Raw genomic sequence first — 56,140 nt, forward strand, 5'->3', positions numbered from 1 at the left:
GACAGGCGAATGCAAGCACGATGCAGCTGGAGGTGAGCTTCAGCCCAGACGCGGGCACCGCCTCAGACATGGCCGACCTGCGCCAACCTGACAACAGCTACCCGCCCAAAGCGCCGACGATCTCGCTGCCACCGGCAGCGGCGCCGGAAGCAGGCCTGCTGAGCAAGGCGCGGGTTGAACTGCAGCAAGGCCGCTACGACGTCGCCGTAGCCCTGGGCGAATCGGCCCTGCAGGTCAATCCTGACTCAGCGGCTGCCCGGTCGCTCATCCGCCAAGCAAAGGCGGAGCGCGACCGTGTCATGCGCGAAACCACCATCGAATGATGCCCGCCCCACTTCACACCAGGTGTTGACCATGAAAAAGGACTATTTCGCCCCCGCCTCGCTCGGCAAGGTGCTGTTGATCGGCCTCGCTACCGCCGGCACGCTTACCGGCTGCACCACGGGCAATCAGATGACCCGATCGGACTGGGGCAAGTGCCTGGGAGCGATCGCGCTGGGCACCGGCGCCGGCGCGCTGGTCAATGGTGAGAAAGGTGCCTACGTCGGCGCTGCGGCCGGCATCGCCGCCTGCTTCGTGATCAACGCACAAAGCCGCCGCACCCGTAGCGCGGCCCAGGTGGAGTCGGACTACCGGTCGCGCTACTCGCAGCTGCCGGAGTCTGCCGAGGTCGTGCATTACCAGACCAGCCTCCCCGGCAACAGCGTACGGCGTGGTGAACCGCTGAAGATCGTCTCCAACATCGAAGCGGTCAGCGGCCGCCAGCAGCCGATCCGCGAGGTCAAGGAACAGATCCGGATTTACGAACCCGGCCAGTCCGAACCCTTCAAAACCGCCGAGAAAGTCGCCAGCGAGAGTGCAGGCAGCGGTGCGTACGAGAACACCTTCACCGTGACCTTCCCGTCCAACATGCCGCAGGGGCGCTACAGCATCCAGACCGACGTATTCGTCAATGGCGAGCGGTTGGACAAGGGCAGCAACCAGATCCAGGTGGTGTATGACGGCGAGCACCTGATGCGCGAGTTCGCCGCGATCGCGGCGCGCTGATGTTACCGGGGTGCCCTTCGGGGCGCCCTGTCTCCCCATGAGGGGATGATTACCCCGCCCACGTGTCTGGGTTGGGGATGAGCCCAGTGCATGGCTCCGACCATGCCGCTCCCGCCCTCAGGCAGGAGCAGCACGTTACGACGACTTACTTGCGCGCGCGCTTGGCCGGTGCCTTGCGGGCAACCGGCTTGGCCGCAGCACGCTTGGCCGGGGCAGCCTTGCGGGCCGGGGCCTTCTTGGCTACCGCCTTCTTGGCGGTTGCGACCTTCTTGCCGACGGTCTTCCTGGCCGCTGCGGTCTTCTTGGTCACGGCCTTCTTGGCGGTGGCGACCTTCTTGCCGACCGACTTGCGGGCGACGGCGGTCTTCTTGCCGGCCACCTTCTTGGCGGTCGCGGTCTTCCGGGTCACGGCCTTCTTGGCGGTCGCCGACTTCTTGGCAACGGCCTTCTTGGCGGTGGCGACCTTCTTGCCGACGGTCTTCTTGGCGACGGCGGTCTTCTTGCCGGCAACCTTCTTGGCCGCTGCGGTCTTCTTGGTTACGGCCTTCTTGGCGGTCGCCGACTTCTTGGCAACAGCGGTCCGGGCAGCGGCGACCTTCTTGCCGACGGTCTTCTTGGCGGCGGCGGTCTTCTTGGTCACGGCCTTCTTGGCGGTCGCGGTCTTCTTGGCGACGGCCTTCTTGGCGGTGGCGACCTTCTTGGTCACGGTCTTCTTGGCAGCAGCCGCCTTCTTGGTCACGGCCTTCTTGGCGGTGGTGGCCTTCTTGCCGGCAGCCTTGGTGGTCTTGGTCACGGCCTTTTCAGCGGTGGCCTTCTTCTTGGCGACCTGCTTCTTGATCGCGGTGGCTTCGGCCTTGGCGTTCTTCTTGGCCGCTTCCAGCTTCTGCTTGGCGGTGGCCAGGGTCTTGCCGACCGACTTGGCCGCCTTGTCAGCCTTCTTGGCGACGGTCTTCTCGACCTTGGTCACGGCCTTCTTGACCTTGGCGACCTGGGTGGTGGCAGCCTTGCGCGCGCGCTTGGCGGTCTTCTTGACCGAAGCCACTGCATCTTCCGCTACGTGTGCGATGGTCTCGCCGACGTTGGTGGCGGTTTCTTTTGCATCTTCGACGGTCTGCGAGAGAACCGTGGTCACACCATTACCGTTGCTCATTGAGTGCCTCCTAAGGGGCCTGGTTAGTCAAATCGCTGGCGATGCTATACCGGCGCGGTCCATCGTGGAACGGTCTTGATGCGATGCACGTGCCAAGCCGACAGTAGCACCCTCATCGGCGGCAGCAAGCAACGCACCGGCCGCGTGCACGAAACCCCTTGAAAACAGCATCGGCGTTCCCGCAGAAGATGCATGCGATGTGTCTCGATGCGCATGTCCGCCGCGCCCGGCGATGCAATGATGGATCGTCGTAGTTGATCCATTCCGTGCCCTCGTACTGCGTATTTGCGCTGGTTTGGATGGCGCGGGCGCGGCCGATGGACGCGCCTGCCGGTACGGTCTTCCCCTGCCGCGGGTATCCTGGCGCACCCGCTCTGCAGGTGGCCAGCGGCACACATCGCCCTGGCTGCCGGCGCCCATCCGTCGTGCGGCGCGACGTCGCCGGCAATGAATTTCATCCAGGGTTTAGCCGGTAGCGGACACACTCATTCAGGTTGAATTACCGTATACGTGTTCTCACCTCACCCGTCCCCTCCGACACGGAACCGCCGGACCATGCGACCGCTCCCGACCCTGCTCACGCTCGCCCTCGCCGCTGCCTTCGGCGGGTTCACTGCCACGGCCATCAATGCGCACCTGGACAACCGTGCCGAGGCGGCGCCGGCCGCGTATACGATCCCGACCACGGCCGCGCTGCCCGCAGCGGTCGCCGGCCAGGCGGTGCCGTCGCTGGCACCGATGCTGGAACGGGTGATGCCGGCCGTGGTCAGCGTCAACACCAAGCAGGTGGTACGGGTGCGCAACCCCTACTTCAACGATCCCTTTTTCCGCCGGCTGTTCCCCGAAGTGCCTCAGGAGCGCATCAACGAATCGCTGGGCTCGGGTGTGATCATCGATGCCGCCGAGGGGCTGGTACTGACCAACCACCACGTCATCGATAACGCCGACGACGTGCAGGTGACCCTGGCCGACGGGCGCACGGTCAAGGCGGAATTCATCGGCTCCGATGCCGATACCGATGTCGCATTGATCCGGATTCCGACCGGCAACCTGACCGAAATCAAGCTCGGCGACAGCGCGCAGCTGCGCGTCGGCGACTTCGTAGTGGCGATCGGCAACCCGTTCGGTTTCAGCCAGACGGTCACCTCCGGCATCGTCTCGGCCGTGGGGCGCAGCGGCATCCGCGGGCTGGGCTACCAGAACTTCATCCAGACCGATGCCTCGATCAACCCGGGCAACTCCGGCGGTGCGCTGGTCAATCTGCAGGGGCAGCTGGTCGGCATCAATACGGCCAGCTTCAACCCGCAGGGCAGCATGGCCGGCAATATCGGCCTGGGCCTGGCGATCCCCTCCAACCTGGCGCGCGACGTCGTGGACCAGCTGGTCAAGCACGGCGTGGTGGTGCGTGGCACGCTCGGCATCGAGGCGCAGAACCTGACCCAGCAGATCGCGCAGGGCCTGGGCCTGACCGAGACGCGCGGCGCGCTGGTCACGCGCGTGCTGGCCGGCTCCGGTGCCGCCGCTGCCGGCCTCAAGCCGGGCGATGTGGTGGTGTCGGCCAATGGCCAGCGGGTGGACAGCGCGCAGGCGCTGCACAACGTGGAAGGCCTGCAGCCGGTCGGCAGCACGCTGACCCTGGACGTGCGCCGCGAGGGCAAGCCGCTGCAGATCAAGGCCACGCTCAAGGAGCAGGCGCGCGCGGTCACCGGGGAATCGCTCGACCCGCGCCTGAGCGGTGCCACCTTCGTCGATCTGCCCGAGTCGCTGCGCCAGGCCGGCGTGAGTGGTGTGCTGGTCAGCGAGGTCAAACGCGGCAGCCGCGCCGCCAACTCCGGGCTGGCGCAGGGCGATGTGATCACCGCGGCAACGGCAGGTGAGTTTGCCGATCTCGCCAGCTGGCGTGCCAACTTCCAGCAGCGTCCGGCCCAGCTGGTGCTGCGGATCATCCGTGGAAACGGCGGTGGCCAGCTGGTGATGCGCTGAACGCGGCGGCAGCCGTAACGTGGCTTACACCCGGCCGGTGCTATTACCTTGTGTTCGTTGCCGTCGGATCGTCCGCGGTCACCTTCCCCATCGCATAGCAGGAGAAACACGATGAGCCCCACCAATACCGAGAACCTGAAGGAACACCTGGGCGAAGCCGGCTCGCATCTGAAGTCGGCCGCCACCGCTGCCGGCGGTGCCATCAAGGGCGCGACCGGTGCTGCCGGTGACGAGCTGCGCATCGGCAAGGCCAACGTCAAGGCCGAGCTGTCCGATACCGCGCTTTCCGGCCTGGCCGCGGCCGAGTTCGGTGGTGCCGCCGCCAAGGAACAGGTCGATGCACTGATGGACAAGGGCAAGGACCTGGTCGACAGCGCCGCTGAACTGATCCGCGAGCGCCCGCTGGCCTCCTTCGGCGTCGCCTTCGCGGCCGGCTGGATCATCGCCAAGCTGGCCCGTAGCGGCGGCGACAAGTAAGCAGCGGCGTGAGCGATCAAGCCCAGTCGACCGCTCCCGGTGGCGCGGATACCCCGCCACCGGACAGCGGTGAAAAAGCACCACGCCTGGACGAGAGCATCCGTCAGGTCGGTGAGGCCGGCCGTGAGACAGTCGATTCGGCCAAGCACACGCTGCGCTCCCTGCGACGGTTGGCTTCGGCCGATTTCGCGCTGGCGCGCAGCGCGTTTGGCCGGGCACTGGCCTGGGCCGGCGTGGCGATCGTGTTCGGTGCATCGGCCTGGTTGTTGCTGGCCGGTACGCTGATCGCCCTGATGCAGCGCTGGGGCCTGTCCTGGTTCCATTCGCTGCTGATCACGTCGATCGTCAGCCTGCTGGTCACCGGCTACGCGATGTGGCGGGTGTCGTTCTTCTTCCGCCATACCGGCATGCATGCCACGCGGCGCCAGTTGTCGCGGCTGGGGCTGTATGACGAACCCAGCGATGAAGATCCCGATGCCGACGTGGATACCACGGGGGTGAAGCGATGAATTTCGAAGCGTTGCGGCAACGTGTCCAGCGCGCCGAGCTGGTGGTGGCGGTGCGGGTCGAGAAAACCCGCAGCAGCTGGTTCACCCTCAGCAGCGTCTGGCGGGCCGGATGGACGCCGTTGCGGATCATCACCGTCGGTCTCGCCGGCGGCTTCCTGGCCGGCAAGCTGGAGCCCACCGGTCTCGGTGCGAAAGTGCAGGGCGCGCGATGGCTGCAGATGATCGGCTCGGTCTCCAATCTGGTCGCCAGCACCCAGGCCGCGTTCGCCTCGATGCAGGCCAGCGAAGCGGCCGATACCGCCGAGCAGGCCGCAGACAAGGTGGATGACGCGGCCGATCAGGCCCCGCGTCAGGCCGCACCGGCACCGGCACCGGCAGCGCCACGGCTCGGCCCGGAGCGGCGGGTTGATCCGGCCTCGCCGTCCCAGCCGCAACCGGCTGAAGCAGCCACGGATCTGTCCGAACGCTGATCGCACTGCGGTCGGCAGCATCTTCCGAAGGCCCTGCGGCAGCTGCCGCGGGGCCTTTCTTCGTCTGCACGCACCCCACACGCCACGCGCACCCGGCTTGCCCAATAATGGCGCTCCTTTCCCGTGTGCGACCCGAATGAGCGTCCCGGTTCCCCCTTCTGCCGAAGCCGTCGTCGCACCGCCCGCGCCGCGCCCTCGCGCCCCGATGTCGCTGGTGATCCTGGCCACCCTGGCCGTCGCCTTCACCTTGTGGGCGGCACAGGACGTGGTGCTGCCTATCCTGCTGGCGATGTTCTTCGCGCTGGTCGGCAACCCGATCCTGCGGATGCTGCAGAAGATCTGGATTCCCCGGTTCCTCGGCGCGGTGCTGGTGCTCGGCGTCGGCCTGAGCGGCGCCGCCGCGCTCGGCGTGCAGCTGGTCGGCCCGGCGATGGAATGGGCCCAGGAAGCACCGCAGCAGCTGCGCAAGGTCGCCCGCCAGGTGCAGAACCTGACCAAGCCGGTGCAGCAGGCCAACCAGGCCGCGGAGAACTTCGCGCGCGTGGCCGGTGGCGAAGGCAGCCGCCGGGTGCAGATCGTGCGCACCCAGCTCGATGATCCCTACAAGGTGCTGACCCGCGCACCACGCCTGGCCGCCTCGGTGCTGGCGGTGGTGCTGCTGACCCTGTTCTTCATGATCTACGGGCAGAGCCTGCAGAAGCACGCCATCGCCCTGTTCCCCAGCCGCCAGCAGCAACGGTTCACCGCCGACATCCTGCGCTCGATCGAGCGCGAGGTTTCCCGGTATGTCCTGACCATCACGGTGATCAACACGCTGGTCGGCCTGGTCTTCTCCGGCATCCTGCTGCTGCTTGGCATCTCGCTGCAGGAGGCGCTGCTCTGGGGCACCGTGGCCGCCCTGCTGAACTTCGCGCCCTATGTGGGGCCGCTGATCGGCGTGGCACTGATGTTGCTGATGGGCTTTGTGGAGTTCAGCGATCCGTTCAAGGCGCTGCTGCCGGCGGCCTGCTATCTCGCCCTGCATACGGTGGAAGGACAGGTGGTGACGCCGATCGTGCTCGGCCGCCGGATGGCGATCTCGCCGCTGATCCTGATCCTGGCCCTGATGGTGTTCGGCTGGCTGTGGGGCATGGTCGGCCTGCTGCTGGCGGTGCCGTTGCTGGTCTGCATCAAGCTGGTACTGGCACGATTGGACGGCACGCAGGGCTGGGCGCGGCTGCTGGAGTAAGCCTGCCAGGCCCGGGACAGGCTGCCCGCGCAATCTCCGATGCTGCCAGAATACCCGCACTTTTCTGGATGGATCCTGGCCCTGATGTCTTCTCTCGCTGTCCGTTGTCTTGCCCTCGCCAGCCTTGTCACCCTCGCCGCACCGACGTTCGCCGCAACCCCGCCCAGCGCCGAGGTTGCCAGCCGCCAGCTGGTCGAGGCAGTCACCTGCCAGCGCCACCTGACGCCCGCGCAGTTCGCTGCCTTGGCAAAGGTGCTCAAGCCGACCGAGCTGCAGGCGTACGGCGAGCTGTCCGATGGCGAGTATGCGCTGACCACGCCGCTGCTTGTGCTGGGCCAGCCGGTGAACCGCCTGTACCTGTACGACGGCGCCAGCGGCGAGGACGGCGTTGACAGCTACACCGCCTACTTCAGCACGGCCGGCGTCGAGCAGATCGCCGCGCTGGCGAAGATGCGCGACAGCGTAGCTGGCGACTACACCATGGAGGTGGGTCGACATGACCTGAACGTGCGGCAGCAGGACGGGCAGGCATCCATCAGCTGTTCCTACGACCTGCGCTGAAGCACAGCCCTGCACTCCCTGCGCGCGCGATGAAAGCCCGCGCGCGCAGGCGTAGAATGGCGGGGTGAATTTTCCCGTCCAAGCCATCACCCTCGACCTCGACGACACCTTGTGGCCGTTCGCCCCCATCGGCGCCCGCATCGACCAGGTGTTGTACGAGTGGATGCTCCAGCACAGCCCCGCCACCGCCGCGATGTACCCGGTGGCGGCGATGCGCGAACTGCGCGAGCGCTCCTTCCATGACAACCCGCACCTGCACTACGACCTGAGCGCGCTGCGCCGGTTGACGCTGAGCGAGGCGCTGGAGAAAAGCGGCGCCGACCCGGCCCTGCTGGAACCAGCCTATGAAGCGTTCTATGCCGCGCGCAACCAGGTGGAGTTCTATCCCGACGCCATGGACGCGCTGGCCCGGATCGCCGCGCGCGTGCCGGTGGCCGCCCTCAGCAACGGCAATGCCGACCTGCAGCGGATCGGCGTATCGCACCACTTCACCTTCCAGCTCGGCTCGCGCGAGCACGGCGCGGCCAAGCCAGCCGCCAGCATCTTCCACGCCGCCTGCGAGCGCCTCGGGGTCGCCCCCGTCCACGTGCTGCACGTCGGCGACCACGCCGAGATGGACGTGGTCGGTGCGATGCAGGCAGGCCTGCGCGGCTGCTGGATCAACCGCGTCGAGCACACCTGGACCCACCCTTCACTGCAGCCCGATCTGCAGTTCGACACCCTGACCGGGCTGGCCGACTGGCTGGATGCGAACGCATCCGTCCCGCATGCCTGAGCGGCCGCCCAAGGAGCCTTCGAATCCCATGTCCCAGATCAACGGTTTCACGTCCGATACCTCGCATGCGCTGCCGCTGCATGTGATGACCCGCGAGCAGTACGCCGGCTGGCGTGCGCAGCAGTCCGACGCGCTCGGCGCGTGGCTGGACGCGCAGCGCTTCAACGGCAGCGGTGGCAGCGTGGTGCTGCTGCCCGGCGAGCACGGCCTGGCCGGCGCGATCGTCGGTGTCGGCGACCCGGGCGATGCCTACAGCTACGCGCATGCACCGTTCGCGCTGCCGGAAGGCACCGTGTGGACGCTGGCCGACGCGCTGGCGCCGGAGATCGAGACCCTGCTGCAGCTTGGCTGGGGCCTGGGCAGCTACCGTTTCGCGCGCTACCGCACGCCCAACCGCGCGCCGGCCCAGCTGGCCGCCACGCCTTCGGCCGAAGTGCGCGATGTGATCACCGCCAGCCTGCGCGTGCGCGACTGGGTCAACACCCCGACCGAGGACATGGGCCCGCAGCAGCTCGAAGACGCCGCGCGTGAACTGGCCACCGCCCACGGTGCGCAGATCGAGGTGATCACCGGCGATGCCCTGCTCGAGCAGAACTTCCCCTCCATCCATGCCGTGGGCCGCGCCTCGCACCGGGCCCCGCGCCTGATCGTGCTGCGCTGGGGCAATGCAGGGCAGCCGCACGTTGCGCTGGTCGGCAAGGGCGTGTGCTTTGACACCGGCGGGCTGGACATCAAGCCGGGCGATGGCATGCGCAACATGAAGAAGGACATGGGCGGCGCCGCGCACGCGCTGGGCCTGGCCGGGCTGATCATGGCCCAGCAGCTGCCGGTGCAGCTCACCCTGCTGATCCCGGCGGTGGAAAACGCGATCGGCCCCGATGCGTTCCGCCCGGGCGAGGTGATCGCCACCCGCAAGGGCCTGAGCATCGAGATCGACAACACCGACGCCGAAGGGCGCGTGATCCTGGCCGACGCGTTGACCTACGCCAGCGAGCAGCAGCCGGAGATCGTGCTCGATTTCGCCACCCTGACCGGCGCGGCCCGCATCGCGCTCGGTCCGGATCTGCCGGCATTGTTCAGCAACGACGACACTCTGGCCCAGCAGTGGCTGCAGGCCGGTGAATCGACCCGCGATCCGGTCTGGCGCATGCCGCTGTGGCGCCCGTACCTGCGCTACCTGCACAGCAACATCGCCGACCTGGCCAACGCCGGCTCGCGCATGGCCGGCTCGGTCACGGCCGCGCTGTACCTGGAACGTTTCATCGCCGAGGGCCAGACCTGGGCGCACCTGGATGTGTACGCCTGGAACGACGGCGAACGCCCGGGCCGTCCGGCCGGTGGCGAAGCGCTGGCGCTGCGTTCGGCCTGGGCGATGCTGAAGACGCGCTACGCCGTCTGAGGCAGCGCACCAGCGGCTGAACCCCGACGATCCCCGCTCCGGCGGGGATCGTTGTTTTCAACAGTTGTCGAAAATGTGAATATCGGCCTGCGCCGCGTTCTGACACCATGCCCCTGTCGCCCCCCCACACGCATCGTGAAGGCAGGAATCCGGACATGTCGCTCTTCGGCTATACCCGCGCTGGTCGCGAACCGGGCGGTCCACGCCCTCCCTCACCGCTGCTGTGGATCGCGCTGATCGCCCTGATCGCCGGCGGCCTGGTGCTGGCCTTTGCCTGGCTGGCCGGCTGGATCGGCCGCGACCGCGTCACCGCACAGACCTTCACCGATGCCATCGAGGCGACCGGTCCGCCGCAGCCCGGCTTCCGCCGTGCGCACACCAAGGGCGTGTGCGTCAGCGGTGTCTTCCAGGGTACGCCCGAAGGGGCGGCGCTGAGTTCGGCACGCGTGTTCCGGCAGCGCCAGGTGCCGGTACTGGGCCGCCTCTCGATCGGCGGCGGCGACCCGCATGGCGCCGACAACAAGGCCCGCGTGCGCAGCATGGCGCTGCAGCTGGTCAGCGATGATGGCCAGGAATGGCGCATGGCGATGAACAGTTTCCCGTTCTTCGCGGTGCCCACCGCCGAGGCCTTCCTGGAACAGACCCGCGCCGGCATCCCGGACCCGGCCACCGGCAAACCGGACCCGGCGAAGATGGCCGCCGTGCTGGAGAAGTACCCGTCCGCGCGTGCCTTCCAGCAGTGGGCCAAGACCGCCCCCTGGTCGAACAGCTGGGCCAACACCGCTTACAACGGCGTCAACAGTTTCCGCTTCACCGCCGCCGATGGCAGCCACCGCTTCGTGCGCTGGAGCATGCGGCCGCAGGCGCCCTTCGAGGACATGACCCCGGAACAGCGCGCGCAGTCCGACGACGATTTCCTCAGCGAGGAGTTCGCCCGGCGCCTGGCGCAGGGCCCCGTGCGCTGGGACATGTGGGTGACCATCGCCAACGACGGCGACCCGATCAACGACCCCTCCCAGGTCTGGCCGGAGGACCGCCGCCAGGTGAAGGCCGGCACGCTGACGCTGAGCAGCATGCAACCGCAGGCCACCGGCGCCTGCCGCGATCTGAACTACGATCCGCTGATCCTGCCCAGCGGCGTGGCCGGCACCGATGATCCGATCCTGGCCGCACGCTCGGCGGTGTACTCGCAATCGTTCAACCGCCGCGAGCGCGAAATCGCCAGCGGCAAGGCACCCGCCGCCACGGGCAAGGAAGGTGCGCGATGAACCGTGATGCCGGCCATTTCAATCTTCTCGCCCGCGTCCTGCACTGGCTGATGGCGGCGATGATCCTGGCAATGCTGTTCGTGGGCGTGACCATGGTTGCCTCGCTGCACTGGCGGCCGGTGCTGATCGATCTGCATCGACCGCTGGGCATCGCGATCCTGCTGCTGGTCGTGGTGCGGCTGTACAACCGCCTGCGCCATCGGCCGCCACCGCTGCCGGCCGACCTGCCCGCGTGGCAGGCCGCCGCCGCGCATGCATCGCATTGGGTGCTGTACGGGCTGATGCTGGCCATGCCGCTGATCGGTTGGGGCATGCTTTCGGCCGGTGGCTACCCGATCGTGATGGGCGGCGGCGTGCATCTGCCGGCAATCCTGCCGCACAACCCGGCGCTGTATGCCGCGTTGCGCAACGCCCACAGCCTACTGGCGTATGTGCTGTTCGCCACGGTGGTGATGCATCTGTCGGCCGCGCTGTTCCACCTGTGGGTGCGCCGCGATGGCGTGTTCCAGGCGATGGCAAAGGGCCCAGGCGGCACTTCCCCCACCGACACGGATCCGCGGTAACCACCGACCGCTGGCCGGTGGTATCGGATCGCATGGATCTCCGGCACTACAACCAGCCTTTCTGCCGCGCCAGCCGGTACGCTTCGATGCGGTTGGCCACGCCAAGCTTGCCGATGCACTCGGACAGGTAGTTGCGCACGGTGCCGTGCGACAGCCCCAGCTGCGTGGCGATCTCGCTGGCCGAGCGGCCGTCGCCGGACAGGCGCAGCACCTGGCGCTCGCGATCGTTGAGCGGGTCGGCCTGCGACCATGCATCCAGCGCCAACTGCGGGTCGATCGCGCGGCCGCCGTGCTGCACCTGGCGCAGGGCATCGGCCAGGCGTTCGGCCGGTGCATCCTTGAGCAGGTAACCACAGACGCCGGCATCCAGTGCGCGGCGCAGGAAGCCCGAACGCGCGAAGGTGGTCACGATCACCACCTTGATCGGCAGGCCCTGGCGGGCGATCCGCTGCGCCAGTTCCAGCCCGGACAAACCGGGCATTTCGATATCGGTGACCAGGATGTCCGGCTTGAGCTGCTGCAGCATCCGCCATGCGGCCTCGCCATCTGCGGCACTGCCCAGCACCTCGATGTCCGGCTCCAGCCCGAGCAGCGCCGACAGCGCGCCGCGTACCATCGCCTGGTCTTCAGCCAGCACGATGCGGATCATGATGCGCCCCGGGCCGGCAGCGACGGCGCGGTCGGCACCGCCACAGGCGCCACCACCGCCGTGGTCGCGGCCGGCAAGGTCACGCGGACCGTTACGGACGTCCCCTCGCCCTTCACCGCGTGCAGCACCAGCGTGCCACGCAGGGCAGCGACCCGTTCGCGCATGCCGGTCAGGCCGTTGCCATCCACGTGGGCACCGCCACGCCCGTCATCGCGGATCTGCATCGACAAAGTGCGCCCGTCCTGCTCGAAGGTGATCCACGCCTGCCGCGCCTGCGCGTGGCGGGCGACGTTGGTCACCGCCTCGCGCAGGACCAGCGACAGCGCGCGCTCGATATCGACGGGCATCGGTGGCGGTGGCGCGTAGTGCAGATGCACGTGCTGGTACTCCAGCAGCAACCGGGCCGAGGCCAGCTCGGCGGCCAGATCACTGGCGCGGATCCCGGTGACCGCACTGCGTACTTCGGCCAAGGCCTGGCGCGCGATCGTTTCGGCTTCGGCCACTTCGCGGCGCGAGCCATCCGGATCGCGCTCGAACAATTTGCGCGAAAGCTCCAGCTTCAAGGTGATCAAGGACAGCGTATGCCCCAGCAGGTCGTGCAGATCGCGACCGATGCGCTCACGTTCGGCGGTCGCCGCCAGCCGACGCACTTCGTCCTGGGACAGCTGCAGCGCCGCATCCTGTTCATGGCTGGCGGTCTCGAAGTTGACCACCAGACTGATGATCATCGCCATGCTCGGAATCCAGATCAGCGCCTGCCAAGGGTAATGGGCCAGCAAGCCCACCACCACGAACAGCGCGTTCAATCCCACCAGCTGCAGCAGATAGCGCCCATAGCCGCTGCGGCGCGAGACGCGCAGGGTGACGCAGCCGAAGATGAAGTAGCTCACCGCCGAGGGGTACCACGCCAGCGGCACCAGCCCCAGCACCACCATCGACAGCGCGTAGCGCGGCGCGTGGCAGCGCGGCGCCAGCAGCACCCCGGCGTACAGCACGAGGAACACCGGGTAGGTCAGCAGGGTCAGCGCCGCCCAGCGCCAGGTGTAGCCGCCGCCGAACAACGGCGTCAGGAACACCCACAGCGTCCACAGCAGGTGGATCGCATCGACCCACGGCGATTTGCCGCGCCGTATGTTCTCGGCCACGGCCGAGTCCGGCGCGGGGCGCAACAGGGAGGCGAGCCGACTGGAGGGCACGGACGTTTCCAAAGCAGGACGATCAGGCGCGATCATGCCACTTCAGCCGATGCGCCGCAGGCGGCGCCGGGCCAGCCCAAGGGCCACCACGGTGATGCCGAGCAGCACGGCCACGTGCACCCACGTGCTGCCCTGTGCCGGCTGGCCGACCGCAGGAAGCGCCAGCTGGGCCAGATGCCAGGTCGGCCACAGCGGTGCCAGCGTGGTGAACAGCGATGGCAGCATCGACAGCGGCAACCACAGCCCGGACAGCAGGGCCAACGGCAGATACACCAGGTTGACGACGGCCGGAGCGGCACTGGCACTGACGTGGCTGCCGATCAGCAGGCCGATCGCGCCCAGCGGCAGCGCGGCGAACGCCGCCACCGCCAGCAGATGGAACACCGCCCCGGGTGTAACCACCACGCCCGCAACGATCGCCACCGTGATCAGCAGCGAGGCCACCACTACTGCAAACAGGAGCGCCATCAGAAGACGCGCGAGCAAGGGTGCCATTGGCGGCATCGGCAGCGCGCGTTTAAGCGTGAGCAGGCCCCCTTCGCGGTCCAACGCCAGCTGCACCCCGAAGCCGAACAGCGCCGGCGCCATCGCACCGAACACGCAGTAGGTGGCCAGCAGATAGATCGAGGCCTGGCCGCGGCCGAGCAGCACGCCGAACAACGAATAGAACAACACCGGGAACAGCAGCGACGGCAGCACGAAGCCTGGATAGCGCCAGGCACGGCGCAGTTCGCAGCGTAGCTCGGCACGGTAGATCGGCCAGGCCGGCGCGCGGGCAGGCACAGCGGCGACGGAATCCATCACGGTGTTCATGCGGCCTCCCGGGTCAGTTCGACGAAGGCGTCGGCCAGCCCGCCGCCATGCACTTCCAGTTCCTGCAGCTGCGGATCTTCGGCGAGCAGGCGCGCCACCACCGGCTCTGCCGGCTCGGCCAGCAGTTGCAGGCGCAGGCCGTCGCGGACCACCTCGCGCACGCCCGGCCAGGTCTTCAGCGCGTCCACCTCAAGCGTGCTGCGGCAGCGGATGCGACGCGGTGCCAGTTGCTGGCGGAACTGCGCCAGCGGACCATCGGCCAGCACCCGGCCCTGTTCGATCACCACCACGCGCTGGGCGAGCGCTTCGGCTTCTTCCAGATAGTGGGTGGTGAGCAGCACACCGCAACCTTCGGCCGCAAGTTGCCGGATCGCCTGCCAGAGCTGCTGCCGCGCCTGGATGTCCAGGCCGGTGGTCGGCTCATCGAGGAACAGCAGCTGCGGACGGCCGCAGACCGCGATGGCGAACTGCACCCGGCGCTGCTGACCACCGGACAGCTGACCATAACGGCGACGGGCCAGGTCGCTCAGCCCGGCCAATGCGAGGCAATCCTCCAGTGAGCGCGGATCTACATAGCAGGTGCGCGCCAGATCGATCAGTTCATGCACCTGCAGCACCGGTGGTAACGCGGTGGCCTGCAGCATCACCCCGATGCCGCCACGACAGCCGCGGTCCTGCGGGTCGCCGCCGAGCAGTTCGACTCGACCCGCATCGGCGCGGCGCAGGCCCAGCAGTAGCGAAATGGCGGTGCTCTTACCGGCGCCATTGCGACCGAGCAGGGCCAGTACTTCGCCGCGGTGCAACGAGAAGCTCACGTCCTGCAGGGCGGCGACGCTGCCGTAGTGAACCTGGGCGTCGTGCAGGCGGGCCAGGGGTGAGGCGGCGGAGATGGACATGGCGGACTCCCGCGGAGGACACCCATAGCGTCTGCTGCCCGACCCGCCCGGCCCCAGTGGCCGTCGTCAGCCCATGCAGGTGACAGCTGTCACTGCCGCCGCGCCAGGCCGCCGGGCATGCTGTCCACCACCCGGCCACCGTGCCGGTTTGCCCCTCGGCCGCCGATGCGGTCACACTCGGCCCGATTCCCCGTCCAGACTCACGATGAACGCATCCGCTGAACTGCTCAAGGAACTCCGTATCGACCGCAAGGCCGGTTCGCCGCCGCCGTCGCCCCCGCGACGTGGCCGCTGGATCGCGCTGGCGGTCGTCCTTCTCATTGTGTTGGCTGGCCTGGCCTGGTTCGTGTTCGGCCGCGAGCGCCCGATCACCGTGACCACCGCCCCGGTGGTAGCGATCCAGCAGGGCGGCGCCAGCAGCTCGGTGCTCGACGCCAGCGGCTATGTGGTCGCCCGGCGCATGGCCACGGTCTCGGCCAAGATCACCGGCAAGGTCCGCGAGGTGATGATCGAGGAAGGCATGCGCGTGGAAGAAGGCCAGGTAATGGCCACGCTCGACCCGATCGATGCCAACGCCCAGCGCAGTCTGTCGGCCTCGCAGCTCGAGGCCGCACGCAGCCAACTGGCCGGTCTGCAGGCACAGGTGGCCCAGGCTGATGCCGAGGCCGGGCGCCTGCAGGCACTGGTCGGCCAGCAGCTGGTCTCGCGTTCCCAGTACGACCTGGCCATCGCCCAGCGCGATACGCTGCGCGCCCAGCTCAAGACCGCCCAGCGCAACACCACCGTGGCCAGCGATTCACTGGCGATCGCCGATCTGGGCGTGGACAACAACATCGTGCGCGCGCCGTTCTCCGGCGTGGTTACCGCCAAGGCCGCACAGCCGGGTGAGATCGTTTCGCCGCTGTCGGCCGGCGGCGGTTTTACCCGGACCGGCATCGGCACCATCGTGGACATGGATTCGCTGGAGATCGAAGTCGAGGTCGGCGAATCCTTCATCGGCCGGGTGCAGCCGAAGATGCCGGTCGAAGCCACCCTCAATGCCTACCCGGACTGGAAAATTCCGGCCGAGGTGATCGCGATCATTCCCACTGCCGACCGCGGCAAGGCCACCGTGAAAGTGCGCGTGGCGCTGAAGGCCAAGGACCCGCGCATCGTTCCCGAGATGGGCGTGCGGGTCAGCTTCCTGGAAAGCGCCCGCCCCGCCGAAGCCGCCAGGCCGCAGGGCGTGCGCGTGCCGGCCTCGGCGATCGTGGAGCGCGGGCAGAAGACCGTCGCCTTCGTGGTCAAGGACGATGCCCGGGTGGAACAGCGCGCGATCACCGTGGGTACCACGCTCAACAACGACCGCCAGGTCACCCAGGGCCTGAAGGCCGGCGAGGTCGTGGTGACCACCCCACCGGCCGAGCTGCACGATGGCAGCAAGGTCACCGAAACCCCCTGACGACAACGGGCTGCGTGGCCGATGCGCCACCGGCCTGCGCCCACGCGGTACGCGAGCCGCTCACGCTCGCGGCAAGTGCGATTTCCTCGTGCCGTCCCGGCGCGCACGGTGAGCGCTGCCCGTCCCCCTGGCGTCCGGAAGCCTTCGCCCGGACGCGCCGTACGTCTTTCCAACCGATCCACGGAGAACCACCCATGTCCACCCTGGTTTCGCTCCGCAACATCACCAAGACCTACCAGCGCGGCCCCGAGAAAGTGCAGGTGCTGCACGGCATCGACCTGGACATCCAGTCCGGCGATTTCGTCGCGCTGATGGGCCCGTCCGGCTCGGGCAAGACCACCCTGCTCAATCTGATCGGTGGCTTGGACACGCCCACCGGCGGTGAGATCGAGATCGAAGGCGAACGCATCGACCGCATGAGCGGCGGCCAGCTCTCCACCTGGCGCAGCCACCACGTCGGCTTCGTGTTCCAGTTCTACAACCTGATGCCGATGCTGACCGCGCAGAAGAACGTGGAGCTGCCACTGCTGCTCACCCACCTGGGCGCCCCACAACGCAAGCGCAATGCCGAGATCGCGCTGACCCTGGTCGGCCTGGCCGACCGCCGCAGCCACCGCCCGAACGAACTGTCCGGTGGCCAGCAGCAACGCGTGGCGATCGCCCGTGCGATCGTCTCCGACCCCACCTTCCTGATCTGCGATGAGCCCACCGGCGACCTGGACCGCCAGTCCGCCGAGGAAATCCTGGGGCTGCTGCAACAGCTCAACCGCGAACACGGCAAGACCATCATCATGGTCACCCATGATCCCAAGGCCGCCGAGTACGCCACCCATACGGTGCACCTGGACAAGGGCGAACTGGCCGGCGCGCCAGCGGCCCACTGACGGAGGATGCGGCGATGAAATATTTTTCGCTGGTCTGGGCACAGCTGTTCCGCAGCAAGACCCGCACCCTGCTGACGCTGTTGTCGGTGGTGGCGGCCTTCCTGCTGTTCGGCATGCTCGATTCGGTGCGGGTTGCCTTCAACTCCGGCGGTGACACCATCGAAGGTGCCAAGCGGCTGGTGGTCTCCTCCAAGCTGTCGATCACCCAGAGCCTGCCGTTGCGGCTGCTGCGCGATATCGAAGCCACCCCCGGCGTGCGCAAGGTCAACTACGCGATGTGGTTCGGCGGCATCTACCAGGACCAGAAGAACTTCTTCCCGAGCTTCTCCGTCTCGGACAACTACATGGACCTGTACCCCGAGTTCGAGCTGCCGCCCGAGCAGGCCGAGGCGTTCAAGAACACCCGGACCGGTGCGCTGGTCGGTGAAGCCCTGGCCAAGCGCTTCGGCTGGAAAGTGGGCGACACCATTCCGATGCAGGCCACGATCTTCCCGCGCAAGGGCAGCAACGACTGGCCGCTGGTGCTGAGCGGCATCTACCGGGCCAAGGACCGCAACAACGCCAGTGCGGAAAACCAGCTGATGCTGCACTGGAGCTACTTCGATGAATCCAACGATTACATCAAGAACCAGGTCAGTTTCTATACCGTCCAGTTGGAGAACCCCGCACACGCCTCGCGCGTCGCCCAGGCGATCGATGCGCTGTCGCTGAATTCCGACCACGAAACCAAGTCGCAGACCGAGGCCTCGTTCTCGCAGGCCTTTGCCAAGCAGTTCGCCGATATCGGCCTGATCGTCACCGGCATCATGGCAGCGGTGTTCTTCACCCTGGTGCTGCTGACCGGCAACACCATGGCCCAGGCGGTGCGCGAGCGCATCCCGGAGCTGGCGATCCTCAAGACGCTGGGCTTCAAGGATGGCACCGTGCTGGTGCTGGTGATGGTGGAGTCGGTGCTGCTGATCGTGCTCGGCGGGCTGATCGGCATGGGCCTGGCCTCGATCGTGATGCCGGTGATCAGCGCCAGCAGCCAGGGCATGATCAGCCTGCCCGGCGTGCCGGCGCAGACGTGGGGGGTGGCGCTGTGCCTGATGGCGGTGATCGGGATCGTGGTGGGCCTGCTGCCGGCACTGCGCGCGCAGCGGTTGAAGATCGTCGATGCACTGGCCGGGCGCTGAGGAGACCACCATGAACAAGCAATGGATGTGGAACGTCGTGACGGTGCTGGCGCTGCTGGTCGCCTTGGTGGTGTGGATCGTGCTGCCGTGGTGGATGGTGCTGGCCATCGCCGTGCTGCTGGCCGCCTGGCTGGTGCTCACCCGTACTGGCCGCCTGTCGCTGGCAGCAGCGCGGATCGGCATCGCCAGCCTGCCGCAGCGCTGGGGTGCCTCCTCGGTGATCGTGGTCGGCATCGCCGGCGTGGTCGGGGTGCTGGTGGCGATGCTGGCGATGGGCGATGGCTTCAAGGCCACTCTGGAGCGCAGCGGCAGCGATGACGTGGCCATCGTGCTGCGCGGCGGCTCACAGGCCGAAACCAACTCGGTGATCATGCGCGACCAGGTGCCACTGATCGAGAACCTGCCCGGCGTGGCCCGCGGCAGCGATGGCAAGCCGCTGATCTCCGCCGAGCTGTCGCAGGTGATCAGCCTGCTCTCGCGCAGCGACCACAGCGATACCAACGTGCAGTTCCGCGGCGTTGGCGAGCAGGCGTGGGCGGTGCGCGACAACGTGCGCATCATCGCCGGCCGCAGGTTCAAGCCCGGCCTGCGCGAAATCGTGGTCGGCAAGGGCGCGCAGGCGCAGTTCGAGGGCCTGGAGATCGGCAAGACCCTGCAGCTGGGCAAGCAGGAGTGGACGGTGGTGGGCGTGTTCGCCTCCAACGATGTGCACGAGTCGGAGCTGTGGTCGGACACCCAGACGTTGTCCACCACCTACAACCGCAGTGCCTACCAGTCGGTCAACGTACGCACCGAAGGGGCCGCGGGCTTCCAGCAGTTCAAGGCGGCCATGGAGGCCGACCCGCGCCTGAAGCTGGATGTGGAGACCACCCGTGACTACTACCGCAAGCAGTCCGGTGGCCTGAGCAAGCTGATCAGCATCCTGGGCACGGTGATCGGCGCGATCATGGCGATCGGTGCGGTGTTCGGTGCGCTCAACACCATGTATGCGGCGGTGGCCACGCGTGCCCGAGAGATCGCGACGATGCGTGCGATCGGTTTCCGTGGCGTTCCGGTGGTGACCGCGGTGATGCTGGAGACGATGTTGTTGGCCCTGCTCGGCGGCCTGCTCGGCGGTCTGGTGGCATGGCTGGTGTTCAACAACTACACCGTTTCCACGCTGGGCAACAATTTCAGCCAGGTGGTGTTCCAGTTCCAGGTGTCGCCGCAGCTGCTGTGGACAGGCTTGAAGTGGGCGCTGGGCATTGGCCTGGTCGGCGGCTTGTTCCCGGCCCTGCGCGCGGCGCGACTGCCGATCACCACGGCGTTGCGCGAGACCTGAGCGATACGTTTGAACAACGCGCGTGCGCGTGATCGCGCACGCGAAATAGCAATTCCGGAACCGCACTTGCAAGAGTGCGGTTCTTTTTTTTGCAGCGCACGTTCACTGCACGTTTAGCTCTCCAGCGCGCAGCTGTACACACGCTGCAAAGGGACATCGCACGCGCTCAAGTTGCTTCGCACGTCGCCGCTATTGCGCATCGACCCAGCGCGGCGGACCGCTTCTGCATGCCTCTCGCGACGATGTGAAAAAGGTTTCGTCTGAATGCGTGGTTTTGTCAGCCATCGTTCATTTACAGCGCTTTTTACGCTTTCAAATGAAAGTAAAAAATTTGAAAAGTCATTAGACTCCCGCCCCCCCACGTCGTGGTGTGTTGTTCCCCACGCCGCCCGAACGGGCGAATGTTTTTACAGAGAAAGAGAAACGCACGGATGTATTTGAAGACCAATCCGCTGCGCAACGCGATCGCCATCGCGCTTGTCGCCAGCTGCAGTGCCCCCGCCTTCGCACAGAGTGCCGATGACGGCACCACCAACCTCGATCGCATCGAGATCACCGGCTCGCGCATCCGCCAGGCCAGTGTCGAATCGGCCCAGCCGGTCGTCGCGCTGAACCGCGCCGAGATCGAGAAGAAGGGCTACGTCAACGTCGCCGACATCCTGCAGGACGTCACCGCCGCCGGTTCGCCGAGCATGAGCCGTGCCTCCTCGCTGGAATCGGGTCGCGACTTCGGCGGCATGTACGTGAGCCTGCGCAACCTGGGCCCGGAACGCAGCCTGGTGCTGATCGACGGCCGCCGCATGGGCGTCAGCGCCGGCGGTTACTCCGACCTGGCCTCGATCCCGTCCTCGATCGTGGAGCGCGTGGAAGTGCTGACCGACGGTGCGTCGGCCCTGTACGGCTCGGACGCCATCGCCGGCGTGGTCAACATCATCACCCGCAAGAACTTCGACGGTGCCGAAGTCAACGCCTACGTCGGCCAGTACAGCGAAGGTGACGGCCAGAAGACCGCTTACAGCGCGACCTTCGGCAAGACCTTCGACCGCGGCTGGGTCACCGTGGGTGGCGAGTACACCGACGAAGATCCGGTCCTGGGCGGCGCGCGTGAGTTCACCGCCTACCCGAACGGCCCGCGGCACACCGGCGACGGCCTGAGCGGCGTCACCCCGTGGGGCTATGCGACCGTCAACGGCCGCAACCTCAGCGTGGGCCCGGGCGGCGATCCGACCCAGCTCGGCAACTTCAAGCCGGCCGACAAGGCCAACGACGCCAACACCAAGACCAACATGAGCCTGCTCACCGGTCTGCAGCGCAAGTCGGTGTTCGCCAACGGTGGCTTCTCCATCACCGATGACCTGCGCCTGGTCGCCGATGCGCTGTACAGCGAGCGCGAGTCGAGCAAGCAGCTGGCCGGTTACCCGTACCAGAGCACCGGTTCGCGTGCGCTGCTGTCCAAGGACAGCGCGTTCAACCCGTTCGGCCAGGACGTTGCCTTCGCGCACCGTACCGAAGAGCTGCCGCGCGGCACCGAGAACAACCTGACCACCAAGCGCGCCAGCCTGGGCCTGGAAGGCAGCTTCGACACTGGTTCGCGTTACTGGGACTGGAACGTCAGCTACATGTACAACCGCAATGAAGGCGAGCGCATCGGCACGGGCAGCATGTACCAGCCGAACGTGAACCAGTCGGTCGGCCCGTCGTTCCTGGATGCCAACAACGTCGCCCACTGCGGCAGCGTCGGCAACGTGATCGCTGGTTGCACCCCGTGGAACCCGCTGGCGCCGATGGGCTACACCGGCCCGGGCTCGATGAGCAACCAGGACGTGCAGGACTTCCTGTTCACCCGCTTCACCGACAAGATGCAGAGCACCACCAAGGTGGCCAGCGCGAACATCTCCGGCTCGCTGTTCACCCTGCCGGCCGGTGACATCCTGGGTGCACTGGGTGTCGAGCACCGCAGCGAAGAAGCCAGCTACTCGCCGGACCTGATGGTCCGCAACGGCCAGATCGCCGGCACCACCGGCCAGCCGACCCAGGGCGATTACTCGCTCAACGAGGTCTACCTGGAACTGCGGGTTCCGCTGCTGGCCGACATGGCCTTCGCGCGTGAGCTGTCGCTGGACATGGCCGGCCGCTATTCGGACTACAACAACTTCGGCTCGACCACGAACACCAAGTTCGGCCTGAAGTGGAAGCCGATCGACAGCCTGCTGGTGCGCGCCACCTACGGCACCGGCTTCCGCGCGCCGACCGTGGAAGATCTGTACGGCGGCACCACCAGCACGCGCGACTCGTACACCGATCCGTGCGATACCAACTTCGGTGCGGCCGCCAACAACCCGCAGGTCCTGGCGCGCTGCCTGGCCAACGGTGTCCCGGCCAACTTCCGCCAGCTCGCCGCTGACGGCACTGCCGCAACGGTGCCGGGCCAGCAGGGTGGCACCGACTTCAGCTCGGGCTCCAACCCGGAACTGAAGCCGGAAACCGCCAAGACCTGGACCGTGGGCGTGGTGTACAGCCCGGAGTTCGTCTCGGGCCTGGACCTGAGCCTGGACTGGTGGAAGATCCGCATCAACGACGTGATCGTCGGTGAGTCGGCCACGGACATGCTCAACCAGTGCTATGTGCTGGGTGTGGATGCCGCATGCGACCGCTTCACCCGTGCCAAGTCGGGCCGCACCCTCGGCCAGGTCAACGGCCTGGACCGTACGCTGCTCAACGCCGGCTACCAGGAAACCGCCGGCTATGACCTCTCGGTGCGTTACCGCCTGCCGGAACTGGCGATCGGCAAGTTCGCGGTCTCCTGGAACACCACGTATGTGGATTACCTGGAGCGCAAGAACGACAACGTCGACACCACGCCGGTGCGTCAGTACACGGGCTGGGAAGGCAACTTCCGCGTGCGTTCGAACCTCAACCTGGATTATCAGTACGGCAACTTCGGCCTGGGCTGGACGGCGCGCTACTACTCCAGCATGAAGGAAAACTGCGCGTACACGACCGAGTGCAGCAATCCGGGCTTCAGCTCGGCGTACACGGGCCGCCAGGGCGTCAACAAGGTGGGTTCGAACACCTTCCACGACATCCAGGTGCGTTACGTGCTGCCGTGGAACGGTACGGTTTCGATGGGCGTGAACAATGTGTTCGACCATCAGGGTCCGATCATGTACAGCCAGCCGAACAGCAGCTTCACGTACTACGGCGGGTTCGATATCGGCCGTTACATGTACATGAAGTACCAGCAGCGTTTCTGATCGGGCTTGCCTGATCCCCCCTTTCTGATCTGCGGCTTACTCTCTCCAAGCCGCCGAGTGGAAGTAAGACGGCGCCTTCGGGCGCCGTCTTTTTTTTGCTGCCCTTTTGGAGTGACGGCTTCTGGATCGATGGCTTTAAGAGCAACAGCTCTTCGGAGCAATAGCTCCTTGGAACAACAGCCTTCAGTGCTGGACTCGCCCTGGCTTGGGCGGGCACGGGTGGGTTGTCGGGACCCGCTGCAAGTCCCGCTCCGCGGCCCGGCCCAGCCGCTGGCGGCTGTGCGTTCAGTCGCATGCGAGGCAGTGCCTCGCAAGCAATGCGCCTTCACCCATGTAAGCTCATATGCCGCCATGGATGGGTTCACGGCGGGTCCCGCGCACCCACCCACACCCCGCCTGGCCACGCAGCCCAGCAAACCAGGGCTCAAGCTTTCAGGCTTTCAGGCTTCTCAGCCTTCAGCGCTTCAACGCACCACCCGCCCGCGACCGCCACAGACCGTCGCCGATGAACAGCAGCAACCCGGTCCAGATCGCAGCGAAACCCACCGCCTTGGCCGTATCGAACGGCTCGCGGAAAAAGAACACGCCCAACAACAACCCGATACTCGGCGCGATGTACTGCAGGATTCCGACCAGCGACAGCGGAATCCGCTTCACGCCGTACGCAAACCCGATCAACGGCAGCGCCGTCACCGCCCCGCCAAGGATCAACAGCGCATCGTTGCGCCAGCCCCAGCCACTGAAGAACGCCCCGCCGTGCCCGTTCTCGCTCCACAGCGCGAACCCGATCGCCGGCAGGAACAGATACAGACTCTCCACCCCGAGCCCCGCCACCGGGTCGACCGAAATCATCTTGCGCAGCAACCCGTACAGGCCGAACGAACAGGCCAGCCCCAGGGCGATCCAGGGCGGCCTGCCGGCATCGATGGTCAGCCATGCGACACCGAGCGCCGCGCAGCCCACCGCGAGCCACTGCAGGCGGCGCAGGCGCTCGTTGAGCACCACCACGCCGAGCACCACGCTCACCAGCGGATTGATGAAGTAGCCCAGACTGGTCTCGATCACATGCCCGGCGTTGATCGCCCAGATGTACAGGCCCCAGTTGAACGCGATCGCCACGCTGCTCAGCGCCAACGTCGGCAGCGCGCGTGGCTGCGCCGCGATGGCCTTCCACCAGCCCGGGCCGTTGCTCAGCAGCAGCCAGGCCACCACCAGCACCGTGCTCCAGATGATGCGGTGCGCGATGATCTGCTGCGAGGGCACCGCATTGAGCAGGTGCCAGTAGACCGGCACCAGGCCCCACAGGGTGAAGGTGAACGCGGTGATCGCCAGGCCGCGGCGCTGCTCCTGCAGGCTGTGTGGTGCGGGCAGGCTCACTTCGCTCGCGTCCGGGCCAGGGTCAGCACCACCACGCCGGCCAGGATCACTGCCATGGCCAGCAGGTCACGCCCGCCGAAGTGCTCGTTGCCGATGATCACGCCCAGGATCACCGCGATCACCGGATTGACGTAGGCATAGCTGGCCACCAGTGCCGGGCGCACGTTGTGCAGCAGCCACACGTAGGCGGTGAAGGCGACGATCGAGCCGAACATGCACAGGTAGGCCACCGCCAGCAGCCCATTCATGCTGGGCCAGGTGGTCGGGCGTTCGCCGCTGAGCAGGCCGAGTACGACCAGCATCGCGCCGCCGCAGAGCATCTGCCCGGCCGCGGTCATGAATGGGCTGGGCAGGTCCAGGCCGCGTGCCCAGATCGAGCCGAAGGCCCAGCCGATCGGGGCGATCAGCAGCAGGATCAGGCCCTGCGGGGAGGCGGTCAGGCTGCTGCCGGCGTTGAGCCAGACCACGCCGAGGAAGCCGATCGCGATGCCCAGCCACTCGCCGCGGCTGGCGTTCTGCCCACGCATCGCGCCGAACAGGGCCATCCACAGCGGCACCGAGGCCACGGCGGTCGCCGCCAGGCCCGAGGAGACCGTGCGCTCGGCCAGTACCACCATGCCGTTGCCCAGGACCAGCATGGTCAGGCCCATGATCGCCAGGTTCCGCCACTGGCGCCGGGTCGGCGCGGGCGAGCCACGCCAGCGCAACACGGCATACATCAGCGAACCGGCGATGATGAAGCGGCCGCCGGAGACCATCGTCAGCGGCAGTGCGCCGCCCTCCAGCGCCAGCCGGATCCCCAGATAGGTGGACCCCCAGACCACGTACACCAGCAGCAGCGCCAGGACGACCAGGCCGCTGCGGGGAGCGGCCGACGGAGAGGAGGGTAGGACGGCCATGGGCCACCACGGTGCGGGGGAACACGAATTCTAGGCCGTTGCCGAAGGCGCGGCACGCTTTGTGCTGGCACGCTGATTTCATCCGGCCGCACCGTGATGCCTGACACGCACCCGTTTTTGACGTGCGGTAAGGTAACAAGAGTAATCAACGCTTCCCAGCCAGGACCCCTACCCTGCATGAGCACTTCCGTCCCCGCCACTGCGGCACACCCCGAACGGGCCGCCCTGCGGCGCTCCATCTCCAATACCCTCAAAGGCTCGGCCGGTAATCTGGTCGAGTGGTATGACGTCTACGTCTACTCCGTCTTTGCCGTCTATTTCGAATCCCAGTTCTTCTCGGCCGCCGACAAGAATTCCACGATGTACGTGTGGGCGATCTTCGCCGCCACCTTCCTGATGCGCCCGATCGGTGCGTGGTACTTCGGCCGCTTCGCCGACCGCTACGGTCGCCGGTTGGCGCTGACGGTGTCGGTCACGGTGATGGCCGCCTGTTCGTTCCTGATCGCGATCACCCCGACCGCCTCGCAGATCGGCATCTGGGCCGCGGTGATCCTGCTGTTCGCGCGCCTGCTGCAGGGCTTCGCCACCGGTGGCGAGTACGGCACCAGTGCCACCTACATGTCCGAAGCCGCCATCCCGGGCCGCCGCGGCTTCCTGTCCTCGTTCCATTACGTCACCCTCGTCGGTGGCCACGTGCTGGCGCAGCTGACCCTGCTGGGCATGCTGACCTTCTGGGGCAAGCCGGAAATCTCCGCCTGGGGCTGGCGCGTGGCGTTCGGCATCGGCGGTGTCGCGGCGATCGTGGTGTTCTGGCTGCGCCGCAGCATGGACGAATCGCTGCAGTCCGATTCCATCGATGCCGCCCGCGATGGCCGCGCCAAGGCCTCCGGCTCGATGCGCGAACTGTTCGTCAACCAGTGGCGTCCGCTGCTGCTGTGCTTCCTGATCACCGCCGGCGGCACCGTGGCGTTCTACACCTATTCGGTCAACGGGCCGAAGATGATCCAGAGCGCCTTCGCGGGCGATGACGTGATGACCGGCACGATGATCAATCTCGGCGTGCTGACCTTCCTGATGGTGCTGCAGCCGATCGGCGGCTGGCTGTCGGACATGGTCGGCCGCAAGAGCCTGCTGGTGTTCTTCGGCATCGGTGGCGTGCTGTACAGCTGGTACCTGATCACCGAGCTGCCCAACCAGCACGATCCGTTCATGGCCTTCCTGGTGCTGGGCATCGGCTTCGTGATCCTGACCGGCTACACCTCGATCAATGCGGTGGTCAAAGCCGAGCTGTTCCCGACCCATGTGCGCGCGCTGGGCGTGGGCTTTGGCTACGCGATGGCCAACTCGCTGTTCGGCGGTACCGCGCCGCTGCTGTACCAGGGCGCGCTGAAGACCGGCCAGGTCGGCATGTTCGCGGTGTATGTCACGGCGATCATCGCGGTGTCGCTGGTGGTCTACATGTTCTTCCTGACCAACAAGGGCCCGAACTGGCTCGATGGCACCCGGAAGTAACGGCCGCACCACCCGCCCCGCGATCACGCTGGGCGGGTGGATGCTGGCAATGCGGGTACCGGCGGCGTTCGCCCAGGCCAGCACGTCCTCTTACGCAACGCAGCGCCCTGACGGGCGCTGCGTTGCCATGGGTCAACCGTTCGGCGCGATGATGGCCTGTTGCCTGGCCGCGCTCGCGGCCAGTGGCGGGGGCGCGTGGCGCCTGCTGCGGCGGCGCTGAGCGCCGCCTGCGGTACGCCTCAGCGGCGCGCCGATTCGCTCTTCTCGCGCTCGGCGCGGAATTCGGACCCTTCTTCCCACTGCGGCCAGCGACGGCTGTTGGCCAGTTCCGCGCCCAGGTCGTAGACCAGCAGGGTGTCGGCGGCATGACCACTCGGGTCCCAGCTCGGGGTCCACGCATCGCAGGCCTGGTGGTAGCAGGCGGCGAAGTACGCATCGCGCAGTTCACGGCCCTTCTCGATCCCGCCCTCACGCATGTCCAGCCCCGGGCCGATGGTGATTGCTGGCACGCCAAGGCGAGCGAAGGCGAAGTGGTCGGCGCGGTAGAAGAAGCCCGCTTCCAGATTCGGATCGGGCGAATAGGTGCGGCCACGTGCCTTGGCCACGCGCTCCAGATCCCCTTCCAGCGAGACCCGGCCCTTGCCCCACGAGGCGATGTCGCGGGTCGGGCCATCCGGGCTGAACATCTCGATGTTCAACACGGCGGCGGTCTTGTCCAGCGGGGCGAGCGGGTGCGCGGCGTAGTAGCTGGCCCCGAGCAGGCCCTTCTCTTCGGCGGTCAGCGCCACGAAGTACAGCGTGCGCTGCGGCTGCGGGCCGGCAGCGAAGACGCGGCCCAGCTCCAGCACGGTGGCCACGCCGGTGGCGTTGTCGATCGCACCGCGACGGATGCGGTCGCCCTTGGCATCGGGCTGGCCGATACCGAAAGCATCCCAATGCGCGGAGAAGATCACCGCTTCATCGGCGTGCGCGCCGCCCGGCAGCTTGGCCACCACGTTGCGCGTGATCACCTGCTCGCGCTTGAGCTTGAAGTCCACCGAGAGCTGCGCATCGCCCAAGGCCACCGGCTTGAAGGCCGGGGTCATGGCACGGCGCTTCTCGGCCTCGAAATCCAGGCCCGCATCGCGGAACAGCTGCTCGGCCAGGCTGCGCTGCATCCAGCCGCGCACCGGCACGTGCTGGGCCAGGGCCTGCTCGCGGGTGCGTTCGATATCAAACAGCGGCGAGGTGCCCGAGCTCTTCACCGTGGCCCAGCCATACGCGGCGGGTGCGGTCTCGTGCACGATCAGCACGCCCTGCGCACCGCGGCGCGCGGCTTCTTCGAACTTGTAGGTCCAGCGGCCATAGTAGGTCACGGCCTTGCCATCGAATGCGCCCGGCTGGTCGGCCTCGAAATCGGCATCGTTGATCAGCACCACGGCGATCTTGCCGTGCAGGTCGACGTCCTTGTAATCGTTCCAGTGGCGCTCGGGGGCATCGATGCCGTAGCCGACGAACACCAGCGGGGCGTTCTTGATCGCCACCGCATCCTGCGGCCGCAGGCTCTGCAGGGTCACGTCCTCGCTATTGACCAGGGCGCGCTGCTTGCCCTTCTGGCGCAGCTGCGCACGCACCGGGCCATCGACCTGCGCACGCACCATCGGCACCGGCTGCACCCAGCCGCCATCCACGCCGCCGGGCTGCAGGCCGTACTTCTTGAACTCTTCGATCAGGTACTGGACGGTGCGCTCTTCACCGGGCGTGGCCGGGGCGCGGCCCTCGAACTCGTCCGAGGCCAGGATCCGCACATGTCGCGACAGTGCCTCCGGATCGATGCCGCCGCCGGGCAGGTCATTGGCGGCGTGGGCCAGGCCGCCCACGAACAGGCAGGACGACAGCAGCAGCATGCGCATCGGATTCACGGCAGACACCAGGACGGAAAACAGGACACCGGAGTGTAACGTGACACCCCCGTGACCGTGCACTAGCGGCGGTCGCGATCCAGCCAGCACGCCAGGCCCTGGGCGTTGAGTTCGATATCCATCGCCAGCACCCGGGCCACCGCTTCATCATCCAGCGGGCAGCCATGCGCCTGCGCGCGTTCCAGGTACAGCGCGGTCAACGCCGCGACCAGGCAGCGATGCCGATCCGGCCGACCATCGCATTGGCGACCGATCTCGACCATGGCATCGATCTGTTCGACGAGATCGTCAGCCAGTTTCCGCGGGGGTGCCACGCGCCCGTAATGGGTCAGGTACATGGCCTGCGGATCGTAGGCCAGCATCTTTGCGATCGACTGCTTCAGCGGCTCCGGATCGAACTGCACCGGTGAGGAGGTGGGCACGATGAAGGCGCCCTGCGCGCTGTCCAGCTCGCGGTAGGACAGCCCGAAGGTGTCGCCGGTGAACCAGCTGCGGCTGCGCGCATCCCACACACACAGGTGATGGCGGGCGTGCCCCGGCGTATCCACGCACAGCAGGGTGCGCCCGGCCAGATCCACGGTGTGGCCATCTTCGGCGATCACCACCCGGTCAGCGCCCACGGCCAGGATCGGCCCATAGCTGCGCGCGATTTCCGCCTCACCGTAGACCTCGGTGGCCCCGGCGATCAGGCGGGTCGGGTCGACCATATGCGGCGCACCACGCGGATGCACCACCAGGGTGGCGTTGGGCAGCTGCTGCATCAGCAGGCCGGCACCGCCGGCGTGGTCGAGGTGCACATGGGTCAGGATCAGCCAGTCGACCTGCTCGGGCGTGCAGCCGGCGCGCGTCAACGCGGCGAGCATCGCCGGCACGGCCAGGCCGGTACCGCAATCGATGAACGCTGCCCGGCCGTTCTCGACGATCAGGTAGGCGGCATCGAAATCATCCCGCTGGAACGCGGTGTCGATCGTATGAATGCTGGGGTCGGAGTGCATCAACGCATCCCTGGCACGAAACGCCCCCATCTTACGTCGATCAGTGCAGCGGCTTCGATGCGGCTTTGGTCGCAGTCGCGCTCAGCAGTGGCCCGCGCAGCAGCACCGCGGCCACCATCACCGCCAGAAAGGCACCGTAGGCATAGAGCACGGCCAGTACCTGCCGCCAGATTGGACCGGCATCGTTCTGGACCACGCCGATATGGTGGCCCCACAGCATCGCCAGGATGCTCAGCACGAAGGCCAGCACCAGCGCGGCACCGTCGAACACGCGGCGCGCGGTGCCACGCGGCTGGCGGGGGAACAGCCAGTACAGCGTGCCCAGCAGCACGAACCAGGGCAGGAACAACAACAACGACAACCAGGCCATCGCAGTCTCCCGTGCAGGATCACGCCCCGCGGCGTGCAGGGGCATCATGCCATAGCGGTGGCACCGGCCAACGGCCGATGCCTGTGTGATGGCGCGGTCGCCTGGTTGCCGGCCAGCGGCCGGCACTACGTGGGGCTGCGGTTGGCTGGGTGTTGGCCAGCAGGCGGCGTTACTCGCGCAGTGCCTGCAGTGCGGCGAGCACGACATCCACCTCCGCCTCGAGCTTGAACAGCTCGCTCTGCAGCCCGTCGCCATGCTCGGTCTGCTTGAGCACGCCGATCAGCTGGCCGGCGTCGCGCGGCGAATCAAAGCCCTCGCTCTGGATCAGCAGCGTGCCGTCACCGGCCTGCAGCTTGAAGTAGAAGCGGCCGTCCTTTTCGCGGTACTGCTTGAACAGCGGCGGTGCCGCGCGCGCGGCGCCGCTTTCCTCGCTGGGTACATCACCGGCGGTGGACAGATCGCGCAGGCCAACCGCATGGCGCAGCTCCTTCAGCAGCGGCACGGCGAACTGCTCACGCAGCTGCTGGCCACGACGGCGCAGCAGCGCCTCGATCTTCTCCGGCTCGGCCATCAGGGCGTCATAGCGTTCGCGCAGCGGGGTGATCTCGCTGTCGATCCGCTCGAACAGCTGCTGCTTGGCATCGCCCCAGCTGATGCCCTCGGCGAAGGCCTGCGCGAACGCAGCGGTCTGCTCCGGGGTGGCGAAGGCCTGGTACATCTGGAACAACGCCGAGCCTTCGGTGCTCTTGGGCTCACCCGGCGCGCGCGAATCGGTGAGGATCGAGAACACCAGCTTCTTCAACTCCGCGCGCGGGGCGAACAGCGGAATGGTGTTGTGGTAACTCTTGCTCATCTTGCGGCCGTCCAGGCCCGCCAGCGTAGCGACCTGCTCATCGATCACCACCTCCGGCAGCGGGAAGAACTCCTGGCCGTAGACGTGGTTGAAGCGCTGCGCGAAATCGCGCGCCATCTCGATGTGCTGGATCTGGTCGCGGCCGACCGGCACGCGGTTGGCCTTGAAGATCAGGATGTCGGCGGCCATCAGCACCGGGTACATGAACAGCCCCGCGCTGACCCCGGCATCGTCGTCGAGCTGCTCTTCGCGGTTCTTGTCCACGGCGGCCTTGTAGGCATGCGCGCGGTTGAGGATGCCCTTGCTGGCGATCACGGTCAGGAACCACATCAGCTCGGTGGTTTCCGGGATGTCGCTCTGCCGGTAGAACCACACCGTGTCCGGATCCAGCCCGCACGCCAGCCAGCTCGCCGCGATCTCCAGCGTGGAGCGCTGGGTGCGCTCGGGCTCCTGCGCCTTGATCAGGCTGTGCAGGTCGGCCAGGAAGAAGAAGCTCTCGATTTCCGAGGCCTGGCTGGCGCTGATCGCCGGACGGATGGCGCCGACGTAGTTGCCCAGGTGGGGCGTGCCGGAGGGGGTGATGCCGGTAAGGACGCGGGTAGTCATGGGGAATCAATGCGGACAGATGAACCGCCCCAGTTTACCTGCCCGCGCTCGACCCCGTTGGCCCGGCCCGTGCGTTTGATCGTGCACCTGCCCTGCGGAGCCCTGCCATGAAACGTTTGATCCTGCCCCTGCTTGCCGTGCTGGCCCTGTGCGGGTTCAAGCCGGCGCTGCCGCTTCGTTACGACACCGGGCCGGTCCACCTGACGGTGACCGACCGCGACAGCGGCCAAGCCCTGACCCAGTACCGCCAGGACGGCCAGCGCTGGATCGCGGGCCAGCAGGGCCACCGTTACAGCGTGCGCCTGCGCAACGGCAGCGCCGAGCGCGTGCTGGTGGTGCTTTCGGTCGATGGCCTGAATGCCATCAGCGGCGAGGTGGCCGCGCCCCACCAGACCGGCTACGTGCTCAACCCGTGGCAGACCACCGACATCCATGGCTGGCGCAAATCCGCCGACGAGGTCGCCCAGTTCGTGTTCACCGATCCGGACCGCAGCTACGCCGGCCGCACCGGACGCCCGGCCAACATCGGCGTGATCGGCGTGGCCGTGTTCCGCGAGGCGGGGCGGGTGTCATGGGAAGCCGCCCCCGCCGTGGCCGACTCCGCCGATGCCAGGGCACGCCCACAGGCACGCTCCTCGACGACGGAGCGTGTGCGGGTGACCGGTTCCACCGCCCCGGCACCGCAACTGGGCACCGGCCACGGCCAGCGCGAGCCGTCGCGGGTGCGCAACACCGCGTTCGAACGCGACACGGCCTTTCCGACGCAGCAGGTGCAGGTGCGTTACGACAGCGAGCGCAATCTGGTGGCACGCGGGATCATTCCAAGGTCAAGCGCGCCGGTGCGCGACGAGCCCCAGGCCTTCCCGGGCCAATACGTGCCCGATCCCCCGCCGCAGCGCCGCCGCTGATCGCGCAGGTGCCCCACAGAAAACGGGCCGCTTTCGCGGCCCGTCCCGGTTTCAACCCCCGACGGCGGCGCCGTCGTCATGGATCACCACTCAGTGGTAATCCGGATAATCCTTGCGCATGGCCGCTTCGAAGTCGCGGACTTCGGTTTCAGCACGGTCGCGTGCCCAGCCATAGCGTTCCTGCAGGCGCCCTGCCAGGTACTCGGCATTGCCTTCGGCCACCTTGAAATCGTCGTCGGTCAGGTCGCCCCACTTGGCCTGCGCCTTGCCCTTGAGCTGCGTCCACTTGCCGGAAATGATGTCTTTGTTCATGGGTTCGCATCCTTGATTGCAACGGCCATTTCGCCGTGGGTCCAGAATGCGCGTGGCCGCGTTGCCGCGCGGTCAAGCAGCGATGAAACGCACGCTCACGAGCTTGAATGATTCACCACTGCACGCGTTCCGCCGCCATTTGGCGGACATGAAAAAGGCCGGGAAATCCCGGCCTTTTCCGTTGACGACTGATCGGTTGGATCAGTTGCCCTTGGCAGCGCCTTCGACCGTTTCACCGGCCTTCTGCACGTCCTTGCCGGCACCGGCAACGGTGTTGCAGCCGGACAGCATGGCCACCGAGAACATCGACAACAGCATCAGTGCGATAACACGCTTCATGGGGTTCTCCTGGTTGTTCAAATTCAATACCGAAATCCGGTCCCGCCTGTCAGAAGAGCACGCCAGCGCAGCTCCCCTTCCCGACCTGCAGTGCCGTGGGTTCAACCACACGGCGCCGCGTGAAGTGCAATCTGGCGGGAGAGGCGTGCAGCGGATGTGAATGCACGCAAATACGGTTCAGCCAGCCTTGCTCAATCGCGCATCAGCGTCGATTTTCCGAACAGGCTTTCGACCAGATCGACGGCCAGTTCGGCGGTGGCGTTGCGGTTGTCCAGCAGCGGATTCAGCTCGACGATGTCCAGCGAGCCCATGCGCCCGGTGTCGGCGATCATCTCCATCACCAGCTGCGCTTCGCGGTAGTTGACCCCGCCCGGCACCGTCGTGCCCACGCCCGGCGCGATGCTGGGGTCCAGGAAGTCCACGTCGAAGCTGACGTGCAGGTGCGTGTTGGCATCGATGCCGGCCAGCGCCGCCTCCATGGTGCGCTTCATGCCGGCTTCGTCGATGTAGCGCATGTCGTAGACATCCACCTGGTGCTGCTTGATCAGCCGCTTCTCTTCCTGGTCCACCGAGCGGATGCCGATCTGGTGTACCTGCTGCGGGCGGATCGCCGGTGCATCACCACCGAGGCGGGTCAGCGCGTCCGGGCCCAGCCCGCACAGGCAGGCCACCGGCATGCCGTGCACGTTGCCCGAGGGCGTGACCTCGCTGGTGTTGAAATCCGAATGCGCATCCAGCCACAGCACGCGCAGGTCCTTGCCCTGCTCGCGGCACCAGCGCGCGACCGCGGTGATCGAACCGATCCCCAGGCAGTGGTCGCCACCGAGCATGATCGGCATGCGGCCGGCCTGCAGTTCGGTGTAGGTCGCCTCCATCAGCACGCGGTTCCAGGCCACCACCTCGTCCAGATGGCGGTAGCCCTGCACCGGTGCCGTCCACGGGTTGCGCGGGCCGTCCAGGTTGCCGAGGTCGCGCACCTCCACGCCGCGCGCGGTGAGCGCGTCACCCAGGCCCGCGATGCGCAGGGCGTCCGGTCCCAGTCCTGCGCCACGGTGGCCCGCACCGATATCGGTGGGCACGCCTATCAGGGACACCGGGGAATACATCGCCATCGCTGTTGCCTCCATTGCAAAGAGGACCAGCATAGCCAGCGCGGCGTGATACGACTCGCGGCGCTGCAGCAGTCGTCATCGACTGTGCATCAATGGTGCCGGCACCCGGATTCGAACTGGGGACCTACCGCTTACAAGGCGGTTGCTCTACCAACTGAGCTATGCCGGCATGGGCATCGCGGCGGGAGGACCGTCGCGGAGCCGGGATTCTAGCGCAAGCGCGCGCATTCCAGCGAGCGTTGCTGGGCCGCACCGGTGCGCTGGCGGACCGCGGCGGCGCCGGTGCCATCGGCCAGGGTCGCATCCAGCCACCACTGTGCGCTGCCATCGCCCCCGCTGGCGACCATGGTCGCCTTGAAGCCGGCCGCGCTCAGGGCCGCCAGGCGGCGGTCCGCACCTTCCCGGTTGCGGTACTGGCCCAGCGCGATGGCATTGGCCTCTTCGCCCTGGGCAATGATGTAGTAATCACTCACCCCGGCCGCGACGATGCGTTTGACCGTGGCCTGCGCTTCTTCACGACTGGCAGCGGGCGGCAGCAGGACGCGGTAACGGGTGGCGCCGGCATCGGCGACCTCGCGCAGCCTGGCCCCACGCAGGGCTGCCCCGGCGCGTGACTGGGCGGCCTGGGCGGCAGCGCGGTCAGCGAACGGCCCCAGGCTCACGCATTGGGCGGGCGTGGGGCTTGCGGTGATCGGAGCGGGTGTGGATGCCGGTACCGGAGCTGCCGCCACCGGGGCCGGTGCAGGCACGCTGGTGGCGGGCGCCGGTGCAGGCGTGTCAGCCACGGCGGCGGCTGGCTCGGCGGTGGTCGGCGCGGCCTTGGGCACCGGCGGCTGGGCCACCGGCGCGGAAGCGGGCGTGACGTCCTGCAGCGCCGGCGCGGCGTTCAGCGGCGTTGCGGCAGCCGGCGGCGCCTGCGTGGCCGGCAGCACTTCCAGCTGGGCCACACCGACCGGCGAAGTTGGCGGCGCGCTGACCGGTTCACCGCGCAGCAGCCACCACAGCGCGACACCGAGGTTGAGGATGACCAGGACGACGATCAGGGCACGGGTAAGCATCGGCTGATCCTAGCCTGCCGACGGCGGTTGGTGCACGGCCCAGCGGGCCAGCCCATCAAGCACCAGCGAGGGCTGGAACTCGGCATCGCCGAGCAGCGGCAGCAGCGCCGGTGCACCACCCCCGTGCACCAGCAGATGCGGCAGCGCGCCGAGGCGTTCACCGCCCTGCATGCGGCTGCGTTCAATCAAGGCCACCGCCGCACCATCACAGCCGGAGGCCAGCGCATCGGCGGTGTCGTTGGCGAACTCACTGTAGTCACCGCCTGCGGCCGGCAACTGCACGGCGCGCGCATGCAGCGCTTCGCGCATGGTGGTCGGCGAGGCGGCAATGCGCCCGCCGTGATGCTGGCCATCGGCGTCGATCAGATCGATGGTGAGCGCGGTGCCCACTCCGGCGATCAGCACGGCCTGGCCCCGCGCCGCCACGGCCAACAGTGCCAGGTAACGGTCCACGCCGAAGCGGTTGGGGTCGGCGTAGGCGATCCGCACACCGGCGTATTCGGCCTCGGTACGCGCGACACGGACGTGGCGGAAGCGGGCCTGCAGCACATCCAGCATGGCGGCCGTCAGCGACGGCGCTGCGACGCTGGCGACATACGCGGTATCGCCCGAGGGCAGCGCCTCCAGTGCCAGCGCAGGCATTGCTTCGGCGCCATGCGGCCATGCCTGCACGTCACCGGCGCGCACGCCCTGCAGCGGCGCGAACTTGAAGCGCGAATTGCCCAGGTCAAACAACCAGTCGCTCATTGCGCCCTCACGCTGACTTCGCCCGCATGGAAAACCCGTTCGCTTCCGTCGATACGCACGCGCAGTGCTCCGTCGTCGGCCAGGCCCAGTGCCGTGCCGGCAAACAGGACGCCGCCTTCTTCCACCTGCACCTCGCGCCCGGCCAGGCTGTCCAGCGCGGCATAGCGGGCCAGGAACGGCGCCAGGCCCTGCTGCTCGAACGCGTCCAGTGCTGGCAGCAGCGCGGCCAGGATGCGCGCGACCACGGCATTGCGCGAGGTCTGTTCGCCACACAGCGTGTCCAGATCGGTCCAGGGCTGGGTGATCTCCGCCGCGAAGGTGGCCGGCATGCGTACGTTGACGCCAAGCCCGATCACGGCCCGCGCAGGGCCGGCGAATTCACCGCCGCCTTCGATCAGCAGGCCACCGAGTTTGTGGCCGTCGACGACCAGGTCATTCGGCCACTTCAGCGCGACACCGCCGAAGCCCGCCTCGCGCAGTGCTTCGGCCACCGCGACACCGGCGACCAGGCTGAGCCCGCCCAGCCGCGACAGGCCACCGGCAAAGCCGCGTAATACTGAGAGGTAGACATGCGCCGCCAACGGCGAGGCCCACACCCGCCCCCGCCGCCCGCGGCCACGGGTCTGGCGCTCGGCCAGGAGCACCACCACCCCGCGCTCCGGCGCGCTGCAGCGCAACAATTCACTGTTTGTTGACGCCACTGACCAGGCGATCTCCAGCGAGGCCAGTTCGGCGGACACCGGGCCCGGCAGCGCAGCCTGGATGGCACCGGCGTCCAGCAGGTCCAGCGGCTGCTGCAGCTGGTAGCCGTCACCGGCGCGGCCGTCGATATCGACCCCGGCGGCTCTAAGTCCTTGAATCCGCTTCCAAATCGCGGCGCGGGTCTGGCCCAGTTCGCGCGCCAGCGCGTCGCCGGACAGGCGCTCGGCGCCCAGTTTGGCCAGCAGTTGGCGGTCGTCCACGGCAGCTTCCATCGGGTAAACGGGAAAAGTATGCGGGAAAGCCGCCGCCAGCGCCCACCGGAGGCCTTCCAATCCCTTGGGCGAATCGGGCTAGAATCGAGAACTTGACCCGCCCTGTGGATGTTGACGATGCGCCCGTTCGCCCATTGCCTGCTCCTCCTGATGGCCCCGCTGGCCGCGCACGCTTCCGATGCGCTCACCACGGCGGGCCGCGGCGCGTGTGTCTATTCGGGCAGCGAGAACGAGCGCAGTGCGCCCGCGTCGGCCTCGGCGGCCGCCGCCCCGGCGACCGTCAAGCCCAGCGCCAGCAGCGGTACCAGCACCGGCGGCGGTGGCGATGACGACGTACTGCCGCGCCTGCGTGCGCCGAAATGGCACAGCTTCCTGCCGGGTATGTTCCGCTGATCGAACGACTGTTGGGCTGGCTGCGCCGCACGCCACGCGAGATCGACCCCACCCTCTGGGACCGCACGTGCCGCCGCGCCGCGTGGCTGCAGCAGCTGGACCCAGCCCGCCGCGAGCGCCTGCGCGCCCTCGCCGCCCGCTTCCTCCACGAGAAGACGATCAGCCCGGCCGCCGAACTGCAGCTCGATGAGGCCGACGGCGTGCTGTTGGCCGCGCTGTGCTGCCTGCCGTTGCTGGAACTGGGCGAAATCGGCCTGCGTGGCTGGTCGCAGCTGATCGTCTATCCCGACGCGTTCCGCGTGCACCGCAGCCATGTGGATGCCGCCGGCGTGCTGCACGAATGGGACGACGCACTGATCGGCGAATCCTGGGACAGCGGTCCGCTGATTCTCTCCTGGGCCGACATCCAGGCCGACATCGCCGATCCCGAAGCCGGGTTCTGCGTGGCGGTGCATGAGATGGCGCACAAGATCGATGCGCTGGACGGGGCGATCGACGGCACGCCGCCGTTGCCGCGGGCGTGGCAAACGCAATGGGCAGCGGATTTCCAGCAGGCCTACGACACGTTCTGCGCCGAGGTGGACAGCGGTCGGCAGACGTTGATCGACCCCTACGCGTCCGAGGCGCCGGAAGAATTCTTCGCGGTGGTCAGCGAGTACCACTTCTCCGCACCGGCGCTGCTGGCGCGTGAGATGCCGGCGGTGGCCGGGCATCTGCAGCGGTTCTATGGACCGTCACCGCTGATGCGGTGAGGCGCGCCACGACCAACGGTCGTGGGCCACCAGCGCCTTGGAAATGCCGGGCGATCCAGATCGATGATGCACCCTGCAGACCACGGGTAGGTACCGACCGCTGGTCGGTACAGCCTTTACGGCCCCGGCGGCAGCTTCACTTCAAAGCGCGCGCCACCCAGTTCCGGCGAACGCGTCACCTGCAGTTCGCCACGGTAATCCTTGATCAGGTCCTGCACGATCGACAGGCCGATGCCGTGGCCCTGCACGCGCTCATCGCCACGCACGCCACGCTGCAGCACCTTGGCGATGTCTTCCGGTGCGATGCCCGGGCCATCATCGTCCACCGAAAGCACCAGGCCTGCGCGACGCGCACCGGGCGCCGGCAACGGATGCGCGGTCAGCAGCACGCGACGCTTGGCCCACTTGAAGGCGTTCTCCAGCAGGTTGCCGAGCAGCTCCTGCAGGTCACCAGGCTCGCCATGGAAACGCGCGGCGGGATCGATGTCGAATTCGCACAGCACGCCCTTCGAGGCATACACCTTCTCCAGGCCACGCACGATCTCTTCGGCGTTGGACTCGATCGGCAACGGCGCGGAGAACAGCTTGTGGCCGGACGACGCCGCGCGCGCCAGCTGGTAGGACACCAGGTTGTTCATGCGCCGCAGCTGCACGTCGAATTCTTCGCGCAGATCCTCATCGCGTGCGCCACTGTCGAGCTGCGTGCGCAACACCGCGAGCGGTGTCTTCAGGCTGTGCGCGAGATCGGCCAGGGTGTTGCGCTGGCGCTCGAGGTTTTCGCGCTCGCTCTCGATGAAGGCGTTGATGCTGTCGGTCAGCGGCTCCAGCTCGCGCGGATGCCGTTCGCTCATGCGCTCGGTTTCACCGCGCTGGACCTTGGTCAGTTCGTTGATCACGCGCCGCATCGGGCGCAGGCTCCATTGCAGAATCACGGTCTGCAGCAACAGCAGGATCAGACCGATGCCACCCAGGTAGAACCACACCCGCCCGCGGAACACGCGCAGCTGCGCGCCGAGCGCGCGCGAGTCTTCGAGCACGTAGATCGTGTACGGGAATTCGGTGGCCGGGTCGGCGTCGGCATCCCAGACCAGGCCCATGCCATAGCGGTAGGCCGAGCCCTCGCTGCCGTCGATCTGGATCATCGGCAACGGGCCTTCGAAGACTTCCTGGCGCGGGGCCAGCATGCCGCCGCCCACGGTAGGAAGCATCGGGCCTTCGGCGGACATGGAGTTGCCCTTGCCGTCGGGCATCACGACCTGCAGATAGAGGCCGCTGCCGGGAACATCAAAGCGCGGATCCGGCGGCTGCTCGCGGATGTACAGCGAGCGGTCGCGGGTGAAGTCGATGCCGGCCGCGTAGGCGGTGGCGTAGTTCTTGAGGCGCTCGCGCAGGTTGGCCTTCGCGGTATCGGCGAAGGCGGCGTCCAGCGCGTAGCCGGCCAGGGCCAGGAAGGCCACCAGGCCCACCGAGGCGGCCAGCAGCTGGCGCGCCTGCAGTGAGCGCGGCCGCCAGCGTTTAAAGAACCACAGACGGCCGGACATCATCTATCGCCAGCCGCAGCTCAGCCTTCGTTGCGCGGAATGGCGAAGCGGTAACCGCGGCCACGCACGGTTTCGATCGGCTTGAGTTCGCCGTCGGCATCGAGCTTCTTGCGCAGGCGGCCGATGAAGACCTCCAGCACGTTCGAGTCGCGGTCGAAATCCTGCTGGTAGATGTGTTCGGTGAGGTCGGCCTTGGAGACCAGTTCACCGGCATGCATCATCAGATACTCGAGCACTTTGTACTCGTAGCTGGTGAGGTCCACATTGCTGCCGTTGACGCTGACCGTCTGCGCGGCAAGATCCAGCGCGACCGGGCCGCATTCCAGCGTCGGCTTGCTCCAGCCGGCGGCGCGGCGCAGCAGCGCATTGACGCGGGCCAGCAGCTCTTCCACGTGGAACGGCTTGACCAGGTAATCGTCGGCGCCCTGCTTGAGGCCCTCGACCTTGTCCTGCCAGCTTGAGCGCGCGGTCAGGATGAGCACGGGGAACTTCTTGCCCTCGTCGCGCAGCGCCTTGATCAGTTCCATGCCCGACATCTTGGGCAGGCCCAGATCGATGATGCCGACGTCGAACGGTACTTCGCGGCCCATGTACAGACCTTCCTCACCGTCCTGCGCAGCATCGACGGCAAAGCCTTCGCGCTTGAGCCGGGCTGCCAGTGTTTCCCGCAGCGGGGCTTCGTCTTCGACCAGAAGGATACGCATGAACTCTCCCTAGTGTCCTGGGTATGGCCCCATGGGGCCAGTGGGTAATGCAGATGACTGCGGACAACTATCCCTGTTCAGGGGTTATCGCCGCGTAGTGATGACATATCCGAGCGCGGCGTGCGGGGCTGTGAACGCGATGTCGCCGGATCGTCCATATAGCGGACGCGACCGCGATCATCCATGTACTTCACCCGGTTGATATCGCGCCCATCGAAGGGCACGCGCTCGGCGCCGAGGATGTGTCCACCGGTAGTACGTTGCACCCGACGCACCGCGTCGGACAGCGAGCGCTCCTGCGGGCCACCACGTTCGGCCGTGCGCATCATCTCGGCACGGGCCGCTTCCGGCGGTGGCATCTGTGCCCACGCACTGCTGGAGGCAGCGGCGCCCGTCGCCAACAGGGCGAAGGCGGCAATGCGGCGGTGGCGGGTCACGGAGAACATCGGTCTGATCCTAGCGGAGCGCGGCTAAACGTTCAAAAGTTGTGAATCGGCAACCGCCAGCCTGGGCCGGCGCTTTACGAATCTTTAGCGAATTCTTGGTTTTAGCCAGTGAATCCGATCTGAACTTTTCCTGCCGCCTCCCCGCGCCGTTCATATAAGTGAACATTGGCGGTCAAAGCGGGATGCTTGTCAAGCCGACAAGGTGACGCGGCTCACGCGGCGACGCGTTCGGCCTGCGCCCGGGTCACTGCCAGTGCCTGCTCGATCAGGCTCCAGTCGGCCCCGACCCGGTGCGAGCCCTCGCTCAGGATCTGGCGGAAAGCGCGCCCACCTGGCTGCCCATGGAACAGGCCCAGCAGGTGGCGGGTGATGTGCTTGAGGGCCAGCCCGGCGGCCAGCCGGGCCTCGATGTAGGGCTGCATCGCGCGCAGCAGGGCTTCGCGAGGTTGCAGCGCGGCGCCGGTCTGGGCGGCCTCGAGCTGATGCAGCACGTAGGGATCGTGGTAGGCCGCACGGCCCAGCATCACCCCGTCCAGGGCCGGCAGCTGGGCCTGCGCCGCCTCGATCGTGGCCAAGCCGCCGTTGAGGACGATCTGCAGCTGCGGGCGGTCGGTCTTGAGGCGGTGCGCCCAGTCGTACCGCAGCGGCGGCACTTCGCGGTTTTCCTTGGGCGACAGGCCCTTCAGCCACGCGTTGCGGGCATGTACCACGAACATCGCACTCCCGGCGTTGGCCGATTGATCGACGAAGTTGACGAAGTTTTCGTAGTCGTTGTCGTCATCTACGCCCAAGCGACATTTCACCGTGACCGGAATGTCCACCGCGGCAACCATCGCGCCCACGCACTCGGCGACCAGCGCCGGCTCGCGCATCAGGCAGGCACCGAAGCGGCCGGCCTGCACGCGGTCGGACGGGCAGCCGCAGTTGAGGTTGACCTCGTCGTAGCCCCATTCCTGCGCGATACGCGCAGCCTGGGCCAGCAGGCCCGGATCGCTGCCGCCCAGCTGCAGGGCCAGCGGATGCTCGCTGCCGTCGAAGCCGAGCAGGCGCTCGCGGTCGCCATGGATCACCGCGTTGGCGTGCACCATCTCTGTGTACAGCCGTGCGCCCGGTGCCAGCAACCGATGGAAGTACCGGCAATGGCGGTCCGTCCAGTCCATCATTGGGGCGACGGACAGGCGCAGGGAGGCGGCGTAACGCGCGGCGGCGTCGGTGATCGGCTGGGTCATGGGGCGCGGGGCTGTCTGAATTCACTGGCAATGCCAGCGCAATCAATAGTTTACCCCCTTCCCATGAACGCTGCCCGAGGGTGCAGCCGGCGGCCGGATCGCGCGCGGAGTACCCGCCTGCAACGACGGCGGTAGACAATGCAGCCCTGCACGTCCCTCCCAGGCATCCATGCCCGCGCTCCGTCTGCCCAGCTTCGACCCCACCACCGAGCAAGGCGTCCTGCGCCTGTCGATCGCCGCCTCCCTGGCGATGGCCGCCGCGGCCGTGGCGTTCGGCCTGTTGGCCAACTCCTCGCTGATCATCTTCGACGGGATCTACGGGCTGATCGACGTGGTGATGACCTGGCTGTCGCTGCTGGTGGTGCGCCTGATCAGCCTGTCGACCCACGTCGATACCCTGCAGTCGCGCTTGAACCAGCGCTTCACCATGGGCTTCTGGCACCTGGAGCCGATCGTGCTCGGGGTCAGCGGCACGTTGATGATCGGCGCGGCGCTGTACGCGGCGGTCAATGCGGTGGATGCCCTGATGTCCGGCGGACGCGAGATCGCGCTGGGGCCGGCGATCCTGTTCGCGGTGATTTCGATCGTGGCCGAAACCGGCCTGGCGCTGTTCGTGCGCCGGGCGAACCGGTCGATCGGCTCGGACTTCATTGCCCTGGATGCCAAGAACTGGGTCGTCGCGGCCAGCATGTCGGCGGCGTATCTGGTCGCCTTCGTCGGCGGCTATGTGCTGGGCGGCACGCCGTGGGCGTGGCTGGTCCCGTACATCGATCCGGCGATCCTGCTGGTGGTCTGCCTGTTCGTGGTGGTGGCGCCGATGGGCACGGTGCGCCAAGCACTGTCGGACATTCTGCTGATCACCCCGCTGGATCTGCAGACGCACGTGGACGAGGTGGCGCGCGACATCGTGGCCCGGCACGGTTTCCTGGAGTATCGCAGCTACGTGGCCAAGGTCGGGCGCGGTGAGCAGATCGAACTGTTCTTCGTGGTGCGCGCCGATGATCCGCCGCGGGCGCTGATCGAGTGGGACCGGCTGCGCGACGAGATCGGCGAGGCGCTGGGTGAGGAGTCGCCGGACCGCTGGCTGACCATCATGTTCACCACGGATCGGGAGTGGGCGATCTGAGCGAGGCCAACGGGCATCGTCCTATCGCTCGGTTCCCGCGCTGCCCTGCTTCCACTGCCGTGGCGACTGCCCGGTCTGCGCCTTGAACGCGCGCGACAACGCCGCTTCGCTACCGTAACCCACATCGATGGCGATGCGCTTGAGCGGATGGCCGCGGCGCAGCGCCTGCTGCACCAGGCGGGTGCGCCAGCCCTGCAGGTAATGACCGGGCGTGCTGCCGATGGTGTCGCGGAAGCTGTCAGCGAAGGCGCTGCGTGACATGCCGGCGCGCTGCGCGAGCGACTCCAGCGTCCACTCGTCTGCCGGTGCCTCGTGCATGGCCACCAGCGCGTGGCGCAGGCGCGGATGGGCCATGCCGGCCAGCAGGCCGACGCGGATCTGGCCGCTCTCCATCAGCGCGCGCAGGATCTGGATCACCACCACTTCAAACAGGCGATCCAGCAGCGCCTGGCGGCCGCAGCGCTGCGCGAAGGCTTCTTCGAACAACAGCGACAGCACCGGCTGGCCGCCGTATAGGCCCTCCAGCGGCAGACAGACGATCGGCGGCAATGCTGCGGCCACCGGGTTGTTGGCGCCGCCTTCGAACTGCAGGTTGGCGCAGGCAAAGTCGGCCCCCCGGGTGGCATCGGTGACGAAGCGGTGCGCGAGCGGGCGCGGGTACAGCAGCACGCTGGGCGTGGTGATCTGCAGGACGCTGCCGTCCGGATGCTCGACGCGCACATCGCCGTCGCGGATCAGATGCAGTTGGCCGCGCTCGCCGTCGGCGGGCAGATCGTTGATGCCGCACAGCGCGCCGGCATGGAACACCTCGGCCGACACCGCGAAGCGGTCCAGCAGGGATTGCAGTCGATCGACCATTGGCGGACTCCAGATCAAGTTTTCTGGACGAAATGTTGCCATAAGTACGACTCAGGCGCGCAAAGTACACCTGCCATCTGGCCCACCCCTTTCACTCCGCAGGAGATTCCCATGTCCATTGCCAACGTTCTGTACACCGCCCAGGCCACTGCCAACGGCGGCCGCGACGGCCGCGCCGTCTCTTCCGACAACGTGCTGGACATCCAGCTCTCCACCCCGCGCGAGCTGGGCGGCGCGGGCGGCCCGGGCACCAACCCGGAGCAGCTGTTCGCCGCCGGTTACTCGGCCTGCTTCCTGGGCGCGCTGAAGTATGTGGCCGGTCAGGCCAAGGTCGCTCTGCCGGCTGAAACGCAGATCACCGGCAAGGTCGGCATCGGCCAGATCCCGACCGGCTTCGGCATCGAAGTGGCGCTGGAGATTTCGGTTCCGGGCCTGCCGCGCGAGCAGGTCGAAGAACTGGTGCAGAAGGCGCACATCGTGTGCCCGTACTCCAACGCGACCCGCGGCAACATCGACGTGACGCTGACGGTGGTCTGAAAAAAAAATGGGCGGCTGCCTGACTTGATCGTCTGGCAACCGCCCATCCCACCGCGGTGGATCCCGTGGGCGTACCCATGGGATGCATCTTGTTCTGTTGCAAAGACCAACGGTCGTTGCCTACCGGTGAAGCCGGATGTCGCCGGTGTCGATAGTGACGTTGCCGGCCAGCGGCCGGCACTACCCGCTACTTGTCGTGCGTGATCAGCTGCACCACGCTGGAGAAATCCAGCTTGCCGCGACCGGCCTGGTGATTCATCGAATACAGGTTGCGCGCCAGCTCGCCCAGCGGGATCGAGGCGCCGACGCTCATCGCCGCTTCCACCGCCAGGCCCATGTCCTTGAGCATCAGGTCGCTGCCGAAGCCGCCGCTGTAGCCGCGCGAAGCCGGGGCGTTTTCGAGCACGCCGGGCCACGGGTTGCACACTTCGGTCGCCCAGCTGCGGCCCGTACTGACCGCCATCATCTGCGAGAGCACCTTCGGGTCCAGCCCGTGCGCGACGCCCAGCGCGATCGACTCACCGGTCACCGCCATGATCACGCCCAGCGCCATGTTGTTGCACAGCTTGGCGACCTGGCCGGCACCGCTGGCGCCGACATGGAAGATGTTCTTGCCCATCGCCTGCAGCAGCGGTCGCGCGCGTTCCAGCGCCTCGGCTTCGCCACCGACGATGAAGGTCAGGGTGCCGGCCTGGGCACCGGCAGTGCCGCCGGAGACCGGTGCGTCCAGCATCTGCAGGCCGCGCGCGGCAGCGGCTTCGGCGACCTTGCGGGCGGTGGCCGGCGCGATCGTGCTGCAGTCGATGACCAGCGCGCCGCCGGGGATGTCGGCCAGCAGGCCGTCGTCACCGAGGTAGACGCCTTCAACGTGGCGGCTGGCCGGCAGCATCGAGATGACGATCTCGGCCCCGGTCAGCGTATCCAGTGCCGAGCTGGCGGCGGTGGCGCCGGCATCGACGGCGGCCTGCACGGCGGCGGGCACCAGATCGAACACGCGCACCGCGTGACCGGCCTTGGCCAGGTTGGCGGCCATCGGGCCACCCATGTTGCCCAACCCGATGAATGCAATACGGCTCATGCGCGGCTCCTTTCAGGGACGGTGGCACCGAGGTCGGCCAGCGGATGCGCGGCATCCGACCACGGCGAAACGAAGAAGGTGCGGGCCCACTCGGCCGTGGCTTCGGCCAGCGTGCGCGGCTGCCACTGCGGGGTGCGGTCCTTGTCGATCAGCAACGCGCGGATGCCTTCGGCGAAGTCGCCGTGGCCGGCCGCATGCAGTGCTGCGATGTATTCGATGCGGTATACCTCGGCCAGCGAAGCGCCCTCGGCCAGGTGCTGCAGCTCGAACGCGAGCCGCGCCGAGCCGGGCGCACCGGCGGCAAGTGTGGCTTTCGCAGTGCTCAGCCAGGCATCGTCCGTGTCCAGCGCAAGAATCGCCTCGACGATCGCACCAACGTCGTCACCGGCGCACAGCGCGTCCACGGTGGTGGCATTGCGCAGCAGCGGACCGGTGGCCGCATCGCTGGCGTGTTGCTGCAGCAGTGCGGTCAGTTGTTCGTGGTTGCGCTTGGCCTCGCGGCTCCAGTGCACGTCCGCCAGCGCATTGAACACGGTCTCGCGCTGCGCCTCGGCGATGTGGATATCCGCCAGCCCGGCGTAGATCGCATCGCCGGCGTTGAGCGGTGCACCGGTCAGGGCCAGGAACAGGCCGCCGTGGCCGGGTACGCGCGGCAGCAGCCAGCTGCCGCCCACGTCCGGGAACAGGCCCACGGTGATCTCCGGGAACGCCAGCCTGGAGCGCTCGCTGACCACGCGGTGGCTGGCGCCGGACATCAGGCCGATGCCGCCGCCCATCACGATGCCATGGCCCCAGCACAGGATCGGCTTGGGATAGGTGTGGATGGCGTAGTCGACGCGGTACTCGACGTCGAAGAATTCGGCCGCGTACGCGTTGTCGCGGATGTCGGTCTTCCCGCCCTCGCGGTAGTCGACCATGCTGCGGTACAGGCTGTGCAGATCGCCGCCGGCGCAGAAGGCCTTATCGCCGGCGCCCTGCAGCACCACCAGCGCGATGCCGTCATCAACGGCCCAGGCCTCCAGCCGCTCGCGCAGCAGATGCGCCATCGGCAGCGAGAACCCGTTGAGCGTGCGCGGGGCATTGAGCGTGGCGATGCCGATGCGCGTGCCGTTGGCGGCGGCGCGCTCTTCGAACAGCACCGGCGCCTCGTCGTTGACGACGGCGGTGCTCATGCGTTCTTCCACTGCGCGGCACGCTTTTCCAGGAAGGCGTTCACGCCTTCGGCCTGGTCGGCGCTGTCGAACAGATCAACGAAGGCCTCGCGCTCGGCCACCAGCGCCGAGGCGTGGGTGCCGGTGCGGGTGGCCTGCACCAGCGTCTTGCAGGCGGCGATGCTGGTCGGGCTCTGCTTGCCCGCCTTGTGCGCCCACGCCAGGGCCAGTGCCTTGGCCTCGCCCTTGCCCACCTTTTCTTCCACCAAGCCGATACGCAGTGCGGTGTCCGCATCGATGCGCTCGCCCAGCAGGATCATGCGCTTGGCCCAGCCTTCGCCCACCAGGCGCGGCAGGTTCTGGGTGCCGCCGGCGCACGGCAGCAGGCCGACGGTGGCCTCCGGCAGCGCCACCTGGGCGTGTTCTTCGATGATGCGCAGGTCGCAGGCCAGCGCGCATTCCAGACCGCCGCCCATCGCGTAGCCGTTGATCGCCGCGATCGACACGCCACGGAACCCGGACAGCGCTTCAAAGGCTTCGCCGAAGCGACGTGCCGCTTCACGTGCGGCGGCCTTGTCGCCGGAGGCGAACTGCTTGAGGTCGGCACCGGCGGAGAAAAACTTCTCGCCATCGCCGGTGATCACCAGCGCGTAGATATCGCGGTCCGCATTGAGCGCGCCGACCAGATCGCGCAGCGCCGAGAGGCTGTGCACGGTCCAGGTATGCGCGGGCGGGTTGTCGAGGGTGATGACCGCGACGTGGCCATCGGCCTCGACCTTCAGGCCGACGTGATCATGCTGGCGCCACTCCATCATCGCAGTTCCTCTTCAGTGTTGAGCAGGTGGCGGGCCACGATCACACGCATGATCTCGTTGGTGCCCTCCAGGATCTGGTGCACGCGCGAATCGCGCAGCAGCCGTTCGATCGGGTATTCACGGATGTAGCCGTAGCCGCCGTGGATCTGCAGCGCATCGTTGCAGATGTTGAAGCCGGCATCGGTGGCGAAGCGCTTGGCCATCGCGCACCACACGTTGGCATCGCTGGCGCCGGCGTCGAGCTTGCGCGCGGCGGTGTGCACCATCTGCCGTGCGGCGACCAGCTGGGTGGCCATGTCGGCCAGCTTGAACTGCAGCGCCTGGAACTCCGACAGCGCCTTGCCGAACTGGCGGCGCTCGCCCATATAGCGGCGGGCGGCATCCACGGCGCCTTGGGCCGCACCCAGCGAGCACGCGGCGATGTTGATGCGGCCGCCGTCCAGGCCCTTCATGGCGAGCTTGAAGCCACTGCCTTCCTCGCCGAGCAGATGGCTGACCGGCACGCGTACATTCTCGAACGTGATGCCACGGGTCGGCTGGCTGTTCCAGCCCATCTTCTCTTCCTTGCGGCCGTAGCTGATGCCGGGCAGATCGGCCGGCACCGCGATCGCGCTGATGCCACCGGCACCGGCGCCGCCGGTGCGCGCCATCACCACCAGCAGCTCGGTGGCACCGGCGCCGGAGATGAAGGCCTTGGAACCGTTGAGCACGTAGTGGTCGCCATCACGCACCGCGCTGGTCTTCAGCGAGGCCGCGTCGGAGCCGGCCCCCGGCTCGGTCAGGCAGTACGAGGCCAGCTTGATGCCGGACGACAGGTCTGCGCCCCATTCGGCACGCAGACTCTCCTGGCCCCATTTGGCCACCATCCACGAGGCCATGTTGTGGATGCTGACATAGGCCGCCGTGGACGGGTCCACATTGGCGAGCTCCTCGATGACGACGGCGGCGTCCAGACGGCTCAAGCCGCTGCCGCCGACCTCGGGGTCCATGTACAACCCACAGAACCCGAGTTCCCCTGCCTTGGCGATCGCCTCGCGCGGAAAGATGCCCTCCGCATCCCATCGCGCGGCGTGCGGCGCCAGTTCGGCCTGGGCGAAGTCACGCGCTGCCTCTCTATAGGCCTGCTGCGCTTCGTCGAGTTCCGTCGTCATCGAGTGGCTCATGGTCGAACTCCGTTGTTGCGGTTGCTTACTTCAGGCTGATGGTGGTGTTGACGCCATGACCCAGCGTCTCGTCATCGAACCAGCGCGAGGTGATCGTCTTGGTCTGGGTGTAGAACATCACCACCTGCTTGCCGTACGGGCCCAGGTCGCCGAGCTTGGAGGCGCGCGAGCCGGTGAACGAGAACAGCGGCACCGGCACCGGGATCGGCACGTTGATGCCGACCTGGCCGACGTCGATGTCTTCCTGGAACTTGCGGGCGGCCGCACCGGACTGGGTGAACAGCGCGGTGCCGTTGCCGTTCGGGTTGGCGTTGATCAGTTCGATGGCGTCTTCCAGCGTGTCCGCTTCCAGGATCACCAGCACCGGCCCGAAGATTTCCTCGTCGTACACGCGCATGCCCGGCTTGACGCCGGCGAAGATGGTCGGGCCAACGAAGTTGCCCTTCTCGAAGCCATCGACCTGCGGGTTGCGGCCGTCGAGCACCAGCTTGGCGCCCTGTTCCACGCCCGAAGCGATCAGGCCTTCGACACGCTCCCGCGCGGCGCAGGAAATGACCGGGCCGACATCGGTACCGGCGACGCTGCCACCGCTGACCTTCAGCGTCTTGGCCTTGGCCACCAGGTCCGGCACCCACTCGCGCGCTTCGCCGACCAGCACCAGGGTGGAGGCGGCCATGCAGCGCTGGCCGGCCGCACCAAAGGCGGCACCGACCATCGCGTTGAGGCTCTGTTCTTTGTTGGCGTCCGGCAGCACCACGGCGTGGTTCTTGGCGCCCATCATGCACTGCACGCGCTTGCCGGCCAGCGAGGCACGGTTGTACACGTGGGTGCCGACGCGGGTGGAACCGACGAACGAAACGGCCTTGATGTCCGGGTGATCGCAGATCGCGTTGACCACGTCTTCGCCACCGTGCACGACATTCAGCACGCCCTTGGGGATGCCGGCTTCCAGCGCCAGTTCAACCAGGCGCATGGTGACCATCGGGTCCTGTTCGGACGGCTTGAGGATGAAGGTATTGCCGGTGGCGATGGCCATCGGGAACATCCACAGCGGAATCATCGCCGGGAAGTTGAACGGGGTGATGCCCGCGCAGACGCCCAGCGGCTGCAGCAGGGTGTAGGTGTCCACGCCGTTGGCGACGTTGTTGGCCAGCTCGCCCAGCTGCAGGTTGCCGATGGCAGCGGCGTGCTCGACCACTTCCAGGCCGCGGAACACATCACCTTCGGCATCCGGCACGGTCTTGCCCTGCTCGGCGCTGAGGATGTGGGCCAGCTCGCTCATGTTCTCGCGGATCAGCTGCTGGTACTTCAGGAAGATGCGCGCACGGGTGCCGATCGGGGTCTTGCGCCAGGTCTTGAACGCTTCCTTGGCCGAGGCGACGGCGGCGTCGACTTCGCCGGGGGTGGCAAACGGGACCTGGGCCAGGACGTCCTGGGTGGCCGGATTGACCACGTTCTGCCAATGCGAGCTGGCCGATTCGATGAACTGGCCATCGATCAACATGCGGATACGGGGCGCTGCAACAGTCATGGACAATCCCGGCGGGTCGAAAGTTGTTGGCATTATTCACAGTGCCACCCTCGATTTCCGGGCTGTATGCGCTTAATCTGGCCAATGCCCGCTACGATTCTTGTGAATTCTGTGAATAGCCAGCCTGTCCAACGCCAGCTCGGCCTGCGCCTGCTCAAACTGCGCGAGCAGCGCGGCTACAGCCAGTTGGCGCTGGCCAAGGCCCTGGGGCTGTCGGCCAGCTACTTGAACCAGATCGAGCGTAACAAGCGGCCGTTGACCCCGTCGGTGCAGGGCAAGCTGCGCGAGGTGCTGGGTGACGTCAGTGAACTGTTCGAGGTCGATGACCCCGGCGCGCTGCAGGAATCGCTGGGCGAGACCCTGCGCGATCTGGGCCTGGCCGATGTCAGCAGCACCGAGCTGCGCGCCATGGCCGGCAACCTGCCGCAGATCAGCCGCGCCCTGCTCGACCTGCACCGCCGCCACCTGATGCTGCGCGAGCACGCCGCCGCGCTGGAGTTCCAGCTGGGCGATGTGCATGCCGGGCAGGCGCTGCCCGCGGGCGACCAGGTACGTGACTTCTTCAACCGCATGCACAACCACATCCCCGAGCTGGACGACCTGGCCGAGCAGCTGTTCAGCGAATGGGGGCTGGTGGCCGGGCATGTTGCGCCGCGCCTGCGCCAGTTGCTGGCCGACCGCCATGGCGTGCTGGTGGAAGTAGGGCCGCTGCAGGCTGGCCGCGAGAAGCGCGTCTACGATGGCGGCAGCCGCACCCTGTGGCTGCCCGATTACCTTGAACCGGGCCAGCAGGCGTTCCAGATGGCCGCCGAACTCGCCCTGCTTGGCTACGCCGCGCAGATCGATGCGGTGATCGCACGCGCGGGCTTCGGCGAAGCGGAGCAGATCGCCCAGGCGCGGATCGGCATGTCCAACTACTTCGCCGGCGCGCTGGTGATGCCGTACGCGCAGTTCCTGCGTGCCGCCGAGCACAGCGCGTATGACATCGATGCGCTTGCCCATCGCTTCGGCGTGGGCTTCGAGGCGGTCTGCCATCGCTTGAGCACGCTGGCCCGGCGCAGCGCGCCCGGCCTTCCGTTCTTCTTCATCCGCGTGGACCGCGCGGGGAATGTGTCCAAGCGGCACTCGGCCACCGACTTCCACTTCTCACAGGTGGGCGGCTCGTGCCCGCTGTGGATCGTGTACGAAGCCTTCAACCAGCCAGGCCGCGTGCTGACCCAGACCGCGCGCATGCCGGACGGGCGCCGCCACTTCTGGCTGGCGCGGCAGGTGAGCAGCGGCCCGATCGGGCACGGCCAGCCACGCAAGACCTTCGCGGTGGCGCTGGGCTGCGACCTGCAGCATGCCGAACGGTTGATCTACACGCGCGGGCTGGATATCCAGAGCCCGGGCAACTCGGTCTCGATCGGCCCGGGCTGCCGGGTCTGCCCGCGCGAAGACTGCATGCAGCGCGCGTTCCCACAGCTACCGGGACGCGGGTAGCGTCGGCCGTTGGTCGACGTGCCTCCGGTGCCGAGAATGTTGGCCCCGACGTGGCGGGTAGAGTCGACCGTTGGTCGACTTGCCTCCGGTGCCAAGACGGCTGACCCGTCGCGAAGAGCAGCCGACCAACGGTCGGCTCTACCGGTCGTGTGACGTGTCATGGGCAGCCGACCAATTGCCGGCATTTGCGATCACGACGCGGTCCATGTCCGGCTCAATAGATCGGCGTCACTTTCATCTGCGGCAGCGGCCGGGGCGCACCGTCGGTGAGGTCCGGCCCCAGGTCTTCCCAGATCTGGCCCTGCTCGACCATGTGCCGCCACAGCTGCTGCGATTCGCGGCGCTTGTCTTCCGAGCTCAAGCGGTAGGACGGCGGCACCGGCGTTCCCGTGGCAACGCTCTGGTATGCATCCGAGTACGCCGCCACCCGCTGCGCGGGGTCGTCGGTGCGCGCCACATCCAGCGTGTAGCGCTGGTAGGCCGAGGCCAGATTGCGCCAGCGGATCCAGTAGTGGTTGGCAAAGGAGAAATCGCAGAAGCGCTCCCCGGCGATGCTGCCCTTGTCGGCGATGCGGCTGAGCACGGCCTGTGGCATGTCCAGGTTCATGCCGCCCTCGTCGCCCTCCAGCGCCACATGCACGATGCGGTCACGGTAGCCCGGCGCGCGGGCCTGCAGCACATCGCGCCAGTTCTGCATGGTCGAGACGATCGAAAAGAGAAAGCCGGACATTTCCGCGGCGGCCAGCGGCTGCGCGATGGAATGGTAGGTGCGCTGCCAGCCATGGCGGTTCTCGGTCGGCAGGAAAACCGCCTGCTCCGCCCGCGCATGCGTATCGCCGTGGGCCAGCACGCTGACCGCCTCGGCGTGACGCGGATACACCAGATTGATGCCGAAGGTCGGCCAGCGCGGCAACGCGGCGTCGAACAGGTGGATCGGGAAGTTGCTGCTGATGCCGCCATCGGAGAACCAGCACACACGGAACGCGGCGATCACCGGACCACAGCTCTGGCCACCACTGGTGAGCCCTTCCATGCTGTCGGCGACGTTGGCGTTGTCGCGTCGGGGCTCGGCATCGGCGACCGGCTCGCAGCGACGCTCGCGCCGGGCCGGCTCGTGCAGTGGCACTGCGCTGATGAGTAGTGGGAAGCTCAGGCTCATGCGCGTGGCCACCAGCACCGGCAGGTCCTCGCCATCGACCAGGCGGTAGTAGTCGCGCCCCTCGACGTGTTCGGGAGTGCCGGCGCGCGCGACCAGCCAGTCGACCACGCTGGCCGGGAACAACTGCGCGAACTCCTCGCGCAGGAACCAGAAGTGCGCCGCATTGAACGGCAGCGTGCGTGGTTCGGTGTGGGAGACGCAGGTGGTGATCATCTGCAGCGTGATCGCGTGCGCGCCACTGGGCTCGCCGGGATAACGTGGTGCGGCATGCAGGTCGCCGAAGGTCAATGGCTGCTCGTCCGGCTTGCCGGCCAATGCCTGCAGCTGGGTGTGCAGCCAATCCGTCAGCGCCGGTGCGGAAGCGTTCGGCTGGGTGCTGCCATTGCACAGGCCAAGCAGGTTACGCCGTGCCACGCGCGCCACGCGCAGTGCCGAGGCCAGCACGCCAGCGCCGTAGGCGCATAGCAACGACGGCAGCAGCGTCGCCCAGATGCCGTCGATGCCCCCGGCGAGGTAACCGATGCCGAGCAGGCCCGCCAGTGAGACCAGCAGTTCCAGCGGCGCGATCGCGAATACCGCGGCGAGCAGGCAGGCAATCTTGCGCAGCAGGCCAGCCTTGCCGGTCAGCATCACCAGCAGGCGGTACGCGGTACGCGCGCCATACGCCGGCTGGAACAGGCTGTGGATGAAGCCCTGCCGGGACAACTGCGCCGATACCCCGGCCAGCCCCGGAAAGCCTACCGCCGCGGCCACCGGCTCACCGGCCTGGCGTCGCCGGTCACCCAGCGCCGCTGCAGCGGCCACGGCAGCGGCAATGGCGCCGGCCGAGGTGCCGCCGATGCTCTTGAAGCGGTACTCGCGGGCCAGCGACAGCACCGCGTTGGGATACACGATGCCGCTGGTGATGCCGCCCTTCATGACCAGATCGCAGTACTTGTCCGCCACGTTGCCGTCCTCTGTCCGCCCGTGCGCGGCCGATCCGCACACCCTCCCCGCCTGCCCCCGCAACGATGCAGGGGCCAAAGAGGTCGATGGCGACAGTATCGCCCGTGCGCTTCTCAGGGCCTGAGAAGCGCGGCACGGAACGGCCTATTCGGCCTTGCCGGACTGCGGCACGCGCCGCACCTGGGAGAGGTCATAGCCCAGCGCGGCGACCCGGGTCATCGCCGCCTGGTAGTCCGCGTCGGAGATGGTCGGGGTGCGGGCCATCAGCCACATGTAGTCGCGCTTGCTGCGGCCGACGATGGTCTGCTGGTACTCCGCGTCCAGGTAGACGATCACGTACTCGGCCTGGATCGGCCAGATGAACTGCATGCCCCAGACCGCGCCGCCCGTGCCGTCCTTGACCGTCCCGACCGGGTGCATCGTCTTGACCGGCGCCTGGAAGCTGCCCTTGCGATAGCGGAAGGTGGTCTGGATGCGGCCATCCGGACGCAGTGCGTAGGATTCCACTGCGTCGAACGCCTCGCGCTCGGGCCGGCTGGGGATATGGGCGATCACATACCAGTCGCCCATGAAGCGCGGCACGTCCACGTGCGCCACCGGCGGGATCGGACGGGTGTTGCCACTGCAGCCGCCGAGCATCATGCCGACAGCCAGCAGGGGAATGAGAGCGCGGATCGACATGACGGCTTCCTCCAGGAACGTGGGGTGATCACGGACGGTTGAACAGGTAATGGGCCACCTGCCACTGCTGGCCCTGCTGATAGCCGAACAGTTCCGCGCAGGCCATCCAGAACATGCGCCAGCGCTGGTGCCACAGTGCGGCCGAAGCATCGCCGTAGGTCTGGCGCAGCACGGCCATCACCGCCTCTTTCTCGCGGTCCTGGTTGGCCAGCCAGTGATTGGCGGTGCGCTCGTAATGGGTGCCGTCGAGCAGCCAGCGCTGCTGCAGCTGCAGGTGCTGCTGGAAGAACAGCAGCGTATCGGCCGCCGGCATCAGGCCACCGGTGAAGAAATGGCGGCCCATCCAGTTGTCGTCGCCCTCGGTCTCGAACGGGTACATCAGCGTGCGGTGCACGAAGATATGCACGAACAGCTTGCCCTCGGGGCGCAGCCAGCGGTGGATGCGCTGCAGCAGCTGCGGGTAGTTGCGCATGTGCTCGAACATCTCGATGGAGACACAGCGGTCGAAGGTCTCCGCATCCAGCATCAGATGGTTCACGTCACGGGTCAGCACGGTGACGTTGATCAGGCCACGCGCGCGGCACTGGCCCAGGATGTACTCGCGCTGGCTGTTGGAGTTGGAGACAGCGGTGATCTGCGCGTTCGGGTAGCGCTCGGCCATCCAGAGCGTCAGCGACCCCCAGCCGCAGCCCAGCTCCAGGATGTGCTGTCTATCGGCCAGCTGCGCGCGCTCACCGTACAACGCGAGCATCGCCTCTTCGGCCTCGTCCAGCGTTTCGCTGCCCGTGGCGTAATAGCAGCTGCTGTACTTCAGGCGCTTGCCCAGGCAGCGATGGAAGAACGCGGCCGGCACTTCGTAGTGCTGGCGATTGGCCGCATCCACGTGCAGCGCCACCGCGCTGCTGGCCAGCCCGGCAATACGCGCGGCAAAGCGCTGCGACTGGACCTGCTGGCCACCGGCAAGCTCTTCGCGCAGGCGTTGCTCGCACTGGCGGCGGATGCCCAGCCGCAACAGCGCATCGGGCACGAGCCCACGTTCGGCCAGGCCGGTCAGGCCCGGTGCGTAGTCCGGCAGGGGCAGTTGGTCACTGGCGACATTCACGGTGAAGACTCCTTGCGGGCATGCGACGAACGGGAGGGGAACCACGGGAACAGCATCGGCGTGGTGCGCTGGTACTCGCGGTAATCCTCACCGCGCGAGCGCAGCGCCTGCGCCTCGGTGAAGGGAATGCCGCTGACCCAGCGCAGGAACACGTACATCACCAACGGGCCCGACCACGCCAGCCACCACAGCGGCGACTGCACGGCCAGCAGCACGTAAGTGAACCAGTGCAGCCACTCGAAGAAATAGTTGGGGTGCCGCGAGTAGCGCCACAGACCGTCACGACAGGTCTTGCCCTTGTTCGCGGGATTCGCGCGGAAGCGCGCCAGCTGGCGGTCGGCGATGGATTCACCGCTCACGCTCAGCAGCCACATCGCCATTGCCGCGATCAGCCAGCCCCAGCCCTGCGGTTGCGGATTGACCGA

At 67.4% G+C, this 56,140-nt stretch carries 55 protein-coding genes and 1 tRNA gene (2 of these 56 only partly in view); 24 read left to right on the forward strand and 32 right to left on the reverse strand.

Annotated features, from left to right (window positions below):
- Positions 1-323: the 3' portion of an energy transducer TonB gene (locus NJD74_RS18615; protein WP_070474438.1), read on the forward strand. 607 nt of this gene lie to the left of the window's left edge; the window shows 323 of its 930 coding nt (coding positions 608-930); the start codon falls outside the window, past its left edge; its stop codon occupies positions 321-323.
- Positions 324-354: 31 nt separating this feature from the next.
- A complete protein-coding gene (locus tag NJD74_RS18620) occupies positions 355-1,047 on the forward strand; it encodes a hypothetical protein (RefSeq protein ID WP_019185552.1) in 693 nt (230 codons plus the stop codon).
- Positions 1,048-1,192: 145 nt separating this feature from the next.
- On the opposite strand, the gene NJD74_RS18625 is transcribed toward NJD74_RS18620, so the two are convergent.
- Positions 1,193-2,197, reverse strand: coding sequence for a histone (locus NJD74_RS18625; protein ID WP_284128520.1), 1,005 nt, complete (start codon positions 2,195-2,197; stop codon positions 1,193-1,195).
- Between the two features lie 555 nt (positions 2,198-2,752).
- On the opposite strand from NJD74_RS18625, the gene NJD74_RS18630 reads away from it, so the two are divergent.
- The 10 genes from NJD74_RS18630 to NJD74_RS18675 all read left to right on the forward strand — a co-directional run bounded on the left by NJD74_RS18630 (position 2,753) and on the right by NJD74_RS18675 (position 11,430).
- Entirely contained in the window at positions 2,753-4,180 is a 1,428-nt protein-coding gene (locus tag NJD74_RS18630; protein WP_019185549.1) for a Do family serine endopeptidase, read from the forward strand.
- A 111-nt stretch (positions 4,181-4,291) separates the two neighbouring features.
- Positions 4,292-4,657 (forward strand): hypothetical protein, encoded by a 366-nt coding sequence (locus tag NJD74_RS18635; RefSeq protein WP_019185548.1) that lies wholly within the window; start codon positions 4,292-4,294, stop codon positions 4,655-4,657.
- Between the two features lie 8 nt (positions 4,658-4,665).
- Positions 4,666-5,166, forward strand: coding sequence for a phage holin family protein (locus tag NJD74_RS18640; RefSeq protein ID WP_019185547.1), 501 nt, complete (start codon positions 4,666-4,668; stop codon positions 5,164-5,166).
- Complete coding sequence (locus tag NJD74_RS18645) at positions 5,163-5,636, forward strand: protein sip-5 (protein ID WP_070426435.1); 474 nt, start codon at positions 5,163-5,165, stop codon at positions 5,634-5,636. Before NJD74_RS18640 ends, NJD74_RS18645 begins: the two co-directional genes overlap by 4 nt.
- 136 nt (positions 5,637-5,772) lie before the next feature.
- Positions 5,773-6,864, forward strand: a complete 1,092-nt coding sequence (locus tag NJD74_RS18650) for an AI-2E family transporter (RefSeq protein WP_046274360.1) — start codon at positions 5,773-5,775, stop codon at positions 6,862-6,864.
- 84 nt (positions 6,865-6,948) lie between these two features.
- Positions 6,949-7,425 (forward strand): hypothetical protein, encoded by a 477-nt coding sequence (locus tag NJD74_RS18655; protein WP_319624753.1) that lies wholly within the window; start codon positions 6,949-6,951, stop codon positions 7,423-7,425.
- Between the two features lie 64 nt (positions 7,426-7,489).
- Entirely contained in the window at positions 7,490-8,200 is a 711-nt protein-coding gene (locus NJD74_RS18660) for an HAD family hydrolase (protein ID WP_319624754.1), read from the forward strand.
- A 28-nt stretch (positions 8,201-8,228) separates the two neighbouring features.
- Positions 8,229-9,599, forward strand: coding sequence for a leucyl aminopeptidase family protein (locus tag NJD74_RS18665; protein ID WP_319624755.1), 1,371 nt, complete (start codon positions 8,229-8,231; stop codon positions 9,597-9,599).
- Positions 9,600-9,754: 155 nt separating this feature from the next.
- Positions 9,755-10,867, forward strand: coding sequence for a catalase family peroxidase (locus tag NJD74_RS18670; protein WP_019185541.1), 1,113 nt, complete (start codon positions 9,755-9,757; stop codon positions 10,865-10,867).
- A complete protein-coding gene (locus NJD74_RS18675) occupies positions 10,864-11,430 on the forward strand; it encodes a cytochrome b/b6 domain-containing protein (RefSeq protein ID WP_046274362.1) in 567 nt (188 codons plus the stop codon). Before NJD74_RS18670 ends, NJD74_RS18675 begins: the two co-directional genes overlap by 4 nt.
- A 46-nt stretch (positions 11,431-11,476) precedes the next feature.
- On the opposite strand, the gene NJD74_RS18680 is transcribed toward NJD74_RS18675, so the two are convergent.
- The 4 genes from NJD74_RS18680 to NJD74_RS18695 are packed head-to-tail and all read right to left on the reverse strand — an operon-like array spanning position 11,477 to position 14,984.
- On the reverse strand, positions 11,477-12,079 hold the full coding sequence (locus NJD74_RS18680) for a response regulator transcription factor (RefSeq protein WP_046274363.1): 603 nt from the start codon (positions 12,077-12,079) through the stop codon (positions 11,477-11,479).
- Complete coding sequence (locus NJD74_RS18685; protein ID WP_319624756.1) at positions 12,076-13,311, reverse strand: sensor histidine kinase; 1,236 nt, start codon at positions 13,309-13,311, stop codon at positions 12,076-12,078. Before NJD74_RS18685 ends, NJD74_RS18680 begins: the two co-directional genes overlap by 4 nt.
- Positions 13,312-13,317: 6 nt before the next feature.
- Positions 13,318-14,088, reverse strand: a complete 771-nt coding sequence (locus NJD74_RS18690) for an ABC transporter permease (protein ID WP_319624757.1) — start codon at positions 14,086-14,088, stop codon at positions 13,318-13,320.
- Entirely contained in the window at positions 14,085-14,984 is a 900-nt protein-coding gene (locus NJD74_RS18695; protein ID WP_319624758.1) for an ABC transporter ATP-binding protein, read from the reverse strand. Before NJD74_RS18695 ends, NJD74_RS18690 begins: the two co-directional genes overlap by 4 nt.
- Positions 14,985-15,189: 205 nt before the next feature.
- On the opposite strand from NJD74_RS18695, the gene NJD74_RS18700 reads away from it, so the two are divergent.
- The 5 genes from NJD74_RS18700 to NJD74_RS18720 all read left to right on the forward strand — a co-directional run bounded on the left by NJD74_RS18700 (position 15,190) and on the right by NJD74_RS18720 (position 23,059).
- Complete coding sequence (locus NJD74_RS18700; protein ID WP_070474413.1) at positions 15,190-16,425, forward strand: efflux RND transporter periplasmic adaptor subunit; 1,236 nt, start codon at positions 15,190-15,192, stop codon at positions 16,423-16,425.
- 194 nt (positions 16,426-16,619) lie between these two features.
- A complete protein-coding gene (locus NJD74_RS18705; RefSeq protein ID WP_070474409.1) occupies positions 16,620-17,309 on the forward strand; it encodes an ABC transporter ATP-binding protein in 690 nt (229 codons plus the stop codon).
- A 14-nt stretch (positions 17,310-17,323) separates the two neighbouring features.
- Complete coding sequence (locus NJD74_RS18710; RefSeq protein ID WP_046274366.1) at positions 17,324-18,484, forward strand: FtsX-like permease family protein; 1,161 nt, start codon at positions 17,324-17,326, stop codon at positions 18,482-18,484.
- 10 nt (positions 18,485-18,494) lie between these two features.
- The gene (locus NJD74_RS18715) at positions 18,495-19,805 is read left to right on the forward strand and encodes an ABC transporter permease (RefSeq protein WP_026070150.1); all 1,311 of its coding nucleotides are present in this window, start codon (positions 18,495-18,497) and stop codon (positions 19,803-19,805) included.
- A gap of 431 nt (positions 19,806-20,236) precedes the next feature.
- Positions 20,237-23,059, forward strand: coding sequence for a TonB-dependent receptor (locus NJD74_RS18720; RefSeq protein WP_319624759.1), 2,823 nt, complete (start codon positions 20,237-20,239; stop codon positions 23,057-23,059).
- A gap of 456 nt (positions 23,060-23,515) precedes the next feature.
- Here the strand turns inward: NJD74_RS18720 and rarD are convergent, their stop codons facing one another.
- Complete coding sequence (gene rarD, locus NJD74_RS18725) at positions 23,516-24,436, reverse strand: EamA family transporter RarD (protein WP_019185532.1); 921 nt, start codon at positions 24,434-24,436, stop codon at positions 23,516-23,518.
- Entirely contained in the window at positions 24,433-25,335 is a 903-nt protein-coding gene (gene yedA, locus NJD74_RS18730) for a drug/metabolite exporter YedA (RefSeq protein WP_319624760.1), read from the reverse strand. The genes rarD and yedA overlap by 4 nt, the downstream gene beginning before the upstream one ends.
- A gap of 177 nt (positions 25,336-25,512) precedes the next feature.
- Between yedA and NJD74_RS18735 the strand changes: the two genes are divergently transcribed.
- A complete protein-coding gene (locus NJD74_RS18735) occupies positions 25,513-26,847 on the forward strand; it encodes an MFS transporter (RefSeq protein ID WP_019185530.1) in 1,335 nt (444 codons plus the stop codon).
- A gap of 239 nt (positions 26,848-27,086) precedes the next feature.
- On the opposite strand, the gene NJD74_RS18740 is transcribed toward NJD74_RS18735, so the two are convergent.
- The 4 genes from NJD74_RS18740 to NJD74_RS18755 all read right to left on the reverse strand — a co-directional run bounded on the left by NJD74_RS18740 (position 27,087) and on the right by NJD74_RS18755 (position 31,572).
- Positions 27,087-28,739, reverse strand: coding sequence for a M28 family metallopeptidase (locus NJD74_RS18740; protein WP_070474396.1), 1,653 nt, complete (start codon positions 28,737-28,739; stop codon positions 27,087-27,089).
- Positions 28,740-28,810: 71 nt separating this feature from the next.
- Complete coding sequence (locus tag NJD74_RS18745; RefSeq protein ID WP_319624761.1) at positions 28,811-29,743, reverse strand: MBL fold metallo-hydrolase; 933 nt, start codon at positions 29,741-29,743, stop codon at positions 28,811-28,813.
- Positions 29,744-29,783: 40 nt separating this feature from the next.
- The gene (locus NJD74_RS18750; RefSeq protein WP_019185526.1) at positions 29,784-30,113 is read right to left on the reverse strand and encodes a hypothetical protein; all 330 of its coding nucleotides are present in this window, start codon (positions 30,111-30,113) and stop codon (positions 29,784-29,786) included.
- Between the two features lie 169 nt (positions 30,114-30,282).
- Positions 30,283-31,572 carry a tryptophan--tRNA ligase gene (locus tag NJD74_RS18755; protein ID WP_319624762.1) on the reverse strand — a complete coding sequence of 430 codons (1,290 nt, stop codon included), beginning with the start codon at positions 31,570-31,572 and terminating at the stop codon, positions 30,283-30,285.
- Between the two features lie 107 nt (positions 31,573-31,679).
- Here NJD74_RS18755 and NJD74_RS18760 point away from each other — a divergent pair, with 107 nt between their 5' ends.
- Entirely contained in the window at positions 31,680-32,480 is an 801-nt protein-coding gene (locus tag NJD74_RS18760; RefSeq protein ID WP_319624763.1) for a hypothetical protein, read from the forward strand.
- Positions 32,481-32,570: 90 nt separating this feature from the next.
- Here NJD74_RS18760 and NJD74_RS18765 read toward each other — a convergent pair whose 3' ends face one another.
- From NJD74_RS18765 to birA, 7 genes are all read right to left on the reverse strand, one after another.
- A complete protein-coding gene (locus NJD74_RS18765) occupies positions 32,571-32,792 on the reverse strand; it encodes a CsbD family protein (protein WP_019185523.1) in 222 nt (73 codons plus the stop codon).
- 201 nt (positions 32,793-32,993) lie between these two features.
- Positions 32,994-33,131: an entericidin A/B family lipoprotein gene (locus NJD74_RS18770; protein ID WP_019185522.1), complete on the reverse strand. Its 138-nt coding sequence runs from the start codon at positions 33,129-33,131 to the stop codon at positions 32,994-32,996.
- Positions 33,132-33,322: 191 nt separating this feature from the next.
- Positions 33,323-34,243 (reverse strand): arginase, encoded by a 921-nt coding sequence (gene rocF / locus NJD74_RS18775; RefSeq protein WP_319624764.1) that lies wholly within the window; start codon positions 34,241-34,243, stop codon positions 33,323-33,325.
- 93 nt (positions 34,244-34,336) lie between these two features.
- A tRNA-Thr gene (locus tag NJD74_RS18780) sits at positions 34,337-34,412 on the reverse strand.
- A 40-nt stretch (positions 34,413-34,452) separates the two neighbouring features.
- The gene (locus NJD74_RS18785) at positions 34,453-35,301 is read right to left on the reverse strand and encodes an SPOR domain-containing protein (RefSeq protein ID WP_319624765.1); all 849 of its coding nucleotides are present in this window, start codon (positions 35,299-35,301) and stop codon (positions 34,453-34,455) included.
- Positions 35,302-35,310: 9 nt separating this feature from the next.
- Positions 35,311-36,048 (reverse strand): type III pantothenate kinase, encoded by a 738-nt coding sequence (locus NJD74_RS18790; RefSeq protein ID WP_102788857.1) that lies wholly within the window; start codon positions 36,046-36,048, stop codon positions 35,311-35,313.
- Positions 36,045-37,010 (reverse strand): bifunctional biotin--[acetyl-CoA-carboxylase] ligase/biotin operon repressor BirA, encoded by a 966-nt coding sequence (gene birA / locus NJD74_RS18795; protein WP_319624766.1) that lies wholly within the window; start codon positions 37,008-37,010, stop codon positions 36,045-36,047. Before birA ends, NJD74_RS18790 begins: the two co-directional genes overlap by 4 nt.
- A 129-nt stretch (positions 37,011-37,139) precedes the next feature.
- On the opposite strand from birA, the gene NJD74_RS18800 reads away from it, so the two are divergent.
- Both NJD74_RS18800 and NJD74_RS18805 read left to right on the forward strand, forming a co-directional pair.
- Complete coding sequence (locus NJD74_RS18800; protein ID WP_026070147.1) at positions 37,140-37,415, forward strand: hypothetical protein; 276 nt, start codon at positions 37,140-37,142, stop codon at positions 37,413-37,415.
- Complete coding sequence (locus tag NJD74_RS18805) at positions 37,382-38,167, forward strand: M90 family metallopeptidase (protein WP_019185516.1); 786 nt, start codon at positions 37,382-37,384, stop codon at positions 38,165-38,167. The genes NJD74_RS18800 and NJD74_RS18805 overlap by 34 nt, the downstream gene beginning before the upstream one ends.
- Before the next feature lie 116 nt (positions 38,168-38,283).
- Here the strand turns inward: NJD74_RS18805 and NJD74_RS18810 are convergent, their stop codons facing one another.
- The 4 genes from NJD74_RS18810 to dusA all read right to left on the reverse strand — a co-directional run bounded on the left by NJD74_RS18810 (position 38,284) and on the right by dusA (position 42,087).
- On the reverse strand, positions 38,284-39,708 hold the full coding sequence (locus tag NJD74_RS18810) for a sensor histidine kinase (protein WP_019185515.1): 1,425 nt from the start codon (positions 39,706-39,708) through the stop codon (positions 38,284-38,286).
- Positions 39,709-39,728: 20 nt separating this feature from the next.
- A complete protein-coding gene (locus NJD74_RS18815; protein ID WP_019185514.1) occupies positions 39,729-40,412 on the reverse strand; it encodes a response regulator transcription factor in 684 nt (227 codons plus the stop codon).
- 77 nt (positions 40,413-40,489) lie between these two features.
- Positions 40,490-40,858: a hypothetical protein gene (locus tag NJD74_RS18820; RefSeq protein WP_046272358.1), complete on the reverse strand. Its 369-nt coding sequence runs from the start codon at positions 40,856-40,858 to the stop codon at positions 40,490-40,492.
- Between the two features lie 212 nt (positions 40,859-41,070).
- Positions 41,071-42,087 (reverse strand): tRNA dihydrouridine(20/20a) synthase DusA, encoded by a 1,017-nt coding sequence (gene dusA / locus NJD74_RS18825; protein ID WP_070474383.1) that lies wholly within the window; start codon positions 42,085-42,087, stop codon positions 41,071-41,073.
- 169 nt (positions 42,088-42,256) lie between these two features.
- Between dusA and NJD74_RS18830 the strand changes: the two genes are divergently transcribed.
- Positions 42,257-43,213, forward strand: coding sequence for a cation transporter (locus NJD74_RS18830; protein ID WP_070426418.1), 957 nt, complete (start codon positions 42,257-42,259; stop codon positions 43,211-43,213).
- A 21-nt stretch (positions 43,214-43,234) separates the two neighbouring features.
- On the opposite strand, the gene NJD74_RS18835 is transcribed toward NJD74_RS18830, so the two are convergent.
- On the reverse strand, positions 43,235-44,071 hold the full coding sequence (locus tag NJD74_RS18835) for an AraC family transcriptional regulator (protein WP_319624767.1): 837 nt from the start codon (positions 44,069-44,071) through the stop codon (positions 43,235-43,237).
- Positions 44,072-44,182: 111 nt separating this feature from the next.
- On the opposite strand from NJD74_RS18835, the gene NJD74_RS18840 reads away from it, so the two are divergent.
- Positions 44,183-44,608 carry an organic hydroperoxide resistance protein gene (locus NJD74_RS18840; protein ID WP_019185509.1) on the forward strand — a complete coding sequence of 142 codons (426 nt, stop codon included), beginning with the start codon at positions 44,183-44,185 and terminating at the stop codon, positions 44,606-44,608.
- A gap of 187 nt (positions 44,609-44,795) precedes the next feature.
- On the opposite strand, the gene mmsB is transcribed toward NJD74_RS18840, so the two are convergent.
- From mmsB to NJD74_RS18865, 5 genes are read right to left on the reverse strand one after another with little or no spacing between them, the layout of a single operon-like run.
- Entirely contained in the window at positions 44,796-45,686 is an 891-nt protein-coding gene (gene mmsB / locus NJD74_RS18845) for a 3-hydroxyisobutyrate dehydrogenase (RefSeq protein ID WP_046272315.1), read from the reverse strand.
- Positions 45,683-46,858, reverse strand: coding sequence for an enoyl-CoA hydratase/isomerase family protein (locus tag NJD74_RS18850; RefSeq protein WP_319624768.1), 1,176 nt, complete (start codon positions 46,856-46,858; stop codon positions 45,683-45,685). The genes mmsB and NJD74_RS18850 overlap by 4 nt, the downstream gene beginning before the upstream one ends.
- Entirely contained in the window at positions 46,855-47,652 is a 798-nt protein-coding gene (locus tag NJD74_RS18855; RefSeq protein ID WP_102788851.1) for an enoyl-CoA hydratase, read from the reverse strand. Before NJD74_RS18855 ends, NJD74_RS18850 begins: the two co-directional genes overlap by 4 nt.
- A complete protein-coding gene (locus NJD74_RS18860) occupies positions 47,649-48,815 on the reverse strand; it encodes an acyl-CoA dehydrogenase family protein (protein ID WP_019185505.1) in 1,167 nt (388 codons plus the stop codon). Before NJD74_RS18860 ends, NJD74_RS18855 begins: the two co-directional genes overlap by 4 nt.
- Before the next feature lie 25 nt (positions 48,816-48,840).
- Positions 48,841-50,346: a CoA-acylating methylmalonate-semialdehyde dehydrogenase gene (locus NJD74_RS18865; protein WP_019185504.1), complete on the reverse strand. Its 1,506-nt coding sequence runs from the start codon at positions 50,344-50,346 to the stop codon at positions 48,841-48,843.
- Between the two features lie 84 nt (positions 50,347-50,430).
- Between NJD74_RS18865 and NJD74_RS18870 the strand changes: the two genes are divergently transcribed.
- Positions 50,431-51,828, forward strand: a complete 1,398-nt coding sequence (locus NJD74_RS18870) for a short-chain fatty acyl-CoA regulator family protein (RefSeq protein ID WP_319624769.1) — start codon at positions 50,431-50,433, stop codon at positions 51,826-51,828.
- A 214-nt stretch (positions 51,829-52,042) separates the two neighbouring features.
- On the opposite strand, the gene NJD74_RS18875 is transcribed toward NJD74_RS18870, so the two are convergent.
- From NJD74_RS18875 to NJD74_RS18890, 4 genes are all read right to left on the reverse strand, one after another.
- Positions 52,043-53,932 carry a patatin-like phospholipase family protein gene (locus NJD74_RS18875; RefSeq protein ID WP_319624770.1) on the reverse strand — a complete coding sequence of 630 codons (1,890 nt, stop codon included), beginning with the start codon at positions 53,930-53,932 and terminating at the stop codon, positions 52,043-52,045.
- A 144-nt stretch (positions 53,933-54,076) separates the two neighbouring features.
- Positions 54,077-54,613, reverse strand: coding sequence for a lipocalin family protein (locus NJD74_RS18880; RefSeq protein WP_070474369.1), 537 nt, complete (start codon positions 54,611-54,613; stop codon positions 54,077-54,079).
- 28 nt (positions 54,614-54,641) lie between these two features.
- On the reverse strand, positions 54,642-55,715 hold the full coding sequence (locus NJD74_RS18885) for a class I SAM-dependent methyltransferase (RefSeq protein WP_319624771.1): 1,074 nt from the start codon (positions 55,713-55,715) through the stop codon (positions 54,642-54,644).
- Positions 55,712-56,140: the 3' portion of a DUF1295 domain-containing protein gene (locus tag NJD74_RS18890; RefSeq protein ID WP_102788845.1), read on the reverse strand. Its footprint extends 369 nt past the window's final position; 429 of the gene's 798 nt are visible here — the last part of the coding sequence; the start codon falls outside the window, past its right edge; the stop codon is at positions 55,712-55,714. Before NJD74_RS18890 ends, NJD74_RS18885 begins: the two co-directional genes overlap by 4 nt.

The sequence above is a fragment of the Stenotrophomonas sp. RG-453 genome, assembly GCF_033843685.1.
Classification (GTDB): domain Bacteria; phylum Pseudomonadota; class Gammaproteobacteria; order Xanthomonadales; family Xanthomonadaceae; genus Stenotrophomonas; species Stenotrophomonas bentonitica_A.

Coding starts and splice junctions, on each gene's coding strand:
- NJD74_RS18620 (WP_019185552.1), top strand. CDS start 355: ATGAAAAAGGACTATTTCGCCCCCGCCTCGCTCGGCAAGGTGCTGTTG.
- NJD74_RS18625 (WP_284128520.1), bottom strand. CDS start 2,197: ATGAGCAACGGTAATGGTGTGACCACGGTTCTCTCGCAGACCGTCGAA.
- NJD74_RS18630 (WP_019185549.1), top strand. CDS start 2,753: ATGCGACCGCTCCCGACCCTGCTCACGCTCGCCCTCGCCGCTGCCTTC.
- NJD74_RS18635 (WP_019185548.1), top strand. CDS start 4,292: ATGAGCCCCACCAATACCGAGAACCTGAAGGAACACCTGGGCGAAGCC.
- NJD74_RS18645 (WP_070426435.1), top strand. CDS start 5,163: ATGAATTTCGAAGCGTTGCGGCAACGTGTCCAGCGCGCCGAGCTGGTG.
- NJD74_RS18650 (WP_046274360.1), top strand. CDS start 5,773: ATGAGCGTCCCGGTTCCCCCTTCTGCCGAAGCCGTCGTCGCACCGCCC.
- NJD74_RS18655 (WP_319624753.1), top strand. CDS start 6,949: ATGTCTTCTCTCGCTGTCCGTTGTCTTGCCCTCGCCAGCCTTGTCACC.
- NJD74_RS18665 (WP_319624755.1), top strand. CDS start 8,229: ATGTCCCAGATCAACGGTTTCACGTCCGATACCTCGCATGCGCTGCCG.
- NJD74_RS18670 (WP_019185541.1), top strand. CDS start 9,755: ATGTCGCTCTTCGGCTATACCCGCGCTGGTCGCGAACCGGGCGGTCCA.
- NJD74_RS18675 (WP_046274362.1), top strand. CDS start 10,864: ATGAACCGTGATGCCGGCCATTTCAATCTTCTCGCCCGCGTCCTGCAC.
- NJD74_RS18680 (WP_046274363.1), bottom strand. CDS start 12,079: ATGATCCGCATCGTGCTGGCTGAAGACCAGGCGATGGTACGCGGCGCG.
- NJD74_RS18685 (WP_319624756.1), bottom strand. CDS start 13,311: ATGATCGCGCCTGATCGTCCTGCTTTGGAAACGTCCGTGCCCTCCAGT.
- NJD74_RS18690 (WP_319624757.1), bottom strand. CDS start 14,088: ATGAACACCGTGATGGATTCCGTCGCCGCTGTGCCTGCCCGCGCGCCG.
- NJD74_RS18695 (WP_319624758.1), bottom strand. CDS start 14,984: ATGTCCATCTCCGCCGCCTCACCCCTGGCCCGCCTGCACGACGCCCAG.
- NJD74_RS18700 (WP_070474413.1), top strand. CDS start 15,190: ATGAACGCATCCGCTGAACTGCTCAAGGAACTCCGTATCGACCGCAAG.
- NJD74_RS18705 (WP_070474409.1), top strand. CDS start 16,620: ATGTCCACCCTGGTTTCGCTCCGCAACATCACCAAGACCTACCAGCGC.
- NJD74_RS18710 (WP_046274366.1), top strand. CDS start 17,324: ATGAAATATTTTTCGCTGGTCTGGGCACAGCTGTTCCGCAGCAAGACC.
- NJD74_RS18715 (WP_026070150.1), top strand. CDS start 18,495: ATGAACAAGCAATGGATGTGGAACGTCGTGACGGTGCTGGCGCTGCTG.
- NJD74_RS18720 (WP_319624759.1), top strand. CDS start 20,237: ATGTATTTGAAGACCAATCCGCTGCGCAACGCGATCGCCATCGCGCTT.
- yedA (WP_319624760.1), bottom strand. CDS start 25,335: ATGGCCGTCCTACCCTCCTCTCCGTCGGCCGCTCCCCGCAGCGGCCTG.
- NJD74_RS18735 (WP_019185530.1), top strand. CDS start 25,513: ATGAGCACTTCCGTCCCCGCCACTGCGGCACACCCCGAACGGGCCGCC.
- NJD74_RS18740 (WP_070474396.1), bottom strand. CDS start 28,739: ATGCGCATGCTGCTGCTGTCGTCCTGCCTGTTCGTGGGCGGCCTGGCC.
- NJD74_RS18745 (WP_319624761.1), bottom strand. CDS start 29,743: ATGCACTCCGACCCCAGCATTCATACGATCGACACCGCGTTCCAGCGG.
- NJD74_RS18750 (WP_019185526.1), bottom strand. CDS start 30,113: ATGGCCTGGTTGTCGTTGTTGTTGTTCCTGCCCTGGTTCGTGCTGCTG.
- NJD74_RS18755 (WP_319624762.1), bottom strand. CDS start 31,572: ATGACTACCCGCGTCCTTACCGGCATCACCCCCTCCGGCACGCCCCAC.
- NJD74_RS18760 (WP_319624763.1), top strand. CDS start 31,680: ATGAAACGTTTGATCCTGCCCCTGCTTGCCGTGCTGGCCCTGTGCGGG.
- NJD74_RS18765 (WP_019185523.1), bottom strand. CDS start 32,792: ATGAACAAAGACATCATTTCCGGCAAGTGGACGCAGCTCAAGGGCAAG.
- NJD74_RS18770 (WP_019185522.1), bottom strand. CDS start 33,131: ATGAAGCGTGTTATCGCACTGATGCTGTTGTCGATGTTCTCGGTGGCC.
- rocF (WP_319624764.1), bottom strand. CDS start 34,243: ATGGCGATGTATTCCCCGGTGTCCCTGATAGGCGTGCCCACCGATATC.
- NJD74_RS18785 (WP_319624765.1), bottom strand. CDS start 35,301: ATGCTTACCCGTGCCCTGATCGTCGTCCTGGTCATCCTCAACCTCGGT.
- NJD74_RS18790 (WP_102788857.1), bottom strand. CDS start 36,048: ATGAGCGACTGGTTGTTTGACCTGGGCAATTCGCGCTTCAAGTTCGCG.
- NJD74_RS18800 (WP_026070147.1), top strand. CDS start 37,140: ATGCGCCCGTTCGCCCATTGCCTGCTCCTCCTGATGGCCCCGCTGGCC.
- NJD74_RS18805 (WP_019185516.1), top strand. CDS start 37,382: ATGGCACAGCTTCCTGCCGGGTATGTTCCGCTGATCGAACGACTGTTG.
- NJD74_RS18810 (WP_019185515.1), bottom strand. CDS start 39,708: ATGTCCGGCCGTCTGTGGTTCTTTAAACGCTGGCGGCCGCGCTCACTG.
- NJD74_RS18815 (WP_019185514.1), bottom strand. CDS start 40,412: ATGCGTATCCTTCTGGTCGAAGACGAAGCCCCGCTGCGGGAAACACTG.
- NJD74_RS18820 (WP_046272358.1), bottom strand. CDS start 40,858: ATGTTCTCCGTGACCCGCCACCGCCGCATTGCCGCCTTCGCCCTGTTG.
- dusA (WP_070474383.1), bottom strand. CDS start 42,087: ATGACCCAGCCGATCACCGACGCCGCCGCGCGTTACGCCGCCTCCCTG.
- NJD74_RS18830 (WP_070426418.1), top strand. CDS start 42,257: ATGCCCGCGCTCCGTCTGCCCAGCTTCGACCCCACCACCGAGCAAGGC.
- NJD74_RS18835 (WP_319624767.1), bottom strand. CDS start 44,071: ATGGTCGATCGACTGCAATCCCTGCTGGACCGCTTCGCGGTGTCGGCC.
- NJD74_RS18840 (WP_019185509.1), top strand. CDS start 44,183: ATGTCCATTGCCAACGTTCTGTACACCGCCCAGGCCACTGCCAACGGC.
- mmsB (WP_046272315.1), bottom strand. CDS start 45,686: ATGAGCCGTATTGCATTCATCGGGTTGGGCAACATGGGTGGCCCGATG.
- NJD74_RS18850 (WP_319624768.1), bottom strand. CDS start 46,858: ATGAGCACCGCCGTCGTCAACGACGAGGCGCCGGTGCTGTTCGAAGAG.
- NJD74_RS18855 (WP_102788851.1), bottom strand. CDS start 47,652: ATGATGGAGTGGCGCCAGCATGATCACGTCGGCCTGAAGGTCGAGGCC.
- NJD74_RS18860 (WP_019185505.1), bottom strand. CDS start 48,815: ATGAGCCACTCGATGACGACGGAACTCGACGAAGCGCAGCAGGCCTAT.
- NJD74_RS18865 (WP_019185504.1), bottom strand. CDS start 50,346: ATGACTGTTGCAGCGCCCCGTATCCGCATGTTGATCGATGGCCAGTTC.
- NJD74_RS18870 (WP_319624769.1), top strand. CDS start 50,431: ATGCCCGCTACGATTCTTGTGAATTCTGTGAATAGCCAGCCTGTCCAA.
- NJD74_RS18880 (WP_070474369.1), bottom strand. CDS start 54,613: ATGTCGATCCGCGCTCTCATTCCCCTGCTGGCTGTCGGCATGATGCTC.